44 protein-coding genes, 2 tRNA genes and 1 pseudogene are annotated in these 42,709 nt (G+C 66.6%); 24 read left to right on the top strand and 23 right to left on the bottom strand.

Annotated features, from left to right (window positions below):
- The 8 genes and pseudogenes from B1A78_RS22235 to B1A78_RS05770 all read right to left on the bottom strand — a co-directional run.
- Positions 1–259, bottom strand: a pseudogene (locus B1A78_RS22235) (hypothetical protein); the annotation flags it as partial.
- The gene (locus B1A78_RS05800; RefSeq protein ID WP_077146047.1) at positions 256–951 is read right to left on the bottom strand and encodes a hypothetical protein; all 696 of its coding nucleotides are present in this window, start codon (positions 949–951) and stop codon (positions 256–258) included. The pseudogene B1A78_RS22235 and the gene B1A78_RS05800, both read right to left, overlap by 4 nt.
- Positions 952–956: 5 nt before the next feature.
- Entirely contained in the window at positions 957–1,490 is a 534-nt protein-coding gene (locus B1A78_RS05795; protein ID WP_077146046.1) for a phage tail protein, read from the bottom strand.
- 18 nt (positions 1,491–1,508) lie between these two features.
- Entirely contained in the window at positions 1,509–3,095 is a 1,587-nt protein-coding gene (locus B1A78_RS05790) for a phage tail sheath subtilisin-like domain-containing protein (protein ID WP_077146045.1), read from the bottom strand.
- Between the two features lie 69 nt (positions 3,096–3,164).
- Positions 3,165–3,545, bottom strand: a complete 381-nt coding sequence (locus B1A78_RS05785) for a hypothetical protein (RefSeq protein ID WP_077146044.1) — start codon at positions 3,543–3,545, stop codon at positions 3,165–3,167.
- 298 nt (positions 3,546–3,843) lie between these two features.
- Positions 3,844–5,661, bottom strand: coding sequence for a DUF885 family protein (locus B1A78_RS05780; RefSeq protein ID WP_077146043.1), 1,818 nt, complete (start codon positions 5,659–5,661; stop codon positions 3,844–3,846).
- A 286-nt stretch (positions 5,662–5,947) separates the two neighbouring features.
- The gene (locus tag B1A78_RS05775) at positions 5,948–6,562 is read right to left on the bottom strand and encodes a PilZ domain-containing protein (RefSeq protein ID WP_077146042.1); all 615 of its coding nucleotides are present in this window, start codon (positions 6,560–6,562) and stop codon (positions 5,948–5,950) included.
- A 275-nt stretch (positions 6,563–6,837) separates the two neighbouring features.
- Positions 6,838–6,922 (bottom strand) — tRNA-Leu (locus B1A78_RS05770).
- A 101-nt stretch (positions 6,923–7,023) separates the two neighbouring features.
- On the opposite strand from B1A78_RS05770, the gene B1A78_RS05765 reads away from it, so the two are divergent.
- Positions 7,024–8,124, top strand: coding sequence for an AI-2E family transporter (locus B1A78_RS05765; protein ID WP_083733879.1), 1,101 nt, complete (start codon positions 7,024–7,026; stop codon positions 8,122–8,124).
- Positions 8,125–8,151: 27 nt separating this feature from the next.
- On the opposite strand, the gene B1A78_RS05760 is transcribed toward B1A78_RS05765, so the two are convergent.
- Positions 8,152–9,606: a coniferyl aldehyde dehydrogenase gene (locus B1A78_RS05760; protein WP_077146041.1), complete on the bottom strand. Its 1,455-nt coding sequence runs from the start codon at positions 9,604–9,606 to the stop codon at positions 8,152–8,154.
- Positions 9,607–10,283: 677 nt separating this feature from the next.
- Here B1A78_RS05760 and B1A78_RS05755 point away from each other — a divergent pair.
- The 3 genes from B1A78_RS05755 (at position 10,284) to B1A78_RS05745 (ending at position 12,673) form a co-directional block, all read left to right on the top strand.
- Positions 10,284–11,471 (top strand): acetyl-CoA C-acyltransferase, encoded by a 1,188-nt coding sequence (locus B1A78_RS05755; RefSeq protein ID WP_077146040.1) that lies wholly within the window; start codon positions 10,284–10,286, stop codon positions 11,469–11,471.
- A gap of 193 nt (positions 11,472–11,664) precedes the next feature.
- Positions 11,665–12,141: a hypothetical protein gene (locus B1A78_RS05750; RefSeq protein WP_077146039.1), complete on the top strand. Its 477-nt coding sequence runs from the start codon at positions 11,665–11,667 to the stop codon at positions 12,139–12,141.
- Positions 12,142–12,274: 133 nt separating this feature from the next.
- Positions 12,275–12,673: a hypothetical protein gene (locus B1A78_RS05745; RefSeq protein ID WP_077146038.1), complete on the top strand. Its 399-nt coding sequence runs from the start codon at positions 12,275–12,277 to the stop codon at positions 12,671–12,673.
- 21 nt (positions 12,674–12,694) lie between these two features.
- On the opposite strand, the gene B1A78_RS05740 is transcribed toward B1A78_RS05745, so the two are convergent.
- On the bottom strand, positions 12,695–13,156 hold the full coding sequence (locus tag B1A78_RS05740; protein WP_077146037.1) for an SH3 domain-containing protein: 462 nt from the start codon (positions 13,154–13,156) through the stop codon (positions 12,695–12,697).
- 125 nt (positions 13,157–13,281) lie between these two features.
- Here B1A78_RS05740 and B1A78_RS05735 point away from each other — a divergent pair, with 125 nt between their 5' ends.
- Positions 13,282–14,280, top strand: coding sequence for a D-glycerate dehydrogenase (locus B1A78_RS05735; protein ID WP_077146051.1), 999 nt, complete (start codon positions 13,282–13,284; stop codon positions 14,278–14,280).
- Positions 14,281–14,400: 120 nt separating this feature from the next.
- Here the strand turns inward: B1A78_RS05735 and B1A78_RS05730 are convergent, their stop codons facing one another.
- The 4 genes from B1A78_RS05730 to B1A78_RS05715 form a co-directional block, all read right to left on the bottom strand.
- Entirely contained in the window at positions 14,401–14,703 is a 303-nt protein-coding gene (locus B1A78_RS05730; protein ID WP_077146036.1) for a GIY-YIG nuclease family protein, read from the bottom strand.
- Positions 14,704–14,747: 44 nt separating this feature from the next.
- Positions 14,748–16,151, bottom strand: a complete 1,404-nt coding sequence (locus tag B1A78_RS05725) for a nitronate monooxygenase family protein (protein ID WP_077146035.1) — start codon at positions 16,149–16,151, stop codon at positions 14,748–14,750.
- Between the two features lie 84 nt (positions 16,152–16,235).
- Entirely contained in the window at positions 16,236–17,414 is a 1,179-nt protein-coding gene (locus B1A78_RS05720) for a glycosyltransferase family 4 protein (protein ID WP_077146034.1), read from the bottom strand.
- Positions 17,411–18,244: an alpha/beta fold hydrolase gene (locus tag B1A78_RS05715; RefSeq protein ID WP_256837495.1), complete on the bottom strand. Its 834-nt coding sequence runs from the start codon at positions 18,242–18,244 to the stop codon at positions 17,411–17,413. The genes B1A78_RS05720 and B1A78_RS05715 overlap by 4 nt, the downstream gene beginning before the upstream one ends.
- 272 nt (positions 18,245–18,516) lie before the next feature.
- On the opposite strand from B1A78_RS05715, the gene astD reads away from it, so the two are divergent.
- The 7 genes from astD to B1A78_RS05680 all read left to right on the top strand — a co-directional run bounded on the left by astD (position 18,517) and on the right by B1A78_RS05680 (position 24,364).
- Positions 18,517–19,962: a succinylglutamate-semialdehyde dehydrogenase gene (gene astD / locus B1A78_RS05710; RefSeq protein WP_077146032.1), complete on the top strand. Its 1,446-nt coding sequence runs from the start codon at positions 18,517–18,519 to the stop codon at positions 19,960–19,962.
- A gap of 93 nt (positions 19,963–20,055) precedes the next feature.
- Entirely contained in the window at positions 20,056–20,853 is a 798-nt protein-coding gene (gene cobA / locus B1A78_RS05705; RefSeq protein WP_077146031.1) for a uroporphyrinogen-III C-methyltransferase, read from the top strand.
- Entirely contained in the window at positions 20,850–21,146 is a 297-nt protein-coding gene (locus B1A78_RS05700) for a DUF2849 domain-containing protein (RefSeq protein WP_077146030.1), read from the top strand. The genes cobA and B1A78_RS05700 overlap by 4 nt, the downstream gene beginning before the upstream one ends.
- Before the next feature lies 1 nt (position 21,147).
- Positions 21,148–22,779, top strand: a complete 1,632-nt coding sequence (locus B1A78_RS05695; protein WP_077146029.1) for a nitrite/sulfite reductase — start codon at positions 21,148–21,150, stop codon at positions 22,777–22,779.
- The gene (locus B1A78_RS05690) at positions 22,772–23,218 is read left to right on the top strand and encodes a DUF934 domain-containing protein (protein WP_077146028.1); all 447 of its coding nucleotides are present in this window, start codon (positions 22,772–22,774) and stop codon (positions 23,216–23,218) included. Before B1A78_RS05695 ends, B1A78_RS05690 begins: the two co-directional genes overlap by 8 nt.
- A complete protein-coding gene (locus B1A78_RS05685; protein ID WP_077146027.1) occupies positions 23,211–24,014 on the top strand; it encodes a phosphoadenylyl-sulfate reductase in 804 nt (267 codons plus the stop codon). The genes B1A78_RS05690 and B1A78_RS05685 overlap by 8 nt, the downstream gene beginning before the upstream one ends.
- 59 nt (positions 24,015–24,073) lie before the next feature.
- Entirely contained in the window at positions 24,074–24,364 is a 291-nt protein-coding gene (locus B1A78_RS05680) for a GIY-YIG nuclease family protein (protein WP_077146026.1), read from the top strand.
- 90 nt (positions 24,365–24,454) lie between these two features.
- Here B1A78_RS05680 and B1A78_RS05675 read toward each other — a convergent pair whose 3' ends face one another.
- Positions 24,455–25,966, bottom strand: coding sequence for a replicative DNA helicase (locus tag B1A78_RS05675; RefSeq protein ID WP_144037703.1), 1,512 nt, complete (start codon positions 25,964–25,966; stop codon positions 24,455–24,457).
- 129 nt (positions 25,967–26,095) lie between these two features.
- Here B1A78_RS05675 and B1A78_RS05670 point away from each other — a divergent pair, with 129 nt between their 5' ends.
- The 9 genes from B1A78_RS05670 to B1A78_RS05635 all read left to right on the top strand — a co-directional run bounded on the left by B1A78_RS05670 (position 26,096) and on the right by B1A78_RS05635 (position 33,065).
- The gene (locus B1A78_RS05670; RefSeq protein WP_077146025.1) at positions 26,096–26,593 is read left to right on the top strand and encodes a UPF0262 family protein; all 498 of its coding nucleotides are present in this window, start codon (positions 26,096–26,098) and stop codon (positions 26,591–26,593) included.
- Positions 26,594–26,595: 2 nt separating this feature from the next.
- Entirely contained in the window at positions 26,596–27,357 is a 762-nt protein-coding gene (locus B1A78_RS05665) for a GH25 family lysozyme (protein ID WP_083733877.1), read from the top strand.
- Complete coding sequence (locus B1A78_RS05660; protein WP_077146024.1) at positions 27,354–27,806, top strand: cytidine deaminase; 453 nt, start codon at positions 27,354–27,356, stop codon at positions 27,804–27,806. The genes B1A78_RS05665 and B1A78_RS05660 overlap by 4 nt, the downstream gene beginning before the upstream one ends.
- Positions 27,807–27,845: 39 nt before the next feature.
- Positions 27,846–28,400, top strand: coding sequence for a dCTP deaminase (gene dcd, locus B1A78_RS05655; protein ID WP_077146023.1), 555 nt, complete (start codon positions 27,846–27,848; stop codon positions 28,398–28,400).
- An 81-nt stretch (positions 28,401–28,481) separates the two neighbouring features.
- Positions 28,482–30,206 carry a cellulase family glycosylhydrolase gene (locus tag B1A78_RS05650; protein ID WP_077146022.1) on the top strand — a complete coding sequence of 575 codons (1,725 nt, stop codon included), beginning with the start codon at positions 28,482–28,484 and terminating at the stop codon, positions 30,204–30,206.
- A gap of 49 nt (positions 30,207–30,255) precedes the next feature.
- Positions 30,256–30,414 (top strand): hypothetical protein, encoded by a 159-nt coding sequence (locus B1A78_RS22560; RefSeq protein ID WP_179101986.1) that lies wholly within the window; start codon positions 30,256–30,258, stop codon positions 30,412–30,414.
- An 85-nt stretch (positions 30,415–30,499) separates the two neighbouring features.
- Entirely contained in the window at positions 30,500–31,012 is a 513-nt protein-coding gene (locus B1A78_RS05645) for a DoxX family protein (protein WP_077146021.1), read from the top strand.
- 72 nt (positions 31,013–31,084) lie between these two features.
- The gene (locus B1A78_RS05640; protein WP_077146020.1) at positions 31,085–32,257 is read left to right on the top strand and encodes a trans-acting enoyl reductase family protein; all 1,173 of its coding nucleotides are present in this window, start codon (positions 31,085–31,087) and stop codon (positions 32,255–32,257) included.
- A 7-nt stretch (positions 32,258–32,264) separates the two neighbouring features.
- Complete coding sequence (locus B1A78_RS05635) at positions 32,265–33,065, top strand: acyl-CoA thioesterase II (protein ID WP_083733875.1); 801 nt, start codon at positions 32,265–32,267, stop codon at positions 33,063–33,065.
- Here the strand turns inward: B1A78_RS05635 and B1A78_RS05630 are convergent.
- The 5 genes from B1A78_RS05630 to B1A78_RS05610 form a co-directional block, all read right to left on the bottom strand.
- Positions 33,056–34,417 carry an ATP-binding protein gene (locus B1A78_RS05630; protein ID WP_083733873.1) on the bottom strand — a complete coding sequence of 454 codons (1,362 nt, stop codon included), beginning with the start codon at positions 34,415–34,417 and terminating at the stop codon, positions 33,056–33,058. The two genes, B1A78_RS05635 and B1A78_RS05630, sit on opposite strands and share 10 nt — an antisense overlap.
- Positions 34,414–35,148 carry a response regulator gene (locus B1A78_RS05625; RefSeq protein ID WP_077146018.1) on the bottom strand — a complete coding sequence of 245 codons (735 nt, stop codon included), beginning with the start codon at positions 35,146–35,148 and terminating at the stop codon, positions 34,414–34,416. Before B1A78_RS05625 ends, B1A78_RS05630 begins: the two co-directional genes overlap by 4 nt.
- A 131-nt stretch (positions 35,149–35,279) precedes the next feature.
- A complete protein-coding gene (locus B1A78_RS05620; protein WP_077146017.1) occupies positions 35,280–35,900 on the bottom strand; it encodes an EF-hand domain-containing protein in 621 nt (206 codons plus the stop codon).
- A 300-nt stretch (positions 35,901–36,200) separates the two neighbouring features.
- A complete protein-coding gene (locus B1A78_RS05615; protein WP_077146016.1) occupies positions 36,201–36,374 on the bottom strand; it encodes a DUF1328 domain-containing protein in 174 nt (57 codons plus the stop codon).
- Between the two features lie 189 nt (positions 36,375–36,563).
- Positions 36,564–36,637: transfer RNA gene (locus B1A78_RS05610), tRNA-Gly, on the bottom strand.
- A gap of 91 nt (positions 36,638–36,728) precedes the next feature.
- Here B1A78_RS05610 and dinB point away from each other — a divergent pair.
- Positions 36,729–37,865, top strand: a complete 1,137-nt coding sequence (gene dinB / locus B1A78_RS05605; RefSeq protein ID WP_077146015.1) for a DNA polymerase IV — start codon at positions 36,729–36,731, stop codon at positions 37,863–37,865.
- A 9-nt stretch (positions 37,866–37,874) separates the two neighbouring features.
- On the opposite strand, the gene B1A78_RS22230 is transcribed toward dinB, so the two are convergent.
- Positions 37,875–38,462, bottom strand: a complete 588-nt coding sequence (locus tag B1A78_RS22230; RefSeq protein WP_144037702.1) for a hypothetical protein — start codon at positions 38,460–38,462, stop codon at positions 37,875–37,877.
- Positions 38,463–38,499: 37 nt separating this feature from the next.
- Positions 38,500–40,098: a peptide chain release factor 3 gene (locus tag B1A78_RS05595; RefSeq protein ID WP_077146013.1), complete on the bottom strand. Its 1,599-nt coding sequence runs from the start codon at positions 40,096–40,098 to the stop codon at positions 38,500–38,502.
- Positions 40,099–40,209: 111 nt separating this feature from the next.
- Here B1A78_RS05595 and B1A78_RS05590 point away from each other — a divergent pair, with 111 nt between their 5' ends.
- Positions 40,210–40,725: a hypothetical protein gene (locus tag B1A78_RS05590; protein WP_077146012.1), complete on the top strand. Its 516-nt coding sequence runs from the start codon at positions 40,210–40,212 to the stop codon at positions 40,723–40,725.
- A 74-nt stretch (positions 40,726–40,799) separates the two neighbouring features.
- Entirely contained in the window at positions 40,800–41,333 is a 534-nt protein-coding gene (locus B1A78_RS05585) for a hypothetical protein (protein WP_077146011.1), read from the top strand.
- Here B1A78_RS05585 and B1A78_RS05580 read toward each other — a convergent pair.
- Positions 41,308–42,709: transglutaminase-like domain-containing protein (locus B1A78_RS05580; protein WP_144037701.1), on the bottom strand; the 1,402-nt coding region annotated here is incomplete at its 5' end. The genes B1A78_RS05585 and B1A78_RS05580 overlap by 26 nt on opposite strands.

The raw sequence follows: 42,709 nt of genomic DNA, 5'->3' as shown, positions 1-42,709 counted from the left end.
CAATAGCAGCGAGCGGTGGTGGCGCGACCGGCGCAGCTGGTGGCGCGACGGCCAGCGGGTGAACGGGGGCCGGCACCGATGCAGGCGCGACCGGATCGGCCAGCGGCGGCGCGGCAAGCGGGGCGGCCGGCGGGGGCACCTGGCTTTGCGGCTGCCCCAGCTCCTCGGGTAGCGGTTCGAAGCGCGTCGGGATGCGCGGCGCCGCGACCGGCACCGTCCCCGCCGCGCGCGCGGCCATACGGGCGAGCAGCCCGGTCATGCGCGCACCCGAGACAGGTAGAAATTCCGCCGCGACGCGGTCAGCGCCAATATGTCGCGTTCGGACCAGTGAAAGGCGTGGGCGAGGTCGACGACATCGTCGAGCAGGCGCGGCACGCGCAGCGCAAATTCGTCCCAGAAGAAGGCCGCGATGTCGAAGGCGAGCACTTGGTCGGCGCCGCAGGCGGGGCATGCCGCTGCAATGTCGAGTTCGGCGTCGGGATCGAGGTGGCCGAGGATCGTGTCGAGCCGGTCGTCGTCGATCGCACCGCCGCCGGGCGCGACGCGGGCACGCAGGACGCGGCGAGCGGCACCGGCATCACCCTCGCGCTCGCACGCGGCGAGGTCGCCGGCATTGATCGCGCGCACGGTGATGCCGTCGACGGTCGCGGTGGGCACGCCCTCGCCTGCGCCCTCACCCACCAAGGCATCGCGGCCGAGGTCGGCGGCGGTGAGCGCATATTCCATCGCCTCGCCGCAGGCGGTGCAGACCTGCGCGATCTCCATGCGCGGTCCGAACTGCGCGGCGCGCAAGCCGAACAGCGCCCGGTCGCGCGCGCCGAGCGGCAGCGCTTCGGCCGCCTCGCGGGGCAGGCCTCCGGAAACGAGCAGCAACAGCCCGCGGCCGGCGGGTCCCAGCGACGCGCCGCTTTCGCTGATCTCGATCAGCTCCAGGGCGGTGAAACGATGCACCGGCCCTACAGCGTCGGTTCGGTGAAGCTCGGCTCGGCGGGTTCGGCGACGTCATAGTCGCGTTCCCAGCCCTCATTCTCCAGCTTGAGCGTCTGGATCGCGACCGCGCTCGCCGAGGCGTCGAGATCGGGAAAGGCCACGAATTCGGAAGGCCAGCAGCGGAAGAGGCGATAGGCGAGCACGAGCTGCCCCGCCTCGTTGTAGATTTCGAGGACGAGGTCCTTGCGGAAATCCTTCAAGGACACCTCGGCGCCGAGCCCCGAGCCGAAGTTCCACACCTTGTTCGCCCATTGCTCGAAGGTCGTGTCGTGGGTGACCCCGCGTTCGAGCGTGACCGCTTCATATTCGGTCTGGCCGGGCGACTTGCGCGAGGTCGACGGGTCGCCGCCTTCGCGGAACTTGACGACTTCGGTGCTGCGCTTGAGCGCGCTCATCTTGCTGAGCCCCGCAAGATAGGCGCCGTCGGGCAGCCGCAGGCGGAACTTGTAGGTCTTGTACGGGTCGCGCCGCTCGGGGTTGACGCTGAAAGGTGGTGCCATGATCGCTCTCCCTTATGGTCAGGCCGCGTTGCGGATCTGCTGGATGGAAATGACGACGAATTCGGCCGGCAACAGCGGCGCGAAACCGACGACGATGTTGACGATGCCCTGGTTACGGTCGTCCTGCGTCGTCGTGCTGGCGTCGCAGCGGACGAAATAGGCGTCGCGCGGGCTCGCGCCCTGGAAGGCGCCCTGCTTGAACAGGCGCTGCATGAAGGTGCCGACCGACAGGCGGATCTGCGCCCACAGCGGTTCGTCATTGCCCTCGAACACCACCCATTGCGTGCCGCGATAGAGGCTTTCCTCGATGAACAGCGCAAGGCGGCGGACCGCGAGATATTTATAATCGTCGGACAGCTGGTCCGACCCGCGCAAGGTGCGCGCGCCCCAGACGGTCAGGCCCGTGCCGGGGAAGCTGCGCAGGCAATTGACCCCGATCGGGTTGAGCAGGCCGTTCTCCTCGTCGGTCATCTTGACCGTCAGCCCCTCGACCCCCGCGAGCGTCGCCGACATGCCGGCGGGCGATTTCCACACGCCGCGGTTCGTATCCGTGCGGGCGATGATTCCCGCCACCGCGCCGCACGGGACGAAGCTGTCGATCTGGCCGCCACGCTTGGGATCGCGCCGGCGGATGCGCGGGAAATAGAGCGCGGCATTGTCGGCGAAGGACATCGACAGCACCGCAGTCGCGCCGTCGAGCTGCTTCGTCTTGACCAGCGCCGCCGCTTCCTCGGGCTTCGCCTCCCACTCGGCGGGGGGATCGACGATCAGCACCGCGCGCTCTTCCTTGCAGAATTGCGCCGCTTTCTCGTTGACCGTGCGCGGCAGCGTGCCGTCGCGCGTATCGGGGGGGATGCACAGCAGGTTGAAGATGTCCGACTTCTTGAGCGCGTAGATGCCGGTCTTGGTCGCCGGGTCGCCGATATAATCGACGTCGAGCAGCGGGTCGCCGTCATTGCCGTCGGCGCCGGTGCCGGTCGCGCCATTCGCCGGGCGCACGCCGAGCTTGGGGGTGCCGTTGACGTTGAGCTGGCATTGCACGAGGCTCGATTCGGCGGCGAGCACGCGGTCGAAGCGGCGGGCGCCGCCGCTGTCCCTGACGGTGAGGTTGCGGAAGACCTCGACCGCCCCCGTCGCCTTGTCCTCGATCCGGATGTCGAACAGGTCGGCGACGGCGAGGCCATATTTCTCCGCCGCCTGCGCCGCGCCGACGGGGTCGGCGACGTCGGGGTGCGACGCGCTGCCGGTCAGGTTGTTGCCCCACTCGCCCGGGCTCGACGCCCGCAGCGCGAGCGCGCCGATCTCGAGCAGCGCGATGCCGTCGTCATCGGCCGCCCTGGGCTTGAACAGCCGCACGACCTCGGCCTGGCCGCCGCCATTGCCATAGAAATCGTCGATCGCATAGGACATCGGCCCATTCGCCCACAGGCCGCCGAAGCGGCGGGTGAATTCGCCGAAGCTGAAACAGGTCAGCGGCTGGTTCACCGGACCGCGCAGCGCGCGCCCGACAAAGGCGGCGATCGAGGTCGCGACGCCGCTAACGGTGCGCACCCCCGATGGCAGTTCCTGGATATAGACACCGGGATAGGTCACGGACACGGGCATGGCTGCACTCCCTTTTCGCCAGTCGGATAGGGGCCCCCCAATGAAAATGGCTTCGGGGAGCCGCGCTTGTCAGTCGAGCTTGAAGCCCATCAGGATGGTGATATCGGCGGCGTCGGTCGCCGAGCTGTTCTTGAGGCTGATCGTCTGGAGATCGCCGGCGAACAGCTTGATCGCCTCGCCATAAAGGATGAGCGGGCCGGTGAGCGTGGTGCGCGTCGCGCTGTCGGTCTTCACGTCGACCGATCCGTCGTTGAGCGACGAGGTCATGATGAAGAAGGCGAGCTTTTCGACATCGTCGATCTGCAGCGCGAGATCGCGGTCGGCGCCCATATTCTTGACGAGGGTCACCCCGGCGCTGGTGATCGCGTCGATCTCCAGGCTCCCGCCGTTGTTGACGCCGGCACCGGAGGGCGAGCCCCCGCTGAACGACCAGGAAAATTTCTGTGGCATGACAGGCACAACCTCCCTTTGCTGAAACGCAAGCGACGAAGTTTGTGCGACCGGAATTTTTTGGTTGGAGCCTCAGGCTAACATTGGCCGGCCCGGACCCGATTGGACGAATACGCCAAGAGCGATGAACCGTTCGCCAGCGGCGACGGCCAGAGAAAAAGACGCTTCGTCAGTGTCTTGATTGGATAGGCATGCGGTTGTCGACAGACCGAGACTGTGCCCTGGACCTTAAACAAATCCTACCGAAGCTGGTTAACCGGCGGCTGTGCACGATGCGCCGCGGTCGCACGCCCCGCGATCAGGCGGGCGCGGCGATCCAGCGGTCGACCTGTGCCTCGAGCACCGGCAGCGGCACCGATCCGCGGCCGAGGACGATCTCGTGGAACATCTTCTGGTCGTAGCGATCGCCGAGCCCGGCCCGCGCCTTGTCGCGCAGCGCGAGGATGCGCTGCATGCCGACCTTGTACGAGGTCGCCTGTCCCGGCATCACGAAATAGCGGCGGATTTCGGATTTGATCTTGGCCACCGGCTGCGGCGAATTGGCGGTGTAATAGGCCAGCGCCTGCGCCTCGCTCCACCCCTTGGCGTGGATGCCGGTGTCGACGACGAGGCGGATCGCGCGCCAGATCTCGCGTCCCAGTCGCCCGAAATCGCTGTAAGGATCGGTGTAGAAACCCATCTCCTTGGCGAGCCGCTCGACATAGAGCGCCCACCCCTCGCCATAGGCGCCATAGAAATAATTCTTCCGGAACTCGGGCGTGCCCGTCATCTCTTGCGCCAGCGCGATCTGCATATGATGCCCGGGCAGGCCCTCGTGATAGGTCGTGCCCTCGATCTCGTAGGTCGGGGTCGCGCGCGTGTCGGCGAGGTGGACATAATAGATGCCGGGGCGCGAGCCATCGAGCGCCGCTGGCGAATAATGCGCCGCGCCGCCCGGCTCCTCGCGAAACGCCTCGACGCGCTTGACGACCAGATCGGCCTTGGGCAGCCGGCCGAATTGTTCGGGCAGCCGCGCGCGCATGCCGTCGAGATAATCGCCGGCCCTCTTGAGATAGGCGGCGCGGCCGGTGTCATCATTTGCAACGTAGAAACGGTCGTCGCTGCGCAGGAAGACGAAGAAATCCTCGAGCTTGCCCTCATAGCCGATCTTGGCCTTCAGCGCTTCCATCTCGGCGCGGATGCGCGCGACTTCGGCGAGGCCGAGATCGTGGATCTCGTCGGCGGTCATCCCGGTCGTCGTCTGGAGCCGCAGCATCGCGTTGTAATAGGCCGCGCCATCGGGCAGCGCGCCGGCGCCCTTCGGCTCGGCCCCGGCCTTGGCGCGGTCGGTGGAAAGCCATGCCGATATCCGCGCATAGGCGGGTTTCAGCGACCCCGTCATCGCCGCGGCGACGCGTGCGGTGAAGGCGTCGGCCGCCGCCGCATCGATCTTGCCCGCACTCACCAGCGCCGCAGCCTTGCCCTTCGCATCGGCGAACAGCGCGTTGTCGGCGTCCGCGTCATAGGGCGCGCCGGTGGTGAGCCGTCCGATCAATTCGATCGACTGGTCATAGGCGAAGCCCGGCGCGCGAATGCCCTTCGCCGCCGCCGCCTTCGCGCGGTCGAGATAGATATCGAGCGTCGGCCCGAGCGCGGCGACGCGCGCCGCATAGGTGTCCATGTCGGTGGGGGTGTCGACGCGGTGCTGGTTGATCAGGAAATTCGGCAGGCCGGTGTGCGGCCCGTTCCGATCGAAGATATAGCCATGGTCGCGCCATTTGGTCGACGCTTCGGCGCGTTCGAGTTCGAGCGCCCACATGTCGTAGGAAACGCGCGCATCCTCGCCGAGCTTTGCGCGATCGAACTGCTTCTTCATCGCGGCGACGCTGCCGCGCCGCCATGCGAGCCGCGCCGCCGCCGCGGCGTCGCTGGGGTCGGTGAAACGGTCCTGCTGTTCCTTGCGGCCAAGCTGGGTCAGCTGTTCGGGGTCGAGCTGGAGTTCCGCTTCGAACGCCGCGTCGAGGAAGGCGGTGAGCGCCGCGTCGGCGCCGGCGGTAGGCGCCGCCGCGCGCGCCACGGGAGCGGCGAGGATGCTGGCACCGATGGCCAGCGAAAATTCGCGTCGGGAAAGCTGCATGGGACCCCTTTCGTTTTTCGACGAAAAGGATTGCACAGTCGGAAGGGAATGTCTTCCCTGGGGTGGGAAGCGGATATGATCTCCTCTCCCCTTGAGGGAGAGGATAGCGCAGCTTGCTCCGTCAGGAGCTAGCGAAGCTTGGTGAGGGGATGCGACGTCGGCGGACTCAAAACCCCCTCTCAACTGCGGCTAGGCAGCAAGCTGCCAAGCCTGCGTATCTCTCCCTCAAGGGGAGAGAGGAGCGTCGGCCCCATGGCAGCTCTCGCCCGAAGGCCGTCATCGATGGTCACGCCTTGAAGTGGCGAATGCTTTCCAGGTCGGCGCGGCCGAGCGGTTCGGTGAGCCACAGGCCGCCGCGGCCGGCGCGCGACCAGCGGACGATCGCCTTGCGGCGGATGCCGCCGGGCAGCACGAGTTCGAGCGGCTTGCCCACTTCGAGCGGGGCATCGTGCAGGAAACCGGCGCCGCTCTGCGACAGGTCGGCGAGTTCGATGTCGCTCGCTTCGCCGTCGGTAACCAGTTGCGCACGTGTGCGGACTTCGAGGCGCGGGGCGCGATAGTCGCCCGACTGCTGTTCGGCGGCGAGTTGCTTGAGCACGTCGTTGCCGTCGACCGCGGCGTCGAAGGCGACGCCGCAGCGCCCCTCTTCGCACCAGGCGACGCGGCCATGGATGACGATGGTTTCGGACAGCGCGATTTCGAGCCGTTCGCCGACGGTCACCGGAACCTCGACCGCGAGCATCATGCCGCCGTCGGACATGTTGCGCACACGCCACAGCCCAGCGTCGCCGTCGCGCGTCACCTTGGCGATGCGCCACACGGTGCGATAACGGTCGCCGCCACGGCGGTCCGCCTCGGTATCCTGGCCTTCTCCGGGGATAGAGAAGCGGGGGTCGTTCATGCCTTCCTCCTGATTCCAACAGCGCCCAGAAGAGACATTTTTGCTGCTAAAATTCATCCACTCAGTTTTCCCCCACCTCCGCCCGGTCGGCGCGCTTTCGTTCCCTATCCGGCTGGTCCATCCGGTGACTATTAAGGACGATGTGACGCGCCCATCAGGGCTTGGACAGATAATGCCTTTAGAATATGAATAATTTCCAACTACGCCGCGTTAATTATTGCCAATTTTGAAGCATATTGGCACGGATCGGCGAACCGCCTCGGCAAGACGGTGAGTGGTGCCCCTGGCCGGACTCGAACCAGCACTCCTTGCGGAACTCGATTTTGAGTCGAGCGCGTCTACCAATTTCACCACAGGGGCCCGTGGACGCGGAGCCGTTGCCACGAAACCCCCGTGACGTCCAGCCTCTATCCGCGAAATCCGATGGTTGCGCCGCCGCCTGGCCGGGCTAGACTGGTGCCATGACCGAAAAGACCAAGGCGCCCGCCGCATCCCCCGCCCGATCGCGCGCCAAGGCAGAGCCGCCGCCGCCAACCTTCGGCCCCGGCCGCATCGCGGGGGCGACGCTGATCGTGCTGGCGCTGGTCGGGGTCGCGTTGCTGATGATCGAGCTGACGCGCTTTTTCATGCTCGTTTTCGCGGCGATCGTGCTCGGCGCGATTTTCGATGCGATCGCGAGCTGGCTGTGCGCCAAGACGCGGATCGGGCGCGGCATCGCGCTCGCGCTCTCGGTCGCGGGCATCGTCGCGATCTTCGCCGGGGCGTTCATGCTGTTCGGGTCGCAGCTCGCGCGCGAGGTCGACACGATCCGCGAACAGATTCCGCCCGCGCTGCAGGGGCTCGAAGCCTTTCTGAACCGCTATGGGCTGGGCGAGCAGGTCCGCGACCTCGCCGCGGTCGGCAGCGACGATATCTCGCGCGCGCTGCAACAGGCGGGCGGTTATGCGCTGGCGGCGGGCAGCGGCATCGCCGATTTCGTGCTGGTTCTGGTCGCCGCGATTTTTCTTGCCAGCGACCCCGCGACCTATCGCCGCGGTCTGCTGCTGCTTCTCCCGGCGCGTGCCGAGGAAACCGCGGCGCTGGCGATGGGCGACGCCGGGCGCGGCCTGAAGGGCTGGATGATGGGTCAGGCGGTGTCGTCGCTCGTCGTCGCGGCGCTGACCTGGGCGGGTCTTGCGCTGCTCGGTGTGCCGGCGGCGGGCGGGCTCGGGCTGATCGCGGGCCTGCTCGACGTGATCCCGATGATCGGCCCGATCATCGCGGGCATTCCCGCGGTGCTGCTCGCCTTCACCGTATCGCCGATGACCGCGCTGTGGACGCTCGTGCTGTTCCTGCTGATCCAGCAGTTGCAGGGCAATTTCCTGCAGCCGATGATCCAGAAACAGGCGGTCGACGTGCCGCCCGCGGTGCTGCTGTTCGCGGTGGTCGCGGCAGGCATATTGTTCGGCTTCCTCGGCGTGCTGCTCGCCGCGCCGTTGACCGTGGTGGTCTATGTGCTGGTCCAGCGCGTCTATGTGAAGACTTTGCTGGGCAAGGATATCAAGATCGCCGGGAAGGAATGAACGCCCTCCCCGCGCAACCTCCCAATCCTATTTCTTCAGTTCCTTGGCCAGCGTCTTGGCGGTCGTCTTGCCATAGGGCGGCTTGAAGCCCGCGAGGCCCGCGACATCGAGCTTGGGCTGGCGATACACCGCGCGCGCGTGGCTGAAGGTCTTGAAGCCGTCGAAACCGTGATAATTGCCCATGCCCGACGGGCCGACCCCGCCGAAGGGCAGGTCCTCCATCGCGTTATGGAACACGACGTCGTTGACCGTGACGCCGCCCGAGATCGTCCGCGACAGCACGCGGTCCTCCTCGCTCTTGTCCTGCCCGAAATAATAGAGCCCGAGCGGGCGGTCGTTGGCGTTCACATAGTCGATCGCCTCGTCGATATTCTTGTAGGTCTTCACCGGCAGGATCGGGCCGAAGATTTCCTCCTGCATCACCTTCATGTCGTCGGTCGGGTTGCGTACGATATGCAGCGGCATCTTGTGGCCGTTGGCGCTGGCGAAATCCTCACCGCCCGGATTGACCTCGATCACCTCGGCGCCCTTTTCGCGCGCGTCGGCGAGATAGGACTGCAGGCGGTCGTAATTCCGCACATTGACGACCGACGTATAGTCGTCGTTGGCGAGCATCGTCGGATAAAGCGCGGCGGCCCCCTTGGTGACGCTGTCGATCACCTCGCCCTCCTGATCCTCGGCGACGAGGAGATAATCGGGGGCGAGGCAGATCTGGCCTGCGTTCATCAGCTTGCCGAGCGCGACGCGCTGCCCCGCCTGTTCCTTGTTGGCGCTGCGCCCGATGAAAGTCGGCGACTTGCCGCCAAGTTCGAGCGTGACGGGGACGAGGTTATCGGCGGCGGCGCGCATGATATGCTTGCCGACGCTCGTCGCGCCGGTGAAGATCATATGGTCGAAGGCGAGCTTCGAGAAGGCGACGCCGATATCGGCATCGCCGGTGAACACCGCAATCTCGCTCTCGTCGAAATAATCGGGGATCAGCCGCGCCATCAGCGCCGAGACATTTTCGGTATATTCGGACGGCTTGACCATCGCGCGATTGCCCGCGGCGAGGATGCCCGCGAGCGGCACGAACACCATGCCGACGGGAAAATTCCACGGCGCGACGATGCCGACGACGCCCTTGGGCTGATAGACCACCTCGGCCTTCGCGCCGAGCAGCCCAAGCGGGAAGGTCGGCTTGCGCTTCTCGCCCTTCGACCAGGCGGCCATATGTTTCTTCGCATGCTTGAGCGCGCCGACCGAGGGCATGATGTCGGTCATCAGCGTCTGTTCGCGGCTGCGGTGGCCGAAATCCTCGCTCACCGCCTTCGCGAACTCCTCTGCATTGTCGACGAGCAGCGCGATCGCGCGGTCGATGCGGTCGGCGCGCGTCGCGAGACTTTCGGGCATCGCGGCGGTGAAGCTCGCCTTCTGCGCCGCGAGCACGTCGTGCATGCGCTGCGTTTCGCCGGCGATATCCTGCTTGATGGCGGTGGCCATGACCCGTCTCCCCTATGTTCTGTCGCACATGTTTGACCATGACGCACGGCGGGTTGCAAGTTGAAACGCACTGCCACGCGGCGCGGAGCGCAGGGGCAGAGCGCGCCGTTTGGTTCGGAAGGTCACAAAGGTCACGCCACGTCCCCCTTCTCTTTCGCTCCCCGGCCCGCGCAGCCAGGGCGCGGCGACAGAGAATGAGAGAGAAATCGGGTCATCGGTGCGTTTGGAGCATGGCGGGATATTTTAGGAAAGCGAATTTTTTGGGATCATAACGGATGGGTGCGGCCCATTTGATCCTCCCTGTGGCGGAGCGATGGGAGGTGGCAGCACCACAGGGAGGATTGGCAGGAAACGACCGGTTGGGGACGCTGAAGGATCGAGCCTATTACCCCTTCCGCTTGCGGGAGGGGTAGCGAGACTTGGGCGCCCCGCGCCCTAGTCGCAGCGGGGAGGGTTTTGGCAACGCAACAGGCCCTCCCCCGACCCCTCCCGCAAGCGGGAGGGGAGATCAACATCCGCTTCCCATCCCAAAGCTGGCCTGCTGATCGGTGACCACAACCCCTTCTTTCCCACTCCCGAGAAAGCCTTGGGCCGGCAATCACCCTCCCCCTTTCGCACGTGCAGCATTTGGGCTAATCGGGCCGCCGAAACTGGTTTCCCCTACGGAGTCTTTTGCCATGACCGCCACCGATCCCGTCGTTTTCCTCTCCTATGCGCGCACCCCGATGGGCGGCATGCAGGGTAGCCTGTCGGACGCGAGCGCGACCGATCTGGGTGCCACCGCAGTCAAGGCAGCGGTCGAGCGCGCGGGCGTGTCGGGCGACGATATCGAGCGCATCTATATGGGCTGCGTCCTCCCCGCCGGCCTCGGCCAGGCGCCGGCGCGGCAGGCCGCGATCAAGGCCGGCCTGCCCAAGTCGGTGCAGGCGACAACCGTCAACAAGGTGTGCGGTTCGGGCATGCAGACCGTCATCATGGGCGCCGAAGCGCTCGCCGCGGGCAGCATCGACCTGGTCGTCGCGGGCGGCATGGAATCGATGACCAACGCGCCGTACCTGCTCAAGAAGCACCGTTCGGGCGCGCGCATCGGCCACGACACCGCCTATGACCATATGTTCCTCGACGGACTGGAAGACGCTTATGAGGCCGGCCGCGCGATGGGGACGTTCGCGCAGGACACTGCCGACGCCTATCAGCTCAGCCGCCAGTCGCAGGATGACTATACGCTGGAATCGCTGAGCCGCGCCAAGGCGGCGATCGCCGACGGCGCCTTTGCCAACGAAATCGCGCCGGTGACGATCGCAACGCGCAAGGGCGATGTCGTCGTCGACACCGACGAAGCGCCGGGCAAGGCGATGCCCGACAAGATCCCGACGCTGAAGCCCGCCTTTGCCAAGGACGGCACGATCACCGCCGCGACGAGCAGCTCGATCTCCGACGGCGCCGCCGCCGTCGTGCTGACGCGCCAGTCGGTCGCCGATGCCAAGGGCGCCAAGCCCGTCGCGCGCCTCGTCGCGCACACCGCGCATGCGCAGGAGCCCAAGGACTTCACCGTCGCCCCGGTCGGCGCGATCAACAAGCTGCTCGCCAAGACCGGCTGGTCGATCGCCGACGTCGACCTGTTCGAGGTCAATGAGGCGTTCGCCTGCGTCGCGATGTTCGCGATGCACGACCTGGGCATCCCGCGCGAGAAGATCAACGTGCATGGCGGCGCGACCGCGCTCGGCCACCCGATCGGCGCGAGCGGCACGCGCATCATCACCACGCTGATCGCCGCGCTGCAGCGCCACGGCAAGACCCGCGGCATCGCGAGCCTGTGCATCGGCGGCGGCGAAGCGACCGCGGTGGCGATCGAACTCGTCTGATTTTGCAGACCGGCGAAAAGTTCCGGGGCGTCGTCGCAGGACGGCGCCCCTTCGTCGTTATGGTGCGACAAATTGCGACACTAATGTCCTGAATATAAACGCGTCGTTCCGGAACAATTCAAATCGACTCACGTAGATCATTCCTTGTCATCGGGCAGATCCCCTCCCCCCTGACGGAAAAAGGAATGGCACAATGAAGAGCAAATTTCTCACCGCCGGCCTGATCGCCGCGATGATGGTCCCCGCCACCATGCCGGTCGCCGCGCAGGCGCAGACCCGCGAGATCCGCAAGGATCGCGCCGACGTCCGCGAAGAGCGCCGCGAACTGCGCGACGCGCAGCGCTATGGCAGCCGCAGCGACATCCGCGAGGAACGCCGCGAATATAATGACGCCCGCCGCGACCTGCGCGACAGCAAGCAGGACTGGCGCCGCGACAACCGCTACGCCAATTATCGCGCGCCGTTCAAATATCAGCAGTTCCGCGTCGGCGCGACGCTGCGGTCGAACTATTACGCCCCCAGCTATCGCCCGACCTGGGACAGCCGCTGGGGCGTGCCGCGGGCGGGTCGCAACCTGACCTATGTCCACCACTATAACGACCTGCTGCTCGTCAACGAGCGCAACGGCCGGGTGGTCAAGGTCTATCGCAACCACTTCCGCTGGCGCTAAGCCTTTGGGCCAAAGAGGGGCCGGACCAGACAGGTCCGGCCCCTTTTTCATGCGCGCGGAACGCAGCCGATTTCCATTGTTGGCGCGGGCGGAAAGGCATAGCCTGCGCCCCGCAACAAGGGGAGAATGCACCATGAAAAAGCTTGTCCTGTTCGCCGCGCTCGCCGCGCTGTCGGCCTGTTCGCAAAAGACTGAAGAGAAACAGGAAACGCCGGCCGCACCGGCCGAGACCGCGGCGCCCGCGCCGGCGGCCGACTCGGGTTCGGGGACCGCGCCGGGGACCTATGACGTCAAGATGGCCGACGGGAAGATGGCCAGCACGACGATCAACGCCGACGGCACCTATGTCGACACCGGCCCCGACGGCAAGCAGGTCAAGGGCCTCTATGCCTCGCACGACGGCAAGGATTGCTTCGATCCCGAGGGCGATGCGCCGGGCATGTGCTGGGCGGTGACCAAGCCGGGCGCCGACGGCAGCTTCACCGCGACCGCCGACGACGGCACGGTGGTGACGGTGACGCCGAAGAAATGATCGGGCCGGGGCGGCCGGTCGTCAGTCGCCCCAGATATGGTCGGTCTGGATCCAGCCGCGCCGGCCATTGACGTCGAACTGGCACCAGCCGCCGCTGCAATCGGTGATCCGGCCGACGACGCCGGGTTCGGCGCGATAGAGGATCGCCGACGAGGTGCTTGCCGCCTCGTGCAGCGGGCGCACGTCATTGCCGGTGACGATCGCGGTGCGCGTACGGCTGAGCAGGCGCGCCGCCATCCAGCCCTGCGTGCCGTCGGGATCCTCGATCTTGCGCCAGGTTTCGTGGCGCGCGACGACCTTGACCGGCAGATTCTTGCGCCGATATTCCCAGATGACGGGCACATCGGGCGACGGGCCCTTGCGCATCCGTGCCTCGTCGACGCTGATCGACGCCCAATAGGGCAATTCGGGATCGCTCTGCGCCGCGGCGGGCGCGATGGCGGCGAGGCACAAGGCAAGCGTCAGGATTTTTTGGCTGGTCATCGGCAACCCTTGTTGCAAATCGCGCCTTTTTTCAACCGTCGGCGTCCCGCGCGATGCGGCTTTTCCACAAGGGCAAGACGCGCGCGCCCCTTGACCGTTCCCGCGCCGCACGCTCTATCGGCGCCATGCCCGATTCATCCCGTCCCCGCCGCCCGCGCGTCATCGTCACCCGCCAGTTGATGCCGCATGTCGAGGGGCGCATGGCCGAATTGTTCGACGTCGCGCTGTCGGCGCAGGATCATGCCTTTACCAAGGACGAGTTGAAGGCCGCGGTCGCCGATTGCGACGTCTTTGTGCCGACGGTGACCGACGAGATCGACGCCGAAGTGATCGCCGCGGCGGGCGAGCGGCTGAAGCTGATCGCCAATTTCGGCGCCGGGGTCGACCATATCGACCTCGCCGCCGCGCGCGCCAAGGGCATCATGGTGTCGAACACGCCGGGCGTGTTCACCGAAGATACCGCCGACATGACGATGGCGCTGATCCTCTCGGTCCCGCGCCGGCTCGCCGAGGGCGAGAAATTGATGCGTTCGGGCCAATGGCAGGGCTGGGCGCCGAGCGCGATGCTCGGCCACCGCGTCGGCGGCAAATTGCTCGGCATCATCGGCATGGGACGCATCGGCCTCGCCGTCGCACGCCGCGCGCGCGCCTTCGGCCTGTCGATCCATTATCACAACCGCCGCCGCCTGCCCGAAGCGATCGAGGAGGAATTGGGCGCAAGCTATCATGCGAGCGTCGACACGCTGCTGCGGATCAGCGACGTCGTCACGATCCATTGCCCGCATACGAGCGAGACGCACGAGATGATCCATGCGGCGCGCATCGCGTCGATGAAGCCCACCGCTTATCTGATCAACACCGCGCGCGGCGAGATCGTCGACGAAGGCGCGCTGGTCGCGGCGCTCAAGGCCGGGCGCATCGCGGGCGCGGGCCTTGACGTCTACACCCACGAACCCGCTGTCGACCCCGAACTGCTCGCGCTCGACAATGTCGTGCTGCTGCCGCACCTCGGCTCGGCGACGATCGAGGGCCGCGAGGCGTCGGGCGAGAAGGTCATCGCCAATATCCGCGCATGGAGCGACGGGCATCGCCCGCCCGACCAGGTGCTGGAGGGGTGGGTTTGATCGGAGATCACCGGGGCGGCAGTTCTAACTCGCTCTGGATTGCTTCGTCGCTTCGCTCCTCGCAATGACGAAGCGCAATAAAACTCCGTCATTGCGAGCGAAGCGAAGCAATCCAGAGCGTTACTCGCTGCCGTCGAGGATCGTCGGCCACAGGTCGCGCCAGAGCGGGTTCTCCGCCTCGATCAGAGCCAGCTTCTTTGCCCTGCTTCCACCTTTGATCTGCTTCTCGCGCGTGATCGCGGCGACCATATCCCCATGCATCTCGAACCAAACCAGCAGCTTGCAATCATAGCGCTGCGAAAACCCCGCTATCCCCTCGCGGTGCTGCCAGACGCGGCGTACCAATTGCGAGGTCACGCCAGTATAAACCGTGCCATTGCGCCGGTTCGCCATCATATAAACCGCTGGCAGGCGTTCGCGCATGGCCGCTCTGGATTGCTTCGCTTCGCTCGCAATGACGGGGGGTTTTAGTCCCCCGTCAAAATCCGATCGACGAGCTGCTTCACCGTCGGGGTGAAGTTGTTCGAATAAAAGGGATCGGTCTTGAAGTTGAACGCGGCGTGGCCCGCGAACATCAGATTCTGTTCGGGGTCGCCGCCGTGCGCGATGTCCTGCAGCGTCTTCTGGATGCAGAAGCTGCGCGGGTCGGCGAGGTAGCCGGTGGTGTAGTCGTCATGGTCCTTCCACGACGAAAAACCACAATGCGACAGGCAGCCCATGCAGTCGGTCTGGTCCTTGCGGATGATCGCCTTGTCCTCGGGGGTCACGAACACGACCGTATTGTCGGGGGTCTTCAGCGCCTCGGTATAGCCTTCGGCCGCCCAGTCGCGCGCGCGGGCGCGGTCGTGCGGGGTGACCCAGAAATTCTTGCCCTTCACCCCGACGTCGAGCTGGACGATATGATCGCCCGCTTCCTGCTTCGAATAGGGAATCTGGCGTTCCGAGCGTGCTTCGAGGTCGCGCAGGAACGGTGTGCGCACCGCGCTGGAGTAGAAGCCGGTCGGCGAGAAGCGGTGGAGCAGCACGTCGCCGTCGTCGAGGGTGCGGAGGCGATCTTTCCACGCTTGCGGGATCGGGCTTTCCTCGGTCAGCAGCGGGCGGGTGCCATATTGGAAGACGATCTGGCCGAGCTCGGGATTGTCGATCCAATCCTCCCAGTCGCGCAGATACCAGACGCCGCCCGCCATCACGATCGGCACGCTGTCGGCAATGCCCTCGGCGCGCATCGTGTCGCGCACCGCCTTGACGCGCGGATAGGGGTCCTGCGGCACCAGCGGGTCTTCGGCGTTCGACAGGCCGTTGTGGCCGCCGGCAAGCCAGGGATCTTCATAGACGACGGCGCCGAGCAGGTGCGGCACCTTGTGATAGGCGCGCTTCCACAGCGCGCGGAAGGCGCGCGCCGAGCTGATGATCGGCAGATACATGACATTGTGGCGCTCGGCGATTTCGCTGAGCTTGTACGGCATGCCGGCACCGCAGGTGACGCCCGCGATCATGCCCGGGGTGCGCGCGAGCACGCCTTCGAGGATCTGCTGCGCGCCGCCCATTTCCCACAAGACGTTGATGTTGATCGCGCCCTTGCCGCCCGACACCTCATAGGCGCGTTCGACCTGCGCCACCGCGCCTTCGATGCCATATTGGATCAGTTCTTCGTGGCGTTCCTTGCGGGTGAGCGCCTTGTAGACCTGCGGGATGATCTTGCCCTCGGCGTCATAGCTGTCGGCGTTGACCGCCGACACGGTGCCGATGCCGCCCGCGGCGGCCCAGGCGCCGCTCGACATATGGTTGGTCGCCGACACGCCCTTGCCGCCCTCGACCAGCGGCCAAACTTCACGCCCGCCATAAAGGATGGGCTTCAAACCTTTGAACACTTGAACCTCTTTCTCTGCACCACGGGCGTTCGTGCGCCATGGCCCCCATTTGCCGCCTCCGTAAGCGGAAGGCGGTCCCTTTTGTCAATCCGAACCCACCCAGCGACCGCTGAACGGGCCATAGCCACCAAGGCCGCGAGCATAGAGCTTTTCATAGGCGGCGACCATCGCTGATTCGTCGAAGCGTTCGGCGGCGACGCACCGGTTGGCGGTCCCGATTTCGCTGCGCAGCGCCGGATTTGCGGCCAGTTCGGCCAGCCCCGCCCGGAACGCGGCTTCGTCGAGGGCGATGAAGCGCCGGTTCTCGCCCGCCACCATCGCCGCGACGTCGCCGACATCGGGACTGACCACCGGCAGCCCCGCCGCCATCGCCTCGATCACGGCGATCGGCGCCTGCTCGCTCCGCGACGACAGCGCGAGGATGTCGAAATGGCCGACCCAACGATCGGGCGCGGCCATGAAGCCGGGCATGACCAGCCGATCCGCCATGCCGCAGGCGGCCGCCTCGGCCGCAATCGCCTGGCGTTCGGGTCCCTCGCCGACGATCACCAGCCGGACGTTCGATGGCAAGGTCGCCACCGCGCGGACGAGACGCGGCAGATCCTTGACCTTGCGCAGCCCGGCGACGGTGCCGATCACGACTTCGCCAGCGCGGCGTTCGAACCCCGGGATCGGCACGGTCGGTCCATGACCATAGGCTGCGACGTCGATGCCGTTGCGGATCAGATGGACACGATCGGCCCGCCACTCTTCGGTCGCAATGCGTTGCAGCAGGACCGAGGGCACCACGACGCCCAGCGCGTGCTTCAACCCGGCGCGGCGAAACAGATTGCGTTTCCAGTTCCGCCGGACGCTTTCATCCTCGTTGAAACCATCCTCATGATGGATCAGGCTGGGCGGCATATTATACCACCAGCGATTCCAGTAGAGCCGATGCGCCATCACGCCGTCCATCGCACCCCAATTGTAACTCAGCACCAGTTCGAAATTCAGCATATAGCGCATCAGGTCGCGATAGCGGCCCGGCGATGGCTTGCCGTGAAGCGGCGGCGCATCGGTCGGGAAATCGACGACGATCCCCGGCGCGATGGCATCGCGCGCACCCAGGGCATCGGGCACCGCTGACAGGATGGTGTGACGCGCGTGGTCGCCCATCAGGTTCATCAGCCGCGTCGCACGCGCTTCCTTGCCGCCCAGCGCGAAACTCGAATGGAGGTGCAGGATGCGGATCGGCCACGGCCGTGCAGAATCGTCGCCATTCACGCGGCGGGAAGCTCCATTGCCCAGCCGTCGATCGCCGCCAGCGCCTCGGGCTCGTCCATCGTCGGGGCATGGCCGACGCCGGGGACCTCGACCAGCCGCGCCTGCGGCAGTTCGGCGGTCATTTTCGCGGCGGCATCGCGCCCGAGGATGTCTGACAGTTCGCCGCGCAGCACCAGCAGCGGCACCCCGCCGAGCGCGCGATAGGCGGGCCACAGGTCGACCCCGGCATCCCCGCCGTTCGGCACGCGCAGCGGCGCCGCGATCTGCTTGTCGTAATCGGTGACGATCCGCCCCTCGGCGGTCAGCCGGTGGGTGCGCTTGGTCAGCCGCAACCAGTCGTGGATATGATAGCCAGGATAGACCGCCGCGTTGAGTTCGCCAAAGGCGCGCGCGGCGTGGATCCACGTCGGCTGGCTGCCCCCGGCGCCGATATAGTCGCGGATACGCGCGAGCCCCGCCGCCTCGAGTTCGGGGCCGACATCGTTCAGCACCGCACCGACGAGCCGCCCCGGCTGCGTCGCCGCGAGCAGCATCGACACCAGCCCGCCGAGCGAGGTGCCGACGGTGGCGAAACGATCGACCTTAAGGTCGTCAAGCAGCGCGATGACGTCCTGCACATAGGTCAGCGGGACATAGGTCATCGGGTCCTTGGCAAAAGCGCTTTCGCCGCGGCCGCGGAACTCGACGACGATGACGCGGCGGACCTGCGCGAGATGCGGTGCGAGCGCTTCGAAATCGCGCGCGTTGCGCGCGAGGCCGGGCATGCAGAGGATCGGCGGCGCACCCGCCGCCGCGTCGGGCCCGGCATAGATGCGCGCGTGCAGCCGCACGCTATCGGCCGACCACCAATAATGGTCCGCCCAGTCGCCGCGCCCGTCCGATGCCTTGTCCTGCCTGACCGAAATAACGGCTTCCCTTCTTCGCCCGCCCCCCGGGGATTCCTATCCCCTATCGCCAACCCGGCGCGGCCGCGCAAGCGATGCTTGCCTCGGCTTGCCGCTCCCGGCTTTCACCGATAAGAGGCTGGGACAATGCAGCGACCGGTCCCCGACATCCAGCCCACCTCCCCTCGCGGCAAGCGCGCGGCAGGCCCGGAGGTCGCATGACGGCCGAACTGGTTTCCCACGAACCCGCGACCGGCGCCGAAATCTGGCGCGGTGCGATCAGCGATATCGACCGCGAGGTCGAGATCGGCCGCCGCGCCTGGCCCGAATGGGCGGCGAAGCCCCTTACCTTTCGCACCGAAACGCTGCGCCGCTTCGCCGACCGGGTGAAGGCCGAGAGCGAAACGCTGGCGACGCTGATCGCGCGCGAGACCGGCAAGCCCTTGTGGGAAGCGCGCACCGAGGTGGAATCGGTCGCGAACAAGGTCAATATCTCGATCAACGCCTATGCCGAGCGCACCCCGAACCGCCGCATCGAGGGCGCGATGGGGCTGCGCAACGCGGTGCGCCACAAGCCGCACGGGCTGCTCGCGGTGCTTGGCCCCTATAATTTCCCGGCGCACCTGCCCAACGGCCATATCGTGCCGGCGCTGATCGCGGGCAATTCAGTGGCTTTCAAGCCGTCCGAAAAGACCCCGGCGACCGGCGCGATGCTCGTCGACCTCTATCACAGCGCCGGGGTGCCCGAAGAGGTGCTGCGGCTGGTGATCGGCGGCCCCGACGAGGGCAAGGCGCTCGCGGGCCATGCCGGCATCGACGGGCTGCTGTTCACCGGATCGGCGCGCACCGGGCTGGCGCTCAACCGCCAGTTCGCGAACCGCCCCGACAAGATCCTCGCGCTCGAAATGGGCGGCAACAATCCCGTCGTCGTCTGGGACACCCCCGACCTCCACACCGCGGCGATCCTTGTCGTCCAGTCGGCCTTCCTCAGCGCCGGGCAGCGCTGCACCAACGCGCGTCGCCTGATCGTCAAGGACAGCATGGCCGACCGGCTGGTCGAGGAAGTGCGCAAGCTGACGAACCGGCTGATCGTCGACGAGCCCTTTGCGACGCCGCCGCCCTATATGGGGCCGGTGATCGATAACGAGGCCGCCGACGGGCTGACCGAAAGCTTCCTGATCCTGATGTCGAACGGCGGCAAGGTCGTCCGCCACATGACGCGCCCGGTCAAGGATCGCCCCTTCCTGACCCCCGGCATCATCGACGTCACCGACATGCCCGAACGTCCCGATATCGAATTGTTCGGCCCCCTGCTCCAGATCGTGCGCGTCGACAGTTTCGAGGCGGCGATCGCCGAGGCGAACAACACCGCCTTCGGCCTGTCGGCGGCGCTGATCGGCGGGTCGCCGCAGCTCTACGACCAGTTCTGGGCGAATGCGCGCGCAGGGGTCATAAACTGGAACCGCCCGACCAACGGCGCCTCGTCGGCGGCGCCCTTCGGCGGGGTCGGGCTGTCGGGCAACCATCGCCCGAGCGCCTTTTACGCCGCCGATTATTGCGCCTATCCGGTCGCGAGCAGCGAAAGCGACGCCGTGCGCGCCTCGATCGGCGTCGGCCTGCGCGACCCCGAGGAATCGCAGCTGGTGGCGAAGAAGTTCCTCTGAACAGTTCCCGCCGGCAAGCGGGTCAATTTTACCTACACCCCCGTCAACAAAGCCTGCTTTGCCATATCGGCGGGCGCGGACCATCTACGCTGGATGGAAAAGACTCCCCCTTCCACCGGCAAGCTGTGGCTCGTCGGCGCCGGCCCCGGCGATCCCGACCTGCTGACGCTGCGCGCGGCGCGATTGCTGACGAGCGCCGACCTGGTCGTGCATGACGGGCTGGTCGGCGACGGCGTGCTCGCGCTGATCCCGGCGCATGTCGAGCGCATCTCGGTCGCCAAGCAGCGCAGCCGCCACACGATGAAGCAGGAGGCGATCAACGAGCTGCTCGTGCGCGAAACGCAGGCCGGCAAGCAGGTCGTGCGGCTGAAGGGCGGCGATCCGTTCATTTTCGGGCGCGGCGGCGAGGAACTCGACGCGGCGCGCGAAGCGGGCGTTGCCTGCGAAGTCGTCCCCGGCATCACCGCCGCCGCCGGATGCGCCGCGCAGGCGGGGCTGCCGCTGACGCACCGCGAGGATGCGAGCGCGGTGAGCTTCGTCGCGGGGCAGTGCAAGGATCTGTCCGACCAGGACTGGTCGGGGCTCGCGGGGCATGGCCGCACGCTCGTCATCTACATGGGGCTCGCGACCGCATCGGCCATCGCCGACAAGCTGATCGCCGACGGCGTATCGCCCGACCTGCCCGTCGCGGTGGTCGAACGCGGCACCACCAAGGATGCCCGCGTGCTGCGCACGCTGCTCACCGATCTCGGCGACCTCGTCGCGCGCGAACGCGTCGCCAGCCCAGCGCTGATCATCGTCGGCAAGGTCGCGGCGCGCGCCGACGCGCTCGACTGCCTCGGCGCCCCCGGCATCGCTCAAAACATAGAAAATATAAGGGACTTCACATGAAATTGCTCACGGGCAACGACCTGAAAACAGGTTTCGTCACCTGGTGGACCGGCGCCGACTGGTCGCTGCACATCGAGGATGCCGCCGACGTCGGCGAGCATGGCGAGGCGGTGCTCGCCGTCGAGGAGGCTGCGCGCCGCGTCAATGCGCCTTACATCATCGCGGGCGAAGCAACCGCCGATGGTCCGCGCCCCGCGCATATCAAGGACCGCATCCGCGCATTGGGTCCGACCGTGCGCCCCGACCTGACATTGAAACCCGCCGATCCTGCGGCCGGCGACTGGGTGATCTGACATGTATAAATATGACGAATATGACCATGCGATGGTCGCCGCCCGCGTCGCCGAATTTTCGGACCAGGTGAAGCGCCGCCTTGCCGGCGAAATCACCGAGGACCAGTTCAAGCCGCTGCGGCTGATGAACGGCCTCTATCTCCAGCTGCACGCCTATATGCTGCGCGTCGCGGTGCCCTATGGCACGCTCGACAGCCGCCAGATGCGGATGCTCGCGCATATCGCGCGCAAGTACGACCGCGATTACGGCCATTTCACCACGCGCCAGAATATCCAGTATAACTGGATCAAGCTGGAGGATGCGCCCGCGATCCTCGAGGATCTCGCGTCGGTCGAGATGCATGCGATCCAGACGAGCGGCAATTGCATCCGCAACATCAGTTCGGACCAGTGGGCGGGCGCCGCCGCCGACGAGATCACCGATCCGCGTCCGTGGGCCGAACTGCTCCGCCAATGGTCGAGCTTCCACCCCGAATTCAGCTATCTGCCGCGCAAGTTCAAGATCGCCGTCATCGCCGCAGACGAGGATCGCGCCGCGATGCGCCTGCACGACATCGGCATCCAGATCGTCGAGAAGGACGGCCAGCACGGCGCGGCCTTCTACGTCGGCGGCGGCATGGGCCGCACCCCGATGATCGCGCCGCTGATCAAGGATTTCGTGCCGCTCGACGACATGCTGAGCTATGCCGAGGCGTGCCTGCGCGTCTACAACCGCTATGGCCGCCGCGACAATATCTACAAGGCGCGGATCAAGATCCTGATCCACGAACTCGGCGCCGACGAATATCGCCGCCAGGTCGAGGAAGAGTTCGTCCATGTGAAGTCGCTGGGCATCGACCCGCCGAAGGCCGAGTTCGACCGCATCGCCGCACAATTCGCGCCGCCGCCGCTCGACGCATCGGCACCCGACGAAATCGACCGCAGCGATCCCGACTTCGCGGTCTGGGTCGACCAGAATGTCGCCGCGCACAAGCTGCCCGGCCATGCGATCGTCAACATCAGCCTGAAGCCCGTCGGCGGCATCCCCGGCGACGCATCGTCGGCGCAGATCGACCTGATGGCCGACCTTGCGGAGAAATACGGCCATGACGAGCTGCGCGTCACCCATGCGCAGAACATCGTGCTGCCGCATGTCCGCAAGGCCGACCTTTACGCGATCTGGCAGGCGCTCGACGCCGCAGGGCTCGCGACGCCGAACCTCGACCTGATCAGCGACATCATCGCCTGCCCCGGCCTCGATTATTGCAGCCTCGCCAATGCGCGCTCGATCCCGGTCGCGCAGAAGATCGCGACGCGCTTCTCCGATCTCGGCCGCCAGAAGGAACTTGGTGAGCTCAAGCTCAAGATTTCGGGCTGCATCAACGCCTGCGGGCATCACCACGCCGGCCACATCGGCATCCTGGGGGTCGATCGCAAAGGCACCGAAAACTACCAGCTTCTGCTCGGCGGATCGGGCGCGGAGGATGTGTCGCTCGGCACGATCACCGGCCCCGGCTTCGACGAGGACGGCGTCGTCGATGCGATCGAGCGCGTCACCGACAAATATCTCGCCGAACGCGCCGAGGGCGAGCGCTTCGTCGACACCTATCGCCGCATCGGCATGGCCCCCTTCAAGGAGGCGATCTATGGTTGAGCGCGCCGATAATCAGTCCCTTCCGCAAGCGGAAGGGTGGCATACGGACGGCGAGGAACCCTGCGTCACCCTCGACGCCTTTCTGTCGCAGTCGAACGCGACCGCGGTGCGGCTCGAGCCGGACGAGGATGCGCGCGCGCTGATCCCGCATCTCGACCGGCTCGCGCTGATCGAGGTTGCTTTCCCGAAGTTCCGCGACGGGCGCGGCTATTCGTCGGCGCGCATCCTGCGCGAGGCGGGCTATGTCGGCGAATTGCGCGCGCAGGGCGACGTGCTGGTCGACCAGATCGCCTATATGAAACGCTGCGGCTTCGATACATTCGCGCCCGAAAAGGACCTGAACCCCGCCGATGTCGAGGCAGCGCTCAGCCGCTGGCCCGAGCATTATCAGGGCGCGGCCGACGGCGCGGTGCCGATCTGGAAGCTGAGGCATGGCTGAGGTGAGGGTCTCTCCCCCCAACACCGGCGAAGACCGCACGCGCGACCGCATCGACGTCGCGCCGCGCTTCGCGCCGACCGACGTCATCCGGCTGAATAATCTGTTCCGCGGCCAGGACGCCGCCGAGGTCGTCGCGAGCGTGATCGGCGCCGGGCTGCTCGGCGAGACCGCGATCGTGTCGAGCTTCGGCGCCGAGAGCGCGGTGCTGCTGCACCTCGTCACGCGCGCCGCGCCCGACATGCCGGTGCTGTTCCTCGACACCGGCAAGCATTTCCCCGAAACCTTGGCCTATCGCGACGAACTGGCGGCGAAGCTCGGGCTGAATATCGTCAACCTGACCCCCGATCCCGACGACCTCGCGGCGAAGGACGCGACCGAGTTGCGCTGGTCCTACGACCCCGACGGCTGCTGCGAGATCCGCAAGGTCAAGCCGCTCGAAAAGGCGCTGGCCGATTTCGACACCTCGATCACCGGGCGCAAGGGCTTCCAGGCCTCGACGCGCACCGGCCTGCCGCGCTTCGAACTCGACGGCAACACCGGCCGGCTGAAGTTCAACCCGCTCGCCAACTGGTCGCGCGCCGACCTCGACGCCTATTTCGAGGCGCACGACCTGCCGCGCCACCCGCTCGAAGCCGAGGGCTATCCGTCGATCGGCTGCTCGCCCTGCACCTCGAAGGTCAAACCCGGCGAAGACCCCCGCTCGGGCCGCTGGCGCGGCTGGGACAAGACCGAATGCGGCATCCACAGCGAAGTGACGCCGATCGACGACAATCCGGCGAACGACCCGGCGTTCTGAGATAGCCGTCATCCCAGCGAAAGCTGGGATCGCTGGGAACCTTGCGCTACGCTGTCGGCATGAGCCGTGGCGGACATGTGTACATCATGACGAACAAGCGCGGTGGCGTGCTCTATATCGGAGTCACGGCGGACATTTCGGCACGCGTTTTCCAGCACAAGACCGGCAAAGGCTCAGCTTTCTGTCGAAAATATGGATTAACCACGCTTGTGCTCGCCGAGGAATATCCAACGATCGAAGAGGCCATCGCACGCGAAAAAGCGATGAAGGCTTGGAAGCGGCAATGGAAAATCGAGTTGATCGAAGCAGGCAATCCAGATTGGAGTGATCTGGCGGCCAATATTCTTTGACCGTCGTTCCAGCGAAAGCTGGGACCGCTATCGTCCCGCTAAACCGCCAGCGATCCCAGCTTTCGCTGGGATGACGTGTTGGTGATCGAGCTACTCATAATCCTCATAGGCCATGCTGTCGTCGGCGAGGTCGCTGAACTTGGTCGTCTTCGCCTCGAAGTGCAGGCGGACCTTGCCGGTCGAACCGTGACGCGATTTGGCGACGATGACTTCGGCGAGGCCGAAGACGCGTTCCATTTCGGCGGCCCATTCCTCGTGCTGGGCGTGGATCTTGACGTCGTCGCCCTCGACCGGGCGCTTGGGCTCGCGCGCCGCGACATAATAATCCTCGCGGAACACGAAGAGCACCATGTCGGCGTCCTGTTCGATCGAGCCCGATTCACGAAGGTCGGAGAGCTGCGGCCGCTTGTCCTCGCGGCTTTCGACCTGGCGGCTGAGCTGCGAGAGCGCCATCACCGGAACATGAAGTTCCTTCGCCAAGGTCTTCAGGCCGCGTGAGATTTCGGAGATTTCCTGCACGCGGTTGTCGCCGCTTTTCGACGACCCCTGCAGCAGTTGGAGATAGTCGACGATGATGAAGCCGATGCCGTGGCGTCGCTGGAGCCGCCGCGCGCGGGTGCGCAGACCGGCGATCGTCAGGCCCGGCGTGTCGTCGATGAACAACGGCAAGGTCTGGAGCGCCTGCGCGGCGCGGGAGAGCTGCTGGAACTGTTCCTTGCTGATCTTGCCCATGCGCAGCGCCTCGCCCGAGACGCCCGACTGTTCGGCGAGCACGCGCGTCGCGAGCTGGTCCGCCGACATTTCGAGGCTGAAGAAGGCGACCTTGGCGCCCATATTCTTCTCGGGCGGGATGCCGTCCTCCTCGTCGCGGCGGAAGCGTTCGGCGGCGTTATAGGCGATGTTCGTCGCAAGCGAGGTCTTGCCCATACCCGGACGGCCCGCGAGGATCATCAAGTCCGAATTGTGCATGCCGCCGATCTTGGCGTTCATACTGCCGATGCCGGTGGTGATCCCCGACAGATGGCCGCCCGAATTGAGCGCGCGTTCGGCCGCCTGCAGCGCGACGAGGCTCGCCTGGCTGAAATTCTTGACCGTCCCCATCTCGGCCTCGCCGCCCGCGACACGGTAGAGCGCGGTTTCGGCTTCCTCGATCTGCGCCTGCGGGTCGACGCGCTCACTCGTGTCGAGCGCATTGTCGACGAGCGTGCGGCCGACGCCCGCGAGTTCGCGCAAGAGCGCGAGGTCGAAAATCTGCTTGGCGAAATCGCGCGCGCCGATCAGGCCCGCACCGCTGCCGGTCAGCTGCGCAAGATAGCCGGGCCCGCCGACCGCCTTCATCGCCTCGTCGGCCTCGAAAAAGGGCTTGAGCGTGACCGGGGTCGCGATGCTGTTGCGCTCGATCAGCGCCATCGTCTGCTGGAAGATGCGGCCGTGCAGCGGTTCGAAGAAATGATCGGGGTGGAGCTGGACGGGCAGATCCTCGACGACTCGGTTGTCGATCAGGATCGCGCCGAGGAAGGCGGCCTCGGCCTCGATATTGCGCGGCAATTGGCGGTCGTCCCCCGGCGAGGCCGGGGCGGGAACAAGGGCAAATTCAGGCATAGCCATCCTCATGCGCCGAGGGCCGGAGCGGTGCAACCGGCGATATGGCCCCGCATATCATATCTGGGGATTGCTGTGCATAAGTCACCGCTTGCCCTTCAAGCACGGCCAAGTAGAAGCACGGACAGCATGACCGACGCCGACCCCGCCAAACAGCGCATCATTTCGATCGAGCTCGACGAGGGTTCGATCGTCTGGCGTAACCCCGACGTCGAGCAGGAGCGGCGCGTCGCGATCTTCGACCTGATCGAGGACAACAAGTTCGTGCCCCAGCGCGGGCATGCCGATGGCTATGCCGGGCCCTATCGTTTGATGCTGCGTGTCGAGGACGGCCGCCTGATCTTTGAAATCAGCCGCGAAGATGGATCACCGCTCGAGGCGATCATCCTCGGCCTCGGGCGCTTTCGCCGCCCGATCCGCGACTATTTCGCGATCTGCGATAGCTATTACCAGGCGATCAAGACCTCGACCGCGCAGCAGATCGAGACCGTCGACATGGCGCGGCGCGGGCTGCATAACGAGGCGGCCGAGATGCTGATGGACCGGCTCGACGGCAAGATCGCGGTCGATTTCGATACCGCGCGGCGGCTGTTCACGCTGATCTGCGTGCTGCATATCAAGGGCTGACCATGGCGACGGGGGCGATCAAGAGCGGCGGCAAGAAGCCGGCCAAGCCGGGCCGCGACTGGCGCGGCGCGCTGCTGCGCCTGCTCAAGCGCATCGGTGCGGCGCTGCTGCTGAGCCTGCTCGCCATCGGCCTCGCGCTGTGGTGGGCGGCGCGCTGGGCGCCGGCGCGCGACCAATATCCGTGGCAGGGGGTGACGATCGACGCGTCGAACGGGACGGTCCATTGGGGATCGATCAAGGCCGCGGGCGCCGACTTCGCCTATATCGCTGCAACCAGCGGTGCCGACCGGGTCGACCCGGCCTTTGCGCGCAACCTGCGCGATGCCGCGCTCGCCGACGTGCAGGCGGGGGCGATCCACCGCTATGACCTGTGCCGCCTCGCCACCGACCAGGCGGCCAATTTCATCCGCAATGTCCCGCGCCGCAAAGACATGTTCCCCGCAGCCATCTGGCTCGACTTCGACGACCGTTGCCCCGACCGGCCGACGCGCGCGCTGCTGCTGTCCGAACTGACGACTTTCCTCGCGCAGATCGAGGCGCATACCGGCAAGGAAAGCCTGATCGCGCCGAGCCCGGCCTTCGAGGCCGAATATCAGGTGACGCGGAGTATTGCGCGCACCACCTGGCTGCGCCGCGATTTTTTCACCCCCGAATATGGCGCGCACCCCTGGGCGATGTGGCAGGCGAACGACTATATGCGCATCGCGGGCGCCGACGGCACCGTCGGCTGGAACGTCGTGCGCCCCGACGGAGACATCAAATGAGCGAAGAGACGATCGACGCGCTGATCGACGCCGCGCGCGACGCCGCGAGCCGGGCCTATGCGCCCTATTCGGGCTTTCACGTCGGCGCCGCGCTGCTGCTCAAGGACGGCAGCGTCGTCACCGGCGCCAATGTCGAAAATGCAAGCTATGGCCTGACGCTCTGCGCCGAGACCGCCGCGATCGCCAAGATCGCCAACGAGGGCTGGATCGGCGAGCTCGCCGAGGTCGCGATCGTCGGCGGGCGGCCCGACGGCGATGCGCTGATCGGCAGCGATCCGGTCAACCCGTGCGGACGCTGCCGCCAGATATTGAACGAGGCCGCCGAGCGGTCGAAGACCGACATCCTCGTCCATTGTGCCTCGGGCGACGGCAACGCGGTGAAGAGTTACCGGCTCAGCGAGTTGCTGCCGGCCGCTTTCGGGCCGAAGGACCTTGGCCTGATCGACTGACCGCTTGCGCAAAGCGCAGCGCCCCGACAAGACAACGCCATGGCCATTCTTTCCGACCGCTGGATTCGCGAAGCCGCCCGAACGCAGGGCATGATCGAACCGTTCGTCGAGGCGCAGCGCCGCGACGGGTGCATCAGCTATGGCCTTTCCTCCTATGGCTATGACGCGCGCGTCGCGCCCGAATTCAAGATCTTCACCAATGTCGACAGTACGATCGTCGATCCCAAGGACTTCGACCCCAAGAATTTCGTCGACCGCGAAACCGATGTCTGCATCATCCCGCCGAACAGCTTCGCGCTCGCCCGCACGGTCGAATATTTCCGCATCCCGCGCGACGTGCTGGTGATCTGCCTCGGCAAGTCGACCTATGCGCGCTGCGGCATCATCGTGAACGTCACCCCGCTCGAGCCCGGCTGGGAAGGCCATGTGACGCTCGAATTTTCGAACACCACACCCCTGCCCGCCAAGATTTACGCCAATGAAGGCGCGTGCCAGTTCCTGTTCCTGCAGGGCAATGAGCCGTGTGAGACGAGCTACGCCGACCGCGCGGGCAAATATATGGGGCAAAAGGGCGTCACGCTGCCCAAGCTTTGATGCGGCAACCCTGGCGACCGCAGCTTGCTTTGACCGGATAAATTGATAACGTTCCCATAAATCATAAACGGGGATGCCATCATGAAATTCGGGTCGGCTCTGCTGGCGCTTGGTGCGCTGTTTTCTTCCACCACAGCCCATGCCGAGGGCTGGCTGAAAGTCGACGGCACAAAGATCGTCGACGACGGCGGCGAGCCGGTGATCCTGCGCGGCATGGGGCTCGGCGGGTGGATGCTGCAGGAGGGCTATATGCTCAAGCTCGGCGCGGTCGGGCAGCAGCACAGGATCCGCGCGAAGCTGGTCGAACTGGTCGGCGAAGAGCGCACGGCGACCTTCTACCGCGCCTGGCTCGACAACCACACCACCGAGGCCGACATTGCGCAGATGGCGGCGTGGGGCTTCAACTCGGTGCGGCTGCCGATCCATTTCGACCAGCTCACGCTGCCCGTGGACAAGGAACCCAAGGCCGGGGTCGACACCTGGCACGAGGAGGGCTTCGCGCGCATCGACAAATTGCTCGCGTGGAGCAAGGCGAACCGCATCTGGCTGATCCTCGACCTCCATGCCGCGCCGGGCGGGCAAGGCAACGACCTCGCGATTTCCGACCGCGACCCGACCAAGCCCTCGCTGTGGGAGAGCGCGGAGAACCAGCGCAAGACGGTGGCGCTGTGGACGAAGCTCGCGGCGCGCTACAAGGACGAGCCGTGGATCGGCGGTTACGACCTGATCAACGAACCGAACTGGAGCTTCGCCACCCCCGGCAAGGGCAATGGCTGCGACGAGACCGAGAACAGGGCAGTCTGGGACCTGCAACAGCGGATCACCGCGGCGATCCGCGGCGTCGACAAGCGGCATATCGTCATCGTCGAGGGCAATTGCTGGGGCAATAATTACAAGGGCCTGCCGCCGGCATGGGACGCCAATATGGTGCTCAGCTTCCACAAATATTGGAACCGCAACGACGCGGCGAGCATCGCCGATATCGTGAAATTGCGGACCAGCTATGGCCGCCCCGTCTGGCTGGGGGAATCGGGCGAGAACAGCAATGTCTGGTATCGTGACGCGATCCAACTCGTCGAGGGCGAAGGCATCGGCTGGAATTTCTGGCCCTGGAAGAAGATCGGTTTCAACCAGCCGCTCGAGATCGCGGCCGGCGACGGCTGGATGAAGATCACCGCCTGGGCGACGGGCAAGGGGCCGAAGCCCGCGCCCGACGAAGCCTTTGCCGCGATGATGCAATTGACCGAAAATACGCGGTTCGACCGCACGATCCCCAAGCCCGACGTCATCGACGCGATGTTCCGTCAGCCACATGATGCCAGCGCACAAGCCTTTGTGGAGCGCAGGCTCGGCACCGCGCCGTTGACGGTCCGCGCCGTCGATTATGACCTCGGCCCCGCCGACGTCGCCTATCGCGACAGCGTCGACGCCAATTATCACGTCGCAACGGGCGGCGAGCGCACGCCGTGGAACAATGGCACGACCTTTCGCAACGACGGCGTCGATATCGCGCGCGCATCGGACGGCACGCCCTATGTCGACGACTTCGTGACCGGCGAATGGATGCGCTACAGCCTCGACGCCGCGACGGCGGGGCGCTGGCGCGTCACCATCCGCGCGCGCTCGGCCAAGGGCGGGACGATCGCGCTCGGCGACCGCGAAATCCACGTACCGGCCGGGGGCGAGTGGCAGACGATCGCCCTGCCCGATCTAAGCATGAAGGCCGGGCCCAACGCGCTCATCCTGCGCGCGGCCGCCTGCGACGACTGTGAAATCAACGACTTGGCGCTGGCGCCCCTTCCTTGACGGCACCGGTGCAATGCCGCATATTTGCGCGGTTCTGGAGGGGTTCCAAATGATCGACCGCAATATTCCCGAGGCCAATGACGAGCGCTGCGACCGCAAGGACTGGTCGGCGCCGCAATTGCGCAGCATCACCCCCGCGCGCCGTACGCGCGGCGGCAGCGGCGAGGCCAATGGCGACATCGACGGGCTGATCTACGACCTGAGCTGACCTGTCCGCCTGAGCGGCGGAACCTCCGGCGCCTCCGCGCGTCCTGACTGCACAAGCGGTCGGGGCGCTGAGTGGAGGATGACCCATGTCCATGATTGCCGTCTTCATCGGCCGCCTGTTCATCGCCGTGATTTTCGTCGTGTCGGGGATCAACAAGCTGATCCATGTCGCCGACACCAACGCCATGATTTCGGCCGCGGGCCTGCCCGCCGGGCTCGCGATCCCGACCGGCCTCTTCGAAACGGTCGCGGGCATCTGCATCGCGCTCGGCATCGCGACGCGACTGTTCGCGATCCTGCTCGCGGGTTTCGTGCTGCTCACCATTCTCTTCTTCCACCGCGAGTTTGGCGATCCGATGCAGGCGATGGCGGCGATGAAGAATCTCGCGATCGCCGGCGGGCTGCTCTGCCTGTTCGGCTATGGCCATACCCGCTGGAGCTATGACGCGCTGCGCCAGCGCCGCCGCGACGAGCTGGCGAAGCACCAGGCCGAGGCCCGGTTGACCGAAGCCGAACTGCGCGCCGCGCGCGCCGAAGGCCGCGCCGAGGCCGTCGGCGCCCCGGTAGCGGTCACCAAGCGCCCCTTCTGGCGGCGCTGACGCCTTTCGCTTGGCAAGCCCGCGCGCCTGCGCTAGCCTCCACTTAACGTTTACGTAAAGGGAGAGCTGGCCATGGCGGGGACCCGCGAGTTCGACATCATCGTCTATGGCGCGACCGGCTTTACCGGCCGGCTCGTCGCCGAATATTTCGTCCAGCATTATGGCGGCCGCGCCGACGCGCCCAAATGGGCGATGGCGGGACGCAGCGCCGACAAGCTCGCCGAGGTGCGCGACCTGATCGGCGCGCCGAAGGACACGCCGCTCGTCGTTGCCGACGCAAGCGACCTTGCCAGCCTCGACGCGATGGCCGCGCGCACTTCGGTCGTGCTGACCACGGTCGGCCCCTACCAGCTCTATGGCAGCGACGTCGTCGCGGCCTGCGTCAAGGCGGGCACCGCCTATGCCGACCTGTGCGGCGAACCCGGCTGGATGCGCGAGATGATCGACGCGCACCAGGACGCGGCCAAGGCGTCGGGCGCGCGCATCACCTTCAGCTGCGGTTTCGACTCGATCCCCTTCGACCTCGGCGTGCTGTTCCTGCAGGCCGAGGCGGCGAAACGCCACGGGAGCCCCGCGCCGCGCGTCAAGGGCCGCGTCCGCAAGATGGCGGGCGGCGCATCGGGCGGTACGATCGCCAGCCTGACCGAGACGCTGAAGGCGGTCGCGAAAAAGCCGTCGCTCGCGCTGCTGCTCAAATCGAGCTTCGCGCTCACCCCGGGGTTCGACGGCCCGTCGCAGCCGAGCGGGCTGATCCCCGAATATGACGGCGCGACGGGCACCTGGACCGCGCCCTTCGTGATGGCGCCGATCAACACCAAGAATGTCCACCGCACCAATTTCCTGCTCGGTCACGCGTGGGGCGCCGACCTCGTCTATGACGAGATGGTGATGACGACGATCGGCGACGCCGGAAAGGCGATGGCCGAAGCGATGGCGAAGGCGAACCCCTTCGGCGAATCCAAGCTCCAGCCCGGCGAAGGGCCGAGCAAGGAAGAGCGCGAGAATGGCTTCTACGACATTCTCTTCATCGGCGAATATCCCGACGGAACGAGCATCCGTGCCAGCGTGCAGGGCGACCGCGACCCGGGTTACGGCTCGACGTCGAAGATGCTCGCCGAAACCGGCATGGCGCTGCTCGCGAACAAGGGCGATGGCGGCGTATGGACCCCGGGCGCGCTGCTCGGCGATGCGCTGATCGACCGGCTGACCGCCAATGCCGGACTGACTTTCCAGATCGAGGAATAGAATCAGAATGACGACCTCTCCCAGCGCGCTCGACGCGCTGCTCTCGACGCTGCGCACCGAAGACGGCGTGGCCAAGGCGCATATCGACGACGGATGGATGCAGGGCCGCACCGCCTATGGCGGGATCAGCTCGGCGGTCGCGCTTGCCGGCGCGATGGCGCTGCACCCGACCGAAACCCCGCTGCGCTATGCGCAGATCAGCTTCGTCGGCCCGGTCGGCGGCGATTGCACCGTCGACACCCGCGTGCTGCGCCAGTCGAAATCGTCATTGTTCGTCGACGCCGGCGTATCGAGCGACATGGGCTTCGGCACCGCCGCGACCTTCGCCTTCTCGGGCGACCGGCCGAGCCACCTCGACCACAACAGCCTGTCGATGCCCGACGCGCCGCCCCCCGAGGAGCTGGCGCCGGTCCCCGACCACAAGGCGCGCCCCAGCTTCGTGCGCCATTTCGACATGCGCCCGACCACCGGCCCGCGCTTCAACTGGAAGAGCGACGTCGGCGATTATCTGACCTGGGTGCGCTTCGTCGAGGAACCCGCGTGCCACCCCGCGGTCGCCTTGCTCGCGATGGGCGATGCCCTGCCCCCCGCCGCGATGGCGCTGTTCACCGAATTCGGCCCGATCAGCTCGATGAACTGGACGGTCAACATGCTCAGCGGCACACCCGAGACCGAGGACGGCTGGTGGCTGCTCTCGGCAAAGACCGGCTTCGCGCGCGGCGGCTTTTCGGTGCAGGACATGATGATCTGGAACCGCGCCGGCGAACCGGTGGTCAGCGGCAGCCAGGGGATCGCGATCTACGCCTGAGCGTCGATCGGCAAGACCACCGCGGCATCGAGCCCGCTCGCGTCGCCGCGGTTGGCGATGACCAGCCGCCCGCCTTCGCCCTCGGCCAGCGCCTTGGCGATCGCCAGCCCCAGCCCGGCGCCGCCGGTGGCGCGGTTGCGCGACGCCTCGCCACGCGCAAAGGGTTCGACGAGGTCGGCGATCCGCGCCGGGTCGATCCCCGGCCCGTCGTCGCGCACGATCAGCTTCAGCTCCGTGTCGGTCCGTTCGACGATCAGCGCCGCGCTGCCCGCATAGGCGAGCGCATTGTCGATCAGGTTGCGCAGCGCGCGCCGCAGCAGCAGCGGGCGGCCGCTGAGCGCAGGCAGCGCCGGCATCGCCTCCGGCCCCGCCACCGGCTTGCCCATCGTGCGATATTCCTCGCCCATCTGGGCGAGCAAGGTCGCCGCGTCATAAATTTCGGGCGCTTCCTTGCCCGCGCCGCTGCGCGCCACCGCGAGGATGTCGGCGAGCATCGCGGTCATCTCGTCGATCGTCGCGATCATCTTGTCGCGCAGCTTGTCGTCCTCGACCGCCTCGACGCGCACGCGCAGGCTGGCAAGCGGGGTACGCAGGTCGTGGCCGACCGCGCCGAGCATCCGGTCCTTGTCGGCGAGCATCGTCGCGATCCGCGCGCGCGAGGCGTTGAAGGCGCTGATCACGTCGCGCACGTCCGACGGCCCCTCTTCGAGCAAGGGCGGCCCGTCACCCATCGGGTCGCGCCGCACCGCCTGCGTCAGCGTGCGCAGCGGCTGCGCCGCGCGCCAGGCGATCAGCAGCACGGGGACGAGGATGAGCATATAGAGCGACAGCGTCTGCCAGATCAGGAAACCCTGCAGCCGTTTGCCCTCGGCTGGGAGCCAGCTGCGCACGACGACATAGCGCCCGCCGATTTTCGCCGACACGATCGCGGTGCGCGCGGGACCGTGCATCTTCTCCATCTTCGGGCGCGGTGGCAGCACCCATGCCTGCACCTGTTCGGCATCGAGCCCTGCCTGTTCGAGTTCCGCCGCGACATGCGCCGCGAGGTCGGCATCGGCGCGCGCGCGCGGCGGCGGCGCGAAGGGCGTGTCGCGGACCTGAAGGCGCGGCTGGCGCTTCGCCGGCGGGGCATCGGGCACCGTGTCATAGGGATCGGCGATCGCGCCGCGGCGATCACGTTCGAGCGCGTCGATGATCCGCGCCACCGCCATGCCGCCGCCATTGGCATAGGCCTGTTGCCGCTGGCCGCGCGCCAGCAGCGCGAAGTTGATCGCCTGCGCGACGAACAGCGCCACCGCGACCGCGAGCACCATCTGCCCGACGAGATTGCGGGGCCAGGGCCGAAGCTTCACGTCGCGCCGCCCAGCCGCTTGACCTCGCAGGCGAGCGTATAGCCCCCGCCCCACACGGTCTTCACGAGTTGCGGGTGCGCGGGGTCTGCCTCGATCTTCTTGCGCAGGCGGCTGATCAGATTGTCGATCGCGCGATCGAAGATGTCGGCCTCGCGCCCGCGTACGAGGTCGAGCAACCGGTCGCGGCTCATCACCTGCCGCGGGTGGCGCACCAGCGCGTGGAGCAGGTGATATTCGCCCGACGACAGTGCGACCTCCTCGCCCGCCTCGTCGACGAGCACGCGTTCGACCTCGCGCAGCACCCACGGGCCAAAGGCGAAGGCGGTGCCGCCGGGGTCGAGCATGCGCCCGCCCGCCTGCGTCCGGCGCAGCACGGTGCGGATGCGCGCGACCAGTTCGCGCGGGTTGAAGGGTTTGACGACATAATCGTCGGCCCCGATCTCCAGCCCGATGATCCGTTCGGTATCCTCGGCGCGCGCGGTCAGCAGGATCACGGGGATACTGCTCGTCTCGCGCAAATGGCGCGTCAGCGACAATCCGTCCTCGCCGGGCATCATGATGTCGCTGACGACCAGGTCGATGCTCTGCGCGCGCAGCACCGACCGCGCCTCGGCGGCGTTGGCCGCATCTGTTACGGCGAAGCCCTGCGCCGACAGATAGTCGGTCAGCGGCTCGCGGATCGACGGCTCGTCGTCGATCAGCAGGATGCGCGGCGCGTCGCTGTCACTCATTCGGATGAAATCCCGGTAATAGTTCGCCCACCGGCCAGGGGAAGCCGGTGGGCGATAGCTGGCAGGGACCAGCGGCAAAGGCAATGCCAGGGAGGGGGAAGAGCCTGCCGTTGCCGCCGGTCCGCTGCCGATCATTCGCCGGCGGGGGCTGCCGGCGGAGCGGCGCGCTTCGCCTTCCACGCGCCGCGCTGCGCCTGGCGTTCCTCGGCGGTCACCTGGCCGTCCTTGTTGGCGTCGGCGGCGTCGAAGCGCGCGAGCGCCGCGGTCTGGAATTCAGCCTGGCTGATCGCCTTGTCGCCATTGGTGTCGGCCTTCATCATGCCGCCGCGACCGCCGGGGCCACCATGATGGCCGCCATGCTTGCCGCGATGGCCGCGCATGCCGGGGCCGCGCTTGCCGGGTTCGCCGGCTTCGGCACGCTTTTCGCCGCGCTCGGCGCGCTTCGCCTGACGGTCGGCCGAGGCCTGGTCCCATTCGGCCTTGCTGACGTTGCCGTCCTTGTTCGCGTCGAGCCGTTCAAAGGCCTTGGCGCGCATTTCGGCATGCCGCGCGGCGCGGTCGGTGGCGTCGAGCTTGCCGTCCTTGTTCGCATCCATTTTTGCGAACATCGCGGTCGCATTGGCCTGCGCCTCGGCGCGGGTCACGGTGCCATTGCCGTCGGCATCGGCCTTGGGACCCATGCCCGGTGCGGCGAGAACGGGCACGGCGACCAGCGCGGCGCCGAGCGTCAAAAGGGTGAGCTTCTTCTTCACGGTACGAACTCCTGATGCGGAGCCGAAGGGGGCCGGCTCTCGATGAAGCCGGTCTAGGGGGCACTTGTCCCAGCGCCATGCCGGTTTGGCGGAAAATTGTCGCAAATTGTCGCAGAAATCAGCGGCGGTTCATCGCTGCGAAAGTTCGAGGCCCCGGAAACAGGTAAGCCCCGTCGCATTTCTGCGGCGGGGCTCCCTAGGTTCCGTCCGAAGAACGGGACCATCTCCACTCTCACTTTCGGTCAAGTAGAACCAAGAAGCGCCCGCACCGCCGGATGGTTCCGGCGGGCGCGCGAGTTTTTACACGACCTTCTTCGCCGCGAAGGCGCCGAGGATCACGAACAGCGCGACCAGCGCGAGCCCGATGAAGAACAGGATCTTGGCGATCCCGGCCGACGCGCCGGCGATGCCGCCAAAACCCAGCACCGCGGCGAGCAGCGCGATCACGGCGAAAATCAAAGCCCATTTGAACATTGGAAATCTCCTCGACAAAGCACAGTCCATGAGCGCGCGGCACCGACCTCCGAAGCAGCGCGCATAGGCCCCTGCCGGAGAGAGACGACCTTTGGCCGCGCCTCGATAATCTGAATGTTGGTTGCGCCGGATAAACGGCGGCGGCCGGGAAAGGTTCCGGGCGTGGATCGCAGCGATGCAAGAGGTGACTGGAGCGGGTAGCGGGAATCGAACCCGCCTAGCTAGCTTGGAAGGCTAGAGCATTACCACTATGCTATACCCGCTCACCCAAGGTCGGCGGCGATTGCCATTTCGGCCCGGCTTCGTCAAGCGGGCCGTAAGCACGGCATTGAGAACATCGTGGCAACATGGTAGATGGAGGGCGTGGAAGACGCCGAGATTCTGGCCGAAGATGCCGCGGAGGTCCGGGTCCGCAAGATCATCCATGTCGACATGGATGCCTTTTACGCGTCGGTCGAACAGCGCGACGACCGCTCGCTGCGCGGCAAGCCCGTCGCGGTCGGTGGCTCGTCGCGGCGCGGGGTGGTCGCAGCGGCAAGTTACGAGGCGCGCAAATTCGGGGTGCGGTCGGCGATGCCGAGCGTGACCGCGAAGCGCCAATGCCCCGACCTGATCTTCGTGCCGCCGCGCTTCGAGGTCTATCGCGACATCTCGCACCAGATCCGCGCGATCTTTCGCGACTATGCCGACGAGGTCGAGCCGCTGTCGCTCGACGAGGCCTATCTCGACGTGTCCGCCGACAAGGCCGGGCTCGGCAGCGCGACCGCGACCGCGAAGCTGATCCGCCGCCGCATCCGCGACGAGACGGGGCTCACCGCCTCGGCGGGCGTGTCGTACAACAAGTTTATCGCCAAGCTGGCGTCGGACCAGAACAAGCCCGACGGGCTGACCGTCATTCCTCCCGGCAAAGGTGCGGCCTTCGTCCAGACGCTGTCGATCCGGCGTTTCCACGGCATCGGCCCGGTCACCGCGGCGAAGATGGAGGGGCTCGGCATCTTCTCGGGCGCCGACCTCGCGGACAAGGACCCGCTGTGGCTCGCCGAAAACTTCGGAAACAGCGCCGAATGGCTGTTCAACCTCGCGCGCGGGATCGACCATCGGCGGGTCAAGTCGCACCGGCCTTTGAAATCGCTCGGCGGCGAGCGTACCTTCTTCAACGACCTGATCAGCGATACCGAAATCCGCGAGGCGCTTGCGCATGTCAGCGCGGTGGTGTGGGACCGCGCCGCCAAGAAGGGCGCGCGCGGGCGCACCGTGACGCTGAAATTGCGCTACGCCGATTTCCGCACGATCACGCGCGCGAAGTCGGTGCCCTTCGCGATCGGCGACGGCGCGGCGCTGCTCGCGGCGGGCGAAGCGATATTGGCGCCGCTGCTGCCGACCGAACAGGGGATCAGGCTGCTCGGGCTGACGCTGAGCAAGTTCGAGGGCGAAGAGGATGAGGAGGACGGTGGCGACAGCGCGCCGGCCGACCTGCTCAGCCTGATATAGGAGATTGGCCTAATCGGGCAGGTCGTACAGTGGGTGCTTCGGAGGGCGCCATCCCCGAGTGTCCGGATCATAGAACTTGCAAGACAAACCGCGAAGCTCGATGGCCTGTCGCATTTCCACGTTGCACATCATGCGGAAGTCGCCGGGCATGAAAAATAGTGCTGGCCTGCCTTCCAGCGATCGATCATTCAGCCTGAGCAGGTGAAGACCGTGATACTCCATCGCCCTCACTTCGGGTGAACATCGCGAGTCATCCACCGGAATATATTCGACAATCGAGCTGTCGATTTCGAGTGTCTCGCGGAATCGCCGCGAACAGATCGAACCGCCCTGTCCGCAAAAATCGAAGTCGAACTGGTCGTCGTCGATCGCCAATTCGATCACGCCGCCCCTATATCGATGCTGGTCGATGAGCCGACCCGATCGGTCATAGGCTCCCGGCTCATCGTGATAGTAGCTCGTGGGCGGGCGCTCAGGAAATCTTGGCCACCAACGATTGATCAGATGGTATCGACGCGGCTCAGCATCCAGCAGGTAGTCAACGCGTGCCAAGCACTCCGATGCCTGCGCCAATCCAAATCGCTTCGCATCCGACATCTACGACACCTCGCTCTCGAAGGTAAGCCAGCAAGCCCTACTCCGCCAGAGCCCCCAGCCGCCGTTCCTTTGTCGCGGTAAAGCGGATGTCCGGATTGCGCTGGGTGATATAGCCGACCTCCCAGCCGTCCTTTGCCATGAACACCGGCGCGCCGTCGCGGTCGGTGGCGCTGGCGCCGCGATGTTCGGACTGGAACGCCTTCAGCTTCGCCGGATCGTCCGACGCGACCCAGCGCGCGGTTTCCCACGGCGACTGCTCGAGCTTCGCCGCGACCTTATATTCGGCGTCGAGGCGGCTGATCAGCACTTCGAGCTGGAGCTGGCCGACGACGCCGACGATCATGTTCGCACCGATCTCGGGATAGAAGACCTGGATGATCCCCTCCTCGGCCATGTCGTCGAGCGCCTTGCGCAATTTCTTGGTCTGCGTCGGATCGACGAGCGCGACGCGGCGCAGCAGTTCGGGGGCGAAGTTCGGCAGGCCGGTGATCGTGATGTCGGTGCGTTCGGACAAGGTGTCGCCGACGCGCAAGGTTCCGTGGTTCGGAATGCCGATGATGTCGCCCGGAAAGGCCTCCTCGGCCATTTCGCGGTCCTGCGCGAGGAACAGCATCGGGCGGCTGATCGCGATCGCCTTGCCCGTGCCGCCCTGCATCAGCCGCATGCCGCGCTCGAACTTGCCCGAGCACAGGCGCATGAAGGCGATGCGGTCGCGGTGCGCGGGGTTCATGTTCGCCTGCACCTTGAACACGAAGCCGGTGACGGCATCGTCGCCGGGGTCGACCGGCGCGGGTTCGGCGGGTTGCGGCTGCGGCCCCGGCGCATGCGCGGCAAGCGCGGCGAGCAGGTCGGTGACGCCGAATTCCTTGAGCGCCGAGCCGAAATAGACCGGAGTCAGGTCGCCACCCCGGTACGCCGCGCCGTCGAAGGGCGCGTAACAGGCCGAGGCCAGTTCGGTCTCTTCCCTGAGATGCGCGAGCGCGTCCGCCGACAGTTCGGACGCCAGCGCGGGATCGTCGAGGCCGGAGACCTTGGCACGGTGCCCCTCATACATGCGCGACGCATCGCCGCCGGGACGCATGATCGCCGGATCGGCAAGGTCATAGATGCCCTCGAACTGGCCGCCCATGCCCGCGGGCCAGTTCATCGGGCAGACGTCGAGCGCCAACCGGTCGGCGACCTCGTCGAGCAGTTCGAACGGCGGCAGGCCCTCGCGGTCGACCTTGTTGATGAAGGTGATGATCGGCACCGAACGCAGGCGGCACACTTCGAACAGCTTGAGCGTCTGCGGCTCGATGCCCTTGGCGGCGTCGATCACCATCACCGCGCTGTCGACCGCGGTCAGCGTGCGATAGGTATCCTCGCTGAAATCCTCGTGCCCCGGGGTGTCAAGCAGGTTGAAGATCAGCCCGGCGTGCTCGAAGGTCATCACCGACGAGGTCACCGAAATCCCGCGCTGCTGCTCGATCTTCATCCAGTCCGAGCGCGCGCGCCGCGCCTGGCCGCGCGCCTTGACCTCGCCAGCAATATGGATCGCGCCGCCGGCGACGAGCAATTTCTCGGTCAGCGTCGTCTTGCCCGCGTCGGGGTGCGAGATGATGGCAAAGGTGCGGCGTTCGGGATGGGGAGCGATCATCGCGCGCGCCTAGCAGCGACGGCGCGGCGTGGGAAGGGGCTGGCAATCCCGGATTGCCTGGCCGCCCCATCTCTGTCACCCTCCGGGGCTGGAGAAAGACGGAGATCGCCCATGTCGCTATTCCCCAAGATCCAGAGCCCCTGCCCTTACAAGGGAAAGCTCAGCGACATCGTCGACGGTGACATCTGCCGCCTGTGCGACCGCGAGGTCCATGACATTACCGACCTGTCGAGCCGCGACCGCCGCGCGCTCGTCGCGGGATGCAGCGGCGAGATTTGCGTCAGCTATCGGCTGGTCGCCAAATCGGCGCTCGCCGCAGCGGCCCTGGGCGCGAGCCTCGGTAGCCCCGCCTTTGCGCAATCGGACACGCCCGCGCCGACCGAGGCCGCCGATGGCGACTTCTGCCTCGAAGGCGATGTCATCATCGTGGCGGCAGGCGGCCTCAAGGCCCCCGACGCGGTCGAGTGGCTCGCGGTCGATCTCGACGATGCGCGGCCGGCCATGCCGGTCGTCTATGAAGATGACGACGAGCCCGCTGCCCCGCAACAAGCACGGCCAGGCGACGAGCAAAGCCCCGCGCGCGATGCACCGCCACCCCTTATGGTGAAACGCCCCGCCGCCTCGTGAACCTATAGCCGACGGCGATTGTCAGCCGCGCCCAACTCTGGCATTCTTCCAGACCGGAGAGAGATGGAGGCCCTATGTCGCTGTTCCCGCGGATCCAAAGCCCCTGCCCCTACAAGGGCAAGCTTGGCGACATCATGGACGGCGACATCTGCCGCCTCTGCCACCGCGAGGTGCATGACATCTCCGACCTTTCGAGCGCGGCGCGCCAGGCGCTGGTCGCCGACTGCGCCGACGAGCTTTGCGTAAGCTACAAGGTGCCGGTGAAATCGGCGCTCGCCGCGATGGCGCTGGGCGCGAGCATGGCGACCCCCGCCTTCGCGCAGATCGACGAGGTGCTCGCGGTCGAGGGCGAGCCCGCGAGCGGCGAATATTGTCTCGAGGACCAATATATCATCGTCGGCGGGTTGAAAAATCCGGGCGCGGTCGAATGGCTGACCGCCGATCTCGACACCAGCCTGCCCGACATGCCGGTCGTCTATGACGATGACGCCGATACGGCGCCGCGCGCCGTGCCAGCCGCGCCGTCCCCTGCCGCCGATAGCAGCGACCGGACCCAGGACGAGCGCGACCCGCCGCAGCTGGTCAAGGATCGGCCGGCCGCTTCCTGACTTCGGCGATCGCGCGCCAGTCGAGCAGCGCCGCGACCTGATTGGCCTCGACCATCGCTTCGGGCTCGCCGTCGCCGAGGCTGAGCGCGATATGCGTCGCGTCGAAACCGTTCAGCGAGATATCATAGCTTTTCCAGCGCCCGTCGACGAAGGCGAGCACCCAGCTGTGCGGCATGAAGGCGTTGCTCGCGCCATGATAGCGCCCCGGCGAAAAGACCAGCCCGTGCGCGACGCGCGTCGGGATGCCCGCCGCGCGGCCGAGCGCCGCGAGCACCAGCGCATCCTCGGTGCAGTCGCCTGCGCGGCGACGCCAGGCGGTGCGGGCCGAGACATAGCCGTCGAAATCGATCCGCGGCAGCCGCCCGCGCGCGACGACCGCCAGCCGCTCCATCGCCGCCGCGTCGGTCTTCGCGCCGCGCCGCGCCTGCGCCGCCTTTTCGGCGAAGGCGGCGTCGTCGCTCTGGACCCATGGCGTGGCGCGCGTCCAGATCGCGCGCTCGGCATCGGTCGGTGCGGGCGCCGCGCCGCAATCGCCGCAGATATCGAGCTGCCAGCCGTCGCCCTCGCGGCGCACGCGCTGTTCGCCAGTCTCGGGAAAGACGACGCCGATGTCGGCGGGGACGCCGAAATCATAGCGGATGCGCCCGAGCGCGGCGCGCTGCGTCATATGCACCGCGGGCCGATATTGTTCGTGCGCGATGGTGCGGCCGCGCGACAGGACATCGTCCCTGGTCAGTGGGCCGTCGTCGCGGCGCCACGACCGGCTGCTGCCGAGCAAGGGCTGGCGTGCCTCGACCAGCCGGCCCTGCTCATAGCTCAGCCAGCGCACCGATTGCAGCCGCCCGCCGCGCGACAGCGTCAGCACATAGGCCTGATCGACGCCCGCGCGCTTCGCCAGCGCCAGCTCGACCGGCCGGAATTGCAGCGCGACGGGGTCGAATTCGGCGATCGACCAGCGCCGCGCGCCGTCGGGTTCGACAAGGACGGGCGCCAGCGCTTCGGGGTCGCCGATCGGCAGCGCGGGGAGCGCGGCGCGCACCATATGCCGCTGCCCCTCGCCCACCGCCTGCCCCTTCAGCATGCCGTCCTTGCGTTCGAGATCGACGGTCAGCACCCGGCCGTTGACGCTGCGCCGCCACTGCCAGCGTTGCGGCGTCCCGTCGGCGCCGCGGACGATGCGCAGCGTCTCGCCGAACTCGGTCGGGCCATGACCCGCGACGGTGAAGGCGGATTCGAGCTGCCGCAGCGTTTCACTGCCCTCGGCGCTCGCCACAGTCCGTTCGCTCTGGTGGCCGATCAACTGGCCGCTCTCGCCATAGATCGCGATCGCGGCCTCTTCGGGCGCCGGCTCGCCGCTGCCCGCCGCGCCGCCGAGC

Source organism: Sphingopyxis sp. KK2 (assembly GCF_001990265.1).
Lineage (GTDB): Bacteria > Pseudomonadota > Alphaproteobacteria > Sphingomonadales > Sphingomonadaceae > Sphingopyxis.
The sequence above is the reverse complement of the archived record's forward strand: the minus strand, read 5'-3'. Positions and strand labels throughout refer to the sequence as shown.

Bases quoted from the DNA above. Each gene is read 5' to 3' on its own strand.
- B1A78_RS05615 (WP_077146016.1), bottom strand. From the start codon at position 36,374: ATGTTCAAATGGGCTTTGATTTTCGCCGTGATCGCGCTGCTCGCCGCG.
- B1A78_RS05590 (WP_077146012.1), top strand. From the start codon at position 40,210: ATGTCGCTATTCCCCAAGATCCAGAGCCCCTGCCCTTACAAGGGAAAG.
- astD (WP_077146032.1), top strand. From the start codon at position 18,517: ATGACGGCCGAACTGGTTTCCCACGAACCCGCGACCGGCGCCGAAATC.
- B1A78_RS05735 (WP_077146051.1), top strand. From the start codon at position 13,282: ATGCCCGATTCATCCCGTCCCCGCCGCCCGCGCGTCATCGTCACCCGC.
- B1A78_RS05785 (WP_077146044.1), bottom strand. From the start codon at position 3,545: ATGCCACAGAAATTTTCCTGGTCGTTCAGCGGGGGCTCGCCCTCCGGT.
- B1A78_RS05775 (WP_077146042.1), bottom strand. From the start codon at position 6,562: ATGAACGACCCCCGCTTCTCTATCCCCGGAGAAGGCCAGGATACCGAG.
- B1A78_RS05695 (WP_077146029.1), top strand. From the start codon at position 21,148: ATGTATAAATATGACGAATATGACCATGCGATGGTCGCCGCCCGCGTC.
- B1A78_RS05750 (WP_077146039.1), top strand. From the start codon at position 11,665: ATGAAGAGCAAATTTCTCACCGCCGGCCTGATCGCCGCGATGATGGTC.
- B1A78_RS05665 (WP_083733877.1), top strand. From the start codon at position 26,596: ATGGCGACGGGGGCGATCAAGAGCGGCGGCAAGAAGCCGGCCAAGCCG.
- B1A78_RS05755 (WP_077146040.1), top strand. From the start codon at position 10,284: ATGACCGCCACCGATCCCGTCGTTTTCCTCTCCTATGCGCGCACCCCG.
- B1A78_RS05585 (WP_077146011.1), top strand. From the start codon at position 40,800: ATGTCGCTGTTCCCGCGGATCCAAAGCCCCTGCCCCTACAAGGGCAAG.
- dinB (WP_077146015.1), top strand. From the start codon at position 36,729: ATGGAGGGCGTGGAAGACGCCGAGATTCTGGCCGAAGATGCCGCGGAG.
- B1A78_RS05760 (WP_077146041.1), bottom strand. From the start codon at position 9,606: ATGGCCACCGCCATCAAGCAGGATATCGCCGGCGAAACGCAGCGCATG.
- B1A78_RS05740 (WP_077146037.1), bottom strand. From the start codon at position 13,156: ATGACCAGCCAAAAAATCCTGACGCTTGCCTTGTGCCTCGCCGCCATC.
- B1A78_RS05670 (WP_077146025.1), top strand. From the start codon at position 26,096: ATGACCGACGCCGACCCCGCCAAACAGCGCATCATTTCGATCGAGCTC.
- B1A78_RS05685 (WP_077146027.1), top strand. From the start codon at position 23,211: ATGGCTGAGGTGAGGGTCTCTCCCCCCAACACCGGCGAAGACCGCACG.
- B1A78_RS05690 (WP_077146028.1), top strand. From the start codon at position 22,772: ATGGTTGAGCGCGCCGATAATCAGTCCCTTCCGCAAGCGGAAGGGTGG.
- cobA (WP_077146031.1), top strand. From the start codon at position 20,056: ATGGAAAAGACTCCCCCTTCCACCGGCAAGCTGTGGCTCGTCGGCGCC.
- B1A78_RS05790 (WP_077146045.1), bottom strand. From the start codon at position 3,095: ATGCCCGTGTCCGTGACCTATCCCGGTGTCTATATCCAGGAACTGCCA.
- B1A78_RS05625 (WP_077146018.1), bottom strand. From the start codon at position 35,148: ATGAGTGACAGCGACGCGCCGCGCATCCTGCTGATCGACGACGAGCCG.
- B1A78_RS05635 (WP_083733875.1), top strand. From the start codon at position 32,265: ATGACGACCTCTCCCAGCGCGCTCGACGCGCTGCTCTCGACGCTGCGC.
- B1A78_RS05730 (WP_077146036.1), bottom strand. From the start codon at position 14,703: ATGCGCGAACGCCTGCCAGCGGTTTATATGATGGCGAACCGGCGCAAT.
- B1A78_RS05595 (WP_077146013.1), bottom strand. From the start codon at position 40,098: ATGATCGCTCCCCATCCCGAACGCCGCACCTTTGCCATCATCTCGCAC.
- B1A78_RS05780 (WP_077146043.1), bottom strand. From the start codon at position 5,661: ATGCAGCTTTCCCGACGCGAATTTTCGCTGGCCATCGGTGCCAGCATC.
- B1A78_RS22230 (WP_144037702.1), bottom strand. From the start codon at position 38,462: ATGTCGGATGCGAAGCGATTTGGATTGGCGCAGGCATCGGAGTGCTTG.
- B1A78_RS05660 (WP_077146024.1), top strand. From the start codon at position 27,354: ATGAGCGAAGAGACGATCGACGCGCTGATCGACGCCGCGCGCGACGCC.
- B1A78_RS05650 (WP_077146022.1), top strand. From the start codon at position 28,482: ATGAAATTCGGGTCGGCTCTGCTGGCGCTTGGTGCGCTGTTTTCTTCC.
- B1A78_RS05795 (WP_077146046.1), bottom strand. From the start codon at position 1,490: ATGGCACCACCTTTCAGCGTCAACCCCGAGCGGCGCGACCCGTACAAG.
- B1A78_RS05680 (WP_077146026.1), top strand. From the start codon at position 24,074: ATGAGCCGTGGCGGACATGTGTACATCATGACGAACAAGCGCGGTGGC.
- B1A78_RS22560 (WP_179101986.1), top strand. From the start codon at position 30,256: ATGATCGACCGCAATATTCCCGAGGCCAATGACGAGCGCTGCGACCGC.
- dcd (WP_077146023.1), top strand. From the start codon at position 27,846: ATGGCCATTCTTTCCGACCGCTGGATTCGCGAAGCCGCCCGAACGCAG.
- B1A78_RS05745 (WP_077146038.1), top strand. From the start codon at position 12,275: ATGAAAAAGCTTGTCCTGTTCGCCGCGCTCGCCGCGCTGTCGGCCTGT.
- B1A78_RS05700 (WP_077146030.1), top strand. From the start codon at position 20,850: ATGAAATTGCTCACGGGCAACGACCTGAAAACAGGTTTCGTCACCTGG.
- B1A78_RS05645 (WP_077146021.1), top strand. From the start codon at position 30,500: ATGTCCATGATTGCCGTCTTCATCGGCCGCCTGTTCATCGCCGTGATT.
- B1A78_RS05675 (WP_144037703.1), bottom strand. From the start codon at position 25,966: ATGCCTGAATTTGCCCTTGTTCCCGCCCCGGCCTCGCCGGGGGACGAC.
- B1A78_RS05640 (WP_077146020.1), top strand. From the start codon at position 31,085: ATGGCGGGGACCCGCGAGTTCGACATCATCGTCTATGGCGCGACCGGC.
- B1A78_RS05765 (WP_083733879.1), top strand. From the start codon at position 7,024: ATGACCGAAAAGACCAAGGCGCCCGCCGCATCCCCCGCCCGATCGCGC.